55 protein-coding genes, 1 pseudogene, 1 CRISPR repeat array and 1 riboswitch (1 of these 58 only partly in view) are annotated in these 57,671 nt (G+C 26.2%); of the genes and pseudogenes, 23 read left to right on the top strand and 33 right to left on the bottom strand.

What is annotated here, in order from left to right:
• A protein-coding gene (gene hutH / locus NON08_RS13105) for a histidine ammonia-lyase (RefSeq protein WP_256692067.1) crosses the window boundary here: on the bottom strand, positions 1-34 show its 5' portion. The gene continues 1,508 nt to the left of window position 1, outside the view; the window shows 34 of its 1,542 coding nt (coding positions 1-34); it begins with the start codon at positions 32-34; its stop codon lies beyond the left edge, outside the window.
• A gap of 365 nt (positions 35-399) precedes the next feature.
• Between hutH and NON08_RS13110 the strand changes: the two genes are divergently transcribed.
• Together NON08_RS13110 and hutI are read left to right on the top strand one after the other, a co-directional pair.
• Positions 400-2,415 carry a urocanate hydratase gene (locus tag NON08_RS13110; RefSeq protein WP_264759833.1) on the top strand — a complete coding sequence of 672 codons (2,016 nt, stop codon included), beginning with the start codon at positions 400-402 and terminating at the stop codon, positions 2,413-2,415.
• A 25-nt stretch (positions 2,416-2,440) separates the two neighbouring features.
• Positions 2,441-3,685, top strand: coding sequence for an imidazolonepropionase (gene hutI / locus NON08_RS13115; RefSeq protein WP_256692068.1), 1,245 nt, complete (start codon positions 2,441-2,443; stop codon positions 3,683-3,685).
• Between the two features lie 116 nt (positions 3,686-3,801).
• On the opposite strand, the gene NON08_RS15130 is transcribed toward hutI, so the two are convergent.
• Together NON08_RS15130 and NON08_RS15135 are read right to left on the bottom strand one after the other, a co-directional pair.
• Positions 3,802-4,293 carry a glucose PTS transporter subunit EIIB gene (locus NON08_RS15130; protein WP_413774062.1) on the bottom strand — a complete coding sequence of 164 codons (492 nt, stop codon included), beginning with the start codon at positions 4,291-4,293 and terminating at the stop codon, positions 3,802-3,804.
• A gap of 21 nt (positions 4,294-4,314) precedes the next feature.
• Positions 4,315-5,286: pseudogene (locus tag NON08_RS15135) on the bottom strand (PTS transporter subunit EIIC); the annotation flags it as partial.
• Between the two features lie 185 nt (positions 5,287-5,471).
• Between NON08_RS15135 and NON08_RS13125 the strand changes: the two are divergent.
• From NON08_RS13125 to NON08_RS13145, 5 genes are all read left to right on the top strand, one after another.
• Positions 5,472-5,813, top strand: a complete 342-nt coding sequence (locus NON08_RS13125; RefSeq protein WP_256692069.1) for a helix-turn-helix domain-containing protein — start codon at positions 5,472-5,474, stop codon at positions 5,811-5,813.
• Positions 5,797-6,564, top strand: coding sequence for a Mu transposase C-terminal domain-containing protein (locus tag NON08_RS13130; protein WP_256692070.1), 768 nt, complete (start codon positions 5,797-5,799; stop codon positions 6,562-6,564). Before NON08_RS13125 ends, NON08_RS13130 begins: the two co-directional genes overlap by 17 nt.
• Before the next feature lie 256 nt (positions 6,565-6,820).
• Positions 6,821-7,264 carry a DUF4268 domain-containing protein gene (locus tag NON08_RS13135; protein ID WP_256692071.1) on the top strand — a complete coding sequence of 148 codons (444 nt, stop codon included), beginning with the start codon at positions 6,821-6,823 and terminating at the stop codon, positions 7,262-7,264.
• 161 nt (positions 7,265-7,425) lie between these two features.
• Positions 7,426-7,608, top strand: a complete 183-nt coding sequence (locus tag NON08_RS13140; protein ID WP_256691928.1) for a hypothetical protein — start codon at positions 7,426-7,428, stop codon at positions 7,606-7,608.
• Positions 7,609-7,618: 10 nt separating this feature from the next.
• Positions 7,619-8,206 (top strand): zeta toxin family protein, encoded by a 588-nt coding sequence (locus tag NON08_RS13145; RefSeq protein ID WP_256692072.1) that lies wholly within the window; start codon positions 7,619-7,621, stop codon positions 8,204-8,206.
• A gap of 800 nt (positions 8,207-9,006) precedes the next feature.
• On the opposite strand, the gene NON08_RS13150 is transcribed toward NON08_RS13145, so the two are convergent.
• Positions 9,007-9,162 carry a hypothetical protein gene (locus NON08_RS13150; RefSeq protein WP_256692073.1) on the bottom strand — a complete coding sequence of 52 codons (156 nt, stop codon included), beginning with the start codon at positions 9,160-9,162 and terminating at the stop codon, positions 9,007-9,009.
• A gap of 130 nt (positions 9,163-9,292) precedes the next feature.
• Complete coding sequence (locus tag NON08_RS13155; RefSeq protein WP_256692074.1) at positions 9,293-9,895, bottom strand: hypothetical protein; 603 nt, start codon at positions 9,893-9,895, stop codon at positions 9,293-9,295.
• Positions 9,896-10,158: 263 nt separating this feature from the next.
• Here NON08_RS13155 and NON08_RS13160 point away from each other — a divergent pair, with 263 nt between their 5' ends.
• The 8 genes from NON08_RS13160 to cas2 are packed head-to-tail and all read left to right on the top strand — an operon-like array spanning position 10,159 to position 18,701.
• Positions 10,159-10,848 carry a CRISPR-associated endoribonuclease Cas6 gene (locus NON08_RS13160; RefSeq protein WP_256692075.1) on the top strand — a complete coding sequence of 230 codons (690 nt, stop codon included), beginning with the start codon at positions 10,159-10,161 and terminating at the stop codon, positions 10,846-10,848.
• 24 nt (positions 10,849-10,872) lie between these two features.
• Positions 10,873-12,672, top strand: a complete 1,800-nt coding sequence (locus NON08_RS13165) for a hypothetical protein (protein ID WP_256692076.1) — start codon at positions 10,873-10,875, stop codon at positions 12,670-12,672.
• A gap of 2 nt (positions 12,673-12,674) precedes the next feature.
• Entirely contained in the window at positions 12,675-13,604 is a 930-nt protein-coding gene (locus NON08_RS13170; RefSeq protein WP_256692077.1) for a type I CRISPR-associated protein Cas7, read from the top strand.
• A gap of 2 nt (positions 13,605-13,606) precedes the next feature.
• Positions 13,607-14,341 (top strand): type I-B CRISPR-associated protein Cas5b, encoded by a 735-nt coding sequence (gene cas5b / locus NON08_RS13175; RefSeq protein WP_256692078.1) that lies wholly within the window; start codon positions 13,607-13,609, stop codon positions 14,339-14,341.
• 53 nt (positions 14,342-14,394) lie between these two features.
• Positions 14,395-16,911 (top strand): CRISPR-associated helicase Cas3', encoded by a 2,517-nt coding sequence (gene cas3 / locus NON08_RS13180; protein ID WP_256692079.1) that lies wholly within the window; start codon positions 14,395-14,397, stop codon positions 16,909-16,911.
• An 11-nt stretch (positions 16,912-16,922) separates the two neighbouring features.
• Positions 16,923-17,408: a CRISPR-associated protein Cas4 gene (gene cas4, locus NON08_RS13185; RefSeq protein ID WP_256692080.1), complete on the top strand. Its 486-nt coding sequence runs from the start codon at positions 16,923-16,925 to the stop codon at positions 17,406-17,408.
• A gap of 15 nt (positions 17,409-17,423) precedes the next feature.
• On the top strand, positions 17,424-18,419 hold the full coding sequence (gene cas1b / locus NON08_RS13190; RefSeq protein WP_256692081.1) for a type I-B CRISPR-associated endonuclease Cas1b: 996 nt from the start codon (positions 17,424-17,426) through the stop codon (positions 18,417-18,419).
• Entirely contained in the window at positions 18,420-18,701 is a 282-nt protein-coding gene (gene cas2, locus NON08_RS13195) for a CRISPR-associated endonuclease Cas2 (protein ID WP_256692082.1), read from the top strand.
• A 151-nt stretch (positions 18,702-18,852) separates the two neighbouring features.
• Positions 18,853-20,584: a CRISPR direct-repeat array (repeat unit 30 nt; unit sequence CTTTAACCTTAACATTAGATGTATTTAAAT).
• 273 nt (positions 20,585-20,857) lie between these two features.
• On the opposite strand, the gene NON08_RS15140 is transcribed toward cas2, so the two are convergent.
• The gene (locus tag NON08_RS15140) at positions 20,858-21,214 is read right to left on the bottom strand and encodes an IS1 family transposase (protein WP_413774061.1); all 357 of its coding nucleotides are present in this window, start codon (positions 21,212-21,214) and stop codon (positions 20,858-20,860) included.
• A gap of 428 nt (positions 21,215-21,642) precedes the next feature.
• Here NON08_RS15140 and NON08_RS13200 point away from each other — a divergent pair, with 428 nt between their 5' ends.
• Genes NON08_RS13200 through NON08_RS13210 form a run of 3 tightly spaced genes read left to right on the top strand, consistent with a single transcriptional unit; the run spans position 21,643 to position 24,225 of the window.
• Positions 21,643-22,356 carry a DUF5058 family protein gene (locus NON08_RS13200; protein ID WP_256692083.1) on the top strand — a complete coding sequence of 238 codons (714 nt, stop codon included), beginning with the start codon at positions 21,643-21,645 and terminating at the stop codon, positions 22,354-22,356.
• A 33-nt stretch (positions 22,357-22,389) separates the two neighbouring features.
• Complete coding sequence (locus NON08_RS13205) at positions 22,390-23,070, top strand: hypothetical protein (protein ID WP_256692084.1); 681 nt, start codon at positions 22,390-22,392, stop codon at positions 23,068-23,070.
• A gap of 36 nt (positions 23,071-23,106) precedes the next feature.
• The gene (locus NON08_RS13210; protein WP_256692085.1) at positions 23,107-24,225 is read left to right on the top strand and encodes a M20/M25/M40 family metallo-hydrolase; all 1,119 of its coding nucleotides are present in this window, start codon (positions 23,107-23,109) and stop codon (positions 24,223-24,225) included.
• A 92-nt stretch (positions 24,226-24,317) separates the two neighbouring features.
• Here NON08_RS13210 and blaOXA read toward each other — a convergent pair whose 3' ends face one another.
• From blaOXA to frc, 5 genes are all read right to left on the bottom strand, one after another.
• Positions 24,318-25,115 carry a class D beta-lactamase gene (blaOXA, locus tag NON08_RS13215; RefSeq protein ID WP_256692086.1) on the bottom strand — a complete coding sequence of 266 codons (798 nt, stop codon included), beginning with the start codon at positions 25,113-25,115 and terminating at the stop codon, positions 24,318-24,320.
• A gap of 337 nt (positions 25,116-25,452) precedes the next feature.
• Positions 25,453-26,574: a hypothetical protein gene (locus NON08_RS13220; RefSeq protein WP_256692087.1), complete on the bottom strand. Its 1,122-nt coding sequence runs from the start codon at positions 26,572-26,574 to the stop codon at positions 25,453-25,455.
• Positions 26,575-26,618: 44 nt separating this feature from the next.
• Entirely contained in the window at positions 26,619-27,644 is a 1,026-nt protein-coding gene (locus NON08_RS13225) for an AEC family transporter (protein ID WP_256692088.1), read from the bottom strand.
• A 36-nt stretch (positions 27,645-27,680) separates the two neighbouring features.
• Entirely contained in the window at positions 27,681-29,393 is a 1,713-nt protein-coding gene (gene oxc, locus NON08_RS13230) for an oxalyl-CoA decarboxylase (protein ID WP_256692089.1), read from the bottom strand.
• Between the two features lie 76 nt (positions 29,394-29,469).
• Complete coding sequence (gene frc / locus NON08_RS13235) at positions 29,470-30,744, bottom strand: formyl-CoA transferase (protein ID WP_256692090.1); 1,275 nt, start codon at positions 30,742-30,744, stop codon at positions 29,470-29,472.
• Positions 30,745-31,237: 493 nt separating this feature from the next.
• On the opposite strand from frc, the gene NON08_RS13240 reads away from it, so the two are divergent.
• A complete protein-coding gene (locus NON08_RS13240) occupies positions 31,238-31,912 on the top strand; it encodes a CatA-like O-acetyltransferase (RefSeq protein WP_256692091.1) in 675 nt (224 codons plus the stop codon).
• A gap of 326 nt (positions 31,913-32,238) precedes the next feature.
• Here the strand turns inward: NON08_RS13240 and NON08_RS13245 are convergent, their stop codons facing one another.
• From NON08_RS13245 to NON08_RS13295, 11 genes are all read right to left on the bottom strand, one after another.
• The gene (locus tag NON08_RS13245) at positions 32,239-32,406 is read right to left on the bottom strand and encodes a hypothetical protein (RefSeq protein WP_256692092.1); all 168 of its coding nucleotides are present in this window, start codon (positions 32,404-32,406) and stop codon (positions 32,239-32,241) included.
• Positions 32,407-32,467: 61 nt separating this feature from the next.
• A complete protein-coding gene (locus NON08_RS13250; RefSeq protein WP_256692093.1) occupies positions 32,468-32,749 on the bottom strand; it encodes a recombinase family protein in 282 nt (93 codons plus the stop codon).
• 271 nt (positions 32,750-33,020) lie between these two features.
• Positions 33,021-33,341, bottom strand: coding sequence for a hypothetical protein (locus NON08_RS13255; protein ID WP_256692094.1), 321 nt, complete (start codon positions 33,339-33,341; stop codon positions 33,021-33,023).
• A 55-nt stretch (positions 33,342-33,396) separates the two neighbouring features.
• Positions 33,397-33,984: a sugar O-acetyltransferase gene (locus NON08_RS13260; protein ID WP_256692095.1), complete on the bottom strand. Its 588-nt coding sequence runs from the start codon at positions 33,982-33,984 to the stop codon at positions 33,397-33,399.
• A gap of 153 nt (positions 33,985-34,137) precedes the next feature.
• Positions 34,138-35,070, bottom strand: coding sequence for a hypothetical protein (locus tag NON08_RS13265; protein ID WP_256692096.1), 933 nt, complete (start codon positions 35,068-35,070; stop codon positions 34,138-34,140).
• Positions 35,063-37,477, bottom strand: coding sequence for an exopolysaccharide Pel transporter PelG (gene pelG, locus NON08_RS13270; protein ID WP_256692097.1), 2,415 nt, complete (start codon positions 37,475-37,477; stop codon positions 35,063-35,065). Before pelG ends, NON08_RS13265 begins: the two co-directional genes overlap by 8 nt.
• Position 37,478: 1 nt before the next feature.
• Positions 37,479-38,903: a GT4 family glycosyltransferase PelF gene (gene pelF / locus NON08_RS13275; RefSeq protein WP_256692098.1), complete on the bottom strand. Its 1,425-nt coding sequence runs from the start codon at positions 38,901-38,903 to the stop codon at positions 37,479-37,481.
• Positions 38,885-39,580: a hypothetical protein gene (locus NON08_RS13280; protein ID WP_256692099.1), complete on the bottom strand. Its 696-nt coding sequence runs from the start codon at positions 39,578-39,580 to the stop codon at positions 38,885-38,887. Before NON08_RS13280 ends, pelF begins: the two co-directional genes overlap by 19 nt.
• Positions 39,580-41,424 (bottom strand): DUF2194 domain-containing protein, encoded by a 1,845-nt coding sequence (locus tag NON08_RS13285; protein WP_256692100.1) that lies wholly within the window; start codon positions 41,422-41,424, stop codon positions 39,580-39,582. Before NON08_RS13285 ends, NON08_RS13280 begins: the two co-directional genes overlap by 1 nt.
• Positions 41,425-41,439: 15 nt before the next feature.
• Positions 41,440-42,375 (bottom strand): GAF domain-containing protein, encoded by a 936-nt coding sequence (locus NON08_RS13290; RefSeq protein ID WP_256692101.1) that lies wholly within the window; start codon positions 42,373-42,375, stop codon positions 41,440-41,442.
• A gap of 671 nt (positions 42,376-43,046) precedes the next feature.
• The gene (locus NON08_RS13295) at positions 43,047-43,529 is read right to left on the bottom strand and encodes a DUF1971 domain-containing protein (RefSeq protein ID WP_256692102.1); all 483 of its coding nucleotides are present in this window, start codon (positions 43,527-43,529) and stop codon (positions 43,047-43,049) included.
• A 166-nt stretch (positions 43,530-43,695) separates the two neighbouring features.
• Positions 43,696-43,794, top strand: a riboswitch (purine riboswitch).
• 67 nt (positions 43,795-43,861) lie between these two features.
• Between NON08_RS13295 and add the strand changes: the two genes are divergently transcribed.
• On the top strand, positions 43,862-44,854 hold the full coding sequence (add, locus tag NON08_RS13300; RefSeq protein WP_256692103.1) for an adenosine deaminase: 993 nt from the start codon (positions 43,862-43,864) through the stop codon (positions 44,852-44,854).
• A 238-nt stretch (positions 44,855-45,092) separates the two neighbouring features.
• Entirely contained in the window at positions 45,093-45,293 is a 201-nt protein-coding gene (locus NON08_RS13305; protein WP_256692104.1) for a cold-shock protein, read from the top strand.
• Between the two features lie 102 nt (positions 45,294-45,395).
• Here NON08_RS13305 and NON08_RS13310 read toward each other — a convergent pair whose 3' ends face one another.
• The 4 genes from NON08_RS13310 to NON08_RS13325 all read right to left on the bottom strand — a co-directional run bounded on the left by NON08_RS13310 (position 45,396) and on the right by NON08_RS13325 (position 51,949).
• Positions 45,396-46,595 (bottom strand): OFA family MFS transporter, encoded by a 1,200-nt coding sequence (locus NON08_RS13310; protein ID WP_256692105.1) that lies wholly within the window; start codon positions 46,593-46,595, stop codon positions 45,396-45,398.
• Between the two features lie 123 nt (positions 46,596-46,718).
• Complete coding sequence (locus tag NON08_RS13315) at positions 46,719-46,970, bottom strand: hypothetical protein (protein WP_256692106.1); 252 nt, start codon at positions 46,968-46,970, stop codon at positions 46,719-46,721.
• 262 nt (positions 46,971-47,232) lie between these two features.
• Positions 47,233-51,024, bottom strand: coding sequence for a hypothetical protein (locus NON08_RS13320; RefSeq protein WP_256692107.1), 3,792 nt, complete (start codon positions 51,022-51,024; stop codon positions 47,233-47,235).
• A 118-nt stretch (positions 51,025-51,142) separates the two neighbouring features.
• Entirely contained in the window at positions 51,143-51,949 is an 807-nt protein-coding gene (locus tag NON08_RS13325; protein WP_256692108.1) for an outer membrane beta-barrel protein, read from the bottom strand.
• 821 nt (positions 51,950-52,770) lie between these two features.
• Here NON08_RS13325 and NON08_RS13330 point away from each other — a divergent pair.
• On the top strand, positions 52,771-53,244 hold the full coding sequence (locus NON08_RS13330; protein WP_256692109.1) for a GNAT family N-acetyltransferase: 474 nt from the start codon (positions 52,771-52,773) through the stop codon (positions 53,242-53,244).
• Between the two features lie 212 nt (positions 53,245-53,456).
• On the opposite strand, the gene NON08_RS13335 is transcribed toward NON08_RS13330, so the two are convergent.
• Genes NON08_RS13335 through NON08_RS13345 form a run of 3 tightly spaced genes read right to left on the bottom strand, consistent with a single transcriptional unit; the run spans position 53,457 to position 54,571 of the window.
• The gene (locus NON08_RS13335; RefSeq protein ID WP_256692110.1) at positions 53,457-53,753 is read right to left on the bottom strand and encodes a hypothetical protein; all 297 of its coding nucleotides are present in this window, start codon (positions 53,751-53,753) and stop codon (positions 53,457-53,459) included.
• On the bottom strand, positions 53,746-54,363 hold the full coding sequence (locus NON08_RS13340) for a hypothetical protein (protein WP_256692111.1): 618 nt from the start codon (positions 54,361-54,363) through the stop codon (positions 53,746-53,748). Before NON08_RS13340 ends, NON08_RS13335 begins: the two co-directional genes overlap by 8 nt.
• A gap of 22 nt (positions 54,364-54,385) precedes the next feature.
• A complete protein-coding gene (locus NON08_RS13345; RefSeq protein ID WP_256692112.1) occupies positions 54,386-54,571 on the bottom strand; it encodes a hypothetical protein in 186 nt (61 codons plus the stop codon).
• A 670-nt stretch (positions 54,572-55,241) separates the two neighbouring features.
• On the opposite strand from NON08_RS13345, the gene NON08_RS13350 reads away from it, so the two are divergent.
• Positions 55,242-55,589, top strand: a complete 348-nt coding sequence (locus NON08_RS13350; RefSeq protein WP_256692113.1) for a hypothetical protein — start codon at positions 55,242-55,244, stop codon at positions 55,587-55,589.
• A gap of 487 nt (positions 55,590-56,076) precedes the next feature.
• Here the strand turns inward: NON08_RS13350 and NON08_RS13355 are convergent, their stop codons facing one another.
• The 4 genes from NON08_RS13355 to NON08_RS13370 form a co-directional block, all read right to left on the bottom strand.
• Positions 56,077-56,283 carry a hypothetical protein gene (locus NON08_RS13355; protein WP_256692114.1) on the bottom strand — a complete coding sequence of 69 codons (207 nt, stop codon included), beginning with the start codon at positions 56,281-56,283 and terminating at the stop codon, positions 56,077-56,079.
• Between the two features lie 3 nt (positions 56,284-56,286).
• Positions 56,287-56,526 carry a hypothetical protein gene (locus tag NON08_RS13360; protein WP_256692115.1) on the bottom strand — a complete coding sequence of 80 codons (240 nt, stop codon included), beginning with the start codon at positions 56,524-56,526 and terminating at the stop codon, positions 56,287-56,289.
• 65 nt (positions 56,527-56,591) lie between these two features.
• Positions 56,592-57,059, bottom strand: coding sequence for a hypothetical protein (locus tag NON08_RS13365; RefSeq protein ID WP_256692116.1), 468 nt, complete (start codon positions 57,057-57,059; stop codon positions 56,592-56,594).
• A 24-nt stretch (positions 57,060-57,083) separates the two neighbouring features.
• Positions 57,084-57,374 carry a hypothetical protein gene (locus tag NON08_RS13370; RefSeq protein ID WP_256692117.1) on the bottom strand — a complete coding sequence of 97 codons (291 nt, stop codon included), beginning with the start codon at positions 57,372-57,374 and terminating at the stop codon, positions 57,084-57,086.
• Positions 57,375-57,671 lie beyond the last annotated feature (297 nt).

The following is a 57,671-nucleotide window of genomic DNA, read 5'->3' on the forward strand; positions in this document are numbered from 1 at the left end:
TTTCTTTTTTCTCAATTGTGTAAATATTTTTCATATTTCCTCCTTGTAAAGTAACTTAAATTAATATTTTTATTTATATAAATTTTATTTTTAATTTTTAAAAATAACACTTCTATTTTTAAAGTCTATTTATTAACTCTATAATTTTATTAATCCCTTATATACCTTTTAAAAATTTGAAAGTCAATAATATTTTTAAAAAAAAATAAATAAAATTATTTCTAGACTATGATTTTATTCTCTTAGAGAGAATTGTATTTTTTATAAATAAAATACATTTAATTTTTATATTGTATTTTTTCAAAAAATAAAGGTATTAACAATAGCAGAAAGTAATAAAAAATTTTTATCTAATTATTAAAGTCATTTTAAAAATATAAAATATGGAGGTTTTAAATTATGTTAAATCAAGAGATTTTTAATGCTATGACAATTAAATTAACTGCTAATGATATTCCTATGGAAATACCTAAAATTGATCCAAAAGTTAGAAGAGCTCCAAAAAGGGTAGTACATTTAGAAAAAGATGAAATAGCTTTAGCACTTAAAAATGCCTTAAGATATATTCCTGAAGAATTCCATGAAATGTTAGCTCCAGAATTTTTAGAAGAGTTAAAAACTCACGGTAGAATATACGGATATAGATTTAGACCTACAGGAAATATTCACGGAAAACCAATTTTTGAATATGAAGGAAAATGTACTGATGCAAAGGCAATTCAAGTTATGATAGATAATAATTTAGATTTTGACATAGCTCTTTACCCATATGAACTTGTAACTTATGGTGAAACAGGACAAGTTTGTCAAAACTGGATGCAATATAGATTAATTAAAAAATATCTTGAAAATATAACAATGGATCAAACTTTAGTTGTAGCTTCTGGACATCCAACAGGACTATTTAAATCTCATCCTTCAGCACCAAGAGTTATAATAACTAATGGACTTATGATTGGAGCTTTTGATGATTATGATAACTGGGCAAGAGGTGCAGCTCTTGGAGTAGCTAACTATGGTCAGATGACTGCAGGAGGATGGATGTACATTGGACCGCAAGGAATAGTTCATGGTACATATTCTACAATTTTAAACGCAGGAAGACTTTTCTGTGGCGTTCCTGCTGATGGAGATTTAGCGGGTAAATTATTTGTAACATCAGGACTTGGAGGAATGAGTGGTGCTCAAGGAAAGGCTACTGTTATAGCTAAAGGAGTTTCTATAATTGCAGAAGTTGATTTATCTAGAATTCAAACTAGATTAGAACAAGGTTGGATAAATAAATTTGTTACAACTCCTAAAGAAGCTTTTGATTTAGCTAAAGAAAAAATGGATTCAAAAACTCCATATGCTATTGCTTATTTAGGAAATATAGTAGACTTATTAGAATATGCAGATACAAATAATGTTCATATAGATTTATTATCTGATCAAACATCTTGTCATGCTGTTTATGACGGTGGATATTGTCCTGTTGGAATAACATTTGAAGAGAGAACAAGATTATTAGCAGAGGATAGAGAAACTTTTAGAAAATTGGTAGATGAAACTTTAAGAAGACATTACAATGTAATTAAAAATTTAACTAATAAAGGAGTTTATTTCTTTGATTATGGAAATAGTTTCTTAAAATCTATCTATGATATTGGAATTAAAGAGATATCAAAAAATGGAAGAGATGATAAAGGCGGTTTTATATTTCCATCATATGTTGAGGATATTTTAGGGCCAGAATTATTTGATTATGGTTATGGTCCATTTAGATGGGTTTGTTTGTCAGGAAAAAAAGAGGATCTTTTAAAAACTGATGCAGCAGCTCTTGAATTAGTTGATCCAAATAGAAGATACCAAGATAGAGATAATTATATGTGGATTAAAGATGCAGATGAAAATGGACTTGTTGTAGGAACACAAGCTAGAATATTTTATCAAGATGCTATGAGCAGAACTCAAATAGCTTTAAAATTTAATGATATGGTTAGAAAAGGTGAAATAGGACCAGTTATGTTAGGACGTGACCATCATGATGTTTCAGGAACAGATTCACCATTTAGAGAAACATCAAATATAAAAGATGGAAGTAATATAATGGCTGATATGGCAACGCAATGTTTTGCAGGAAATGCTGCTAGAGGAATGACTATGATAGCTCTACATAATGGTGGAGGAGTAGGAATTGGGAAATCTATAAATGGTGGATTTGGAATGGTTTTAGATGGAAGTAAAAGAGTAGATGATATTTTAGCTCAAGCAATGCCATGGGATGTTATGGGAGGAGTAGCAAGAAGAGCATGGGCAAGAAATCCGCACTCAATTGAAACTGTTATGGAATTTAATAAAAATAATGAAGGAACAGATCATATAACTTTACCATATATTGTAGATGAAAATTTAATAGAAAAATTAGTAAAATAAAATTTAATAGATAAAGGAGTTAAATATGGTAAGTGATTTGCTAATTTATAATATAGGAACTTTAATAACTTCTAAAGAGATAGAATTATCTAATAAAAACCTTATGGAAAATATTGAAATATTAACAGATGCATATGTGGCTATAAAAAACGGAACTATTCTTCTTTTAGGTGAAGGGCCCTATGATAAAAATATTATAGATAATAAAACAATTTTAATCGATGCAGAAAAATCTGTAGTCACTCCAGGTTTAATAGATTCGCATACCCATTTGGTTCATGGTGGTTCTAGAGAAAATGAAATGTTTTTAAAAGCTAAAGGTGCAACTTACATGGATATTTTAAATGCTGGTGGTGGAATCTTAAGCACTGTAAAGGCTACAAAAGAAGCTACAAAAGAGGAATTAGTTGAAAAAGCTAAAATTAGTTTAAAAAAAATGTTAGCCTTTGGTGTTACTACAATTGAAAGTAAAAGTGGGTACGGTTTAGATTTAGAAACAGAGATTAAACAGTTGGAAGTTAACAAAATTTTGGCTAATGAACAACCTATTGATATTGTTTCAACCTTTATGGGAGCTCATGCTATTCCAAAAGAATATAAAGGAAAGGAAGAAGACTTTATCAAAAAAGTTATTAAAATGCTTCCTATAATAAAAGATAAAAATTTAGCGGAATTTTGTGATATATTTTGTGAGCATGGAATTTTTTCTATAGAACAAAGTAGAAAAATTTTAAAAGAAGCAAAAAAATTTGGATTTAAATTAAAAATCCATGCTGATGAAATTGAAAGTATTGGAGGAGCTGAATTAGCAGGAGAGTTAGAAACTACATCTTCTGAGCATTTAATGGCTATTAGTGATGAAGGAATAATTGCTTTAAAAAATAACGGAGTCATTGCTAATATTCTTCCTGGAACATCTTTTTATTTAAAAAAAGAATATGCTCCTGTAAGAAAAATGATCGATTACGGAGTTCAAATAGCTTTATCAACAGATTATAATCCTGGATCCTGTCCTACTGAAAATTTACAACTAATTATGCAAATAGCTGCTTTATACTTAAATATGTCTCCAATAGAAGTTATAAAAGCAGTTACCATAAATGGGGCAAAATCATTAAATAAAGAGAAACAAATAGGTTCTATTGAAATTGGAAAAAAAGCTGATTTAGTTATTTTTAACTCTAAATCTCTGGAGTACATTCTTTATCATTTTGGTATTAATCATACAAAGATGGTTATAAAAAATGGTGATATTGTATATAATAATTAGTGAATCTCACCACCCTAAATAGAGGAAGAGATTTTCTAAAGAGTTACAGAAAATTTTAGTTAAACCTTAAAAAAAACACGATTTTTAACTAATCGTGTTTTTTTATATTTAAATTTTTAATTTTTTAAAAGATTTTTTATATCTCCAGCAATAAATTGAGCTTTTGCTCCAAATATAACTTGAACTCCATATTTTCCTACTTTTATAGTTCCACTTGAACCTAACTTTTTAAAACCTGCTTCATCTACTAATGAGGTATCTTTTACCTCTACTCTTAATCTTGTTATACAATAATCAATAGAGGTAATATTTTCATTTCCACCTAAATAATTTATAGCCATTGCAGCAATCTCTTTATCTGTAAAATTATCATTTTGGTTTTCTGAGTCGTTTATAACTTCTCTACCAGGTGTTTTTAAGTCAAACTTTCTTATTAGAAATCTAAATCCAAAATAATAACACATAGCCATAACAGTTCCAAAAACAAGAACCATTATATAATTTGTTTCATATCCTGAAAATGATGGCAATATTCCAAATGATAAGAAATCAATAAATCCTGCAGAGAATGACTTTGCTATATGCACATTTAATAAATACATCATCATATAAGATATTCCCGCAAAAATAGCATTAAAAAGATAAAGTACCGGTGCTACAAATATAAATGTAAATTCAATTGGTTCTGTTATTCCAGTTAAAAAACAAGTAAATGCTGCTGATAATAATATCCCTGCAACTAATTTTTTATTCTTAGGAAGAGCTTCATGATACATCGCTAAACCTGCAGCTGGTAAAGCCATTAACATTAATGGATACTCTCCTTGTAAAAATTTTCCTGCATTTTTATAACTTTCTGATGAAAAACTTTTTATTCCTTCCTCAAACATTTTAAACCAAATAGCTTGATCTCCATTAATAATATTTCCAGACTGTGTGGTATATTCACCAAAGTTGAACCAATAAGGAGAATAAAAATATGATGTAATCCAGTAGGAATTAGTGCTCTTTCAGTAAATCCAAAGATAAAAGTTGATAATGCTTGATTTTCTCCATTTGCTAATTTAGATAGTAATCCAATCGTATTTTGAATTGGTTCCCAAACAAACGGAAACCCTAAACCTATTAGAAAAGCAAAAAGTGCTGTAATAATTGGCACAAATCTTTTCCTGAAAAAATCCTAAAAAATCAGGTAGTTTTATATTGAAAAATTTATTATACATTGTTGCAGCTAATACTCCAGATATAAGTCCACTAAATATACCACTTTGTAAAGTTGGAATCCCCATAACACTAGCATAAGCTCCACCTTGAGAAGCCATTTCCGGAGTTACACCTGCAACAATTCCAGCAGTTGAATTTATTATTAATATAGCTACAATTGAAGCTAGTGCTGCTATTCCAGACTCTCCGGCTAATCCTACAGCTGCTCCAACAGCAAATAATAATGGTAGATTATCAAATAATATTCCACCGGCATTAGTCATTAACGGAAGATTTAATCGATCGCCAAAAGCCAATAGTATCCCAGCAGCTGGTAAAATAGAGATGGGTAGCATCAATGCTTTTCCTATCTTTTGTAAATTAGAAAATATTTTCATTTCATTTTCCTCCCTTTTATTAAACAATAAGTTTTTTTAAAATACACTTTACATTCACAATAGTATATAATTTATATATTTTTGTCAAGTTTTTTCGAAATTAAATGAGCCATATATTGACAATATTTTAAAATAATAGTATTGTAATACTATATAATACAATATTTATTAATCTTTGGAGGTTTATGAAAAGTAACAATAATATCAATAAACTTAAAATTATTAAAATGTTTTTAGAAAATAAAAAAACTTTAAAAGAAATATCATATGAAGAGAATATTCCATATAGTACTTTAAAAAGATGGATAAAAAAATTTAGAGATGATGGAACAGAAGCGCTAAATTTAAAAGAACGAAGTGATAAAAATTCCTTCCGAAAAGTCGACAATACTTTACTTGTAACTATTAGGAATTTTTACTTAGAAAATAAAAATAATTCTTTACAAACAATTTATAATGACCTAAAAAATAATTTTAACTCTAATATAAGCTTTAATACATTTTATACAAATGTTAAATTTAGATGAATATTTAAAAAACAAATCTAGTACTGAAATTAATAAAAATATAAAAAATGGGGATGTGTATATTTTAAAATCCTTTATATCTTATAATTTCATTGAAATTAACAATACAAAAAAATTACCTATTATTTTTCTAATTTTCAATGCTTCTGATTTAGATATAATTGATTTTCATATTGAATTTTCACTTACTAATTCCCAAAATATATTAGCTTTTTTAAGAGAAAGTATTATTCTAGGACTTCTTAAATACAACGTAACTTATTTACCAAAAGAAATTTTAAATGACTCTAGTTTTAAACTATCTAATAATATAAAAAAACAAATTAATGATTCTTTATCTTTAAAAATTCATGATTTTACCCATGAAAATAAAGAAATTGAGAGATTTATAAATTTTTTGAATAGTGACATTGAAAAAAATTTAAAGAATAATATTACATATGAAAATCTCTATGATTTTTTGAGTAACTATTTAAAGGTTAATAAAAATTTGCCTACATTTATAGAAACTGAAGATAATAATTTATTAATGCTTCTCTTCAAATTAAATATTTTTCTCCCAAGAATAAAAAGAAAAATACATTCGTATGGTATTCAAATACATAATACTATTTTTAATGATATAACTTATTTAAAAAGATATTTAGGAGAAGTTGCTGAAATTATATATAATCCTTTAAATTTAGATTTTATCTTAGCTTTTAAGAAAAATTATCTAATTGGAAAAATTAAAAATGATAATCTAAAATAAATTTTATAAAATAAAAAAATTTTATATACTTGAGAATAGAGATTGAAAATAACTGATTAGTGGTTAGGGTGAAAATATTATTATTTAGATGAAACCTCTTTAGAAACAGTTGATTTCAATAAACTTGATTCAAAACTAGCTAGTATTTTGAGAGATGAAGATAAACTTAAAAAATTAATTGAATCTATTGTATTGAGTATAAAAAACGATTTGGGTAAATTAAAAGAAAATGGAGTAATTTAAAAAGGAGTAATTTATGAACTTAAAAGATTTACAACAAAAATATTGGAGTGCTTTTATAAAAGTAGCTTTAATAAAAAGAAAATTATCTTCAGATCAATATAGATTAATTAAAACAGCAGGTATAGATGTTGCTATTTGTAAAGATTATCACTTATATATTTCTATAGATAGTAGAAAGAAAACTTTAACTGTAAAGGTTTATATTGATAGTAATAAAGAGTATTATAAACTTTTTGAAAGTAAAAAATTAGAAATAGAAGGTCAAATTGGCTCTAAATTAGAATGGAGAAATTTAGAAGACAACAAATCAAGTATGATTATGAAAAGTGTGGAATTTGATATATATAATGAAGAATCATGGGGAGCTTCAATAGATTACTTGTTAGCAGAAATTCCTAAGTATATAGATGTTTTTAAAAATATGAGTATAGCATCTAAAGAAATATGTGAGTCCTAGCTACCAAGGTAGGCTACTATAAACAACGGACTGGCTAAGGCGAGCTGCTTTTTTAATCTAGTAGTAAATTTTATAAAGATAAATAAGCAAATGTAAGAATTTGATTTTCTATGTAAAATAGTATATAATAAAATTATTAAATTTTTTAAGGAGAGATTGAGATGGATAAAAAAATCTTAGATAATATATATAAAATATGTCAAGAAGCCTCTATGACCAATGATGAATTCTTTTATCTTTTAGAAAACTCTAAATCGGAAGAAGAGAAAGAGTTTTATGTTAATATGAAAAATTTCTTTTTACAAAAAGGAATGGAAAAAGTAATTAACCAAAACAAGTTTTAAGGAGATACATATGCTAAAACCGACATATACTATCTTTGCTGGAGTTAATGGAGCTGGTAAATCCAGTTTATATAATAATCTTATTTTAACGACAGAAAAAGATTTCTTAGGTAAAAGAATCAATACTGACGAAATTGTTAAAGAGATTGGGGATTGGAAAAGAGATACAGATCAAATGAAAGCAGGAAGAATTGCCTTAGCTAAAATTAAAGAGTTTTTTGAGAATAAAATTACTTTTAACCAAGAAACAACTCTTTGTGGAAATTCAATTTTAAGAACAATAAAAAAAGCTAAAGAGTTAGGATATAATATTGATTTACATTTTGTAAGTGTTAATTCATCAGATATTGCTAAAGAGAGAGTTCATCAAAGAGTTTTGAAAGGTGGACATGGAATTCCCGAGGAATCTATAGAGAGAAGATTTTATGAATCTAGAGAAAATCTTGCAAAAATAAGTGAATATTGTGATAAAATAACTATTTATGATAATACAGATGTTTTAATCACAAAAGTTTATATAAAAAATAATAATATATTATATAAAGATTCAAATCTACCAATTTGGTTAGATGAATTTGTAAAAAAATTAGGAAAATAAATAGTAATTTTTTACTCAAGAAACTCTGCTTACTGCGAGAGCCAATATTCGGCGAGTAGATCCAGCGATGAGGCACATATCTTCAGTGAGGGATAGGGATGTCAGTCGCTGGCTTTTTTCTTTCATAAAAAATGTGTGGGCTTGGGGGAGTGGCCAAGAAGACTAAAGTTAGTAGGATAGAGATGAAGAGTTTTTCCTGGAGAAAATTTAAATTAGGTTTAGATATTGGAATTGCATCAGTAGGATGGGCAAAAGTATCTGGGAATGAAAATATAATAGATACGGTGTAAGATTGGGACTATACCAAATTTAGTGTAAATTGACTTCTTAGCTATCAAATTTTAAATGTCCAAATAGGCTATCTTAGATTAATTACTCCAAGGTACTTCTTGCTAAGATAGCTTTTTTTATTTCAAATATTTTTCTAAACATTTTCCGTACTCTATTTGATAACATTCTTAGGATTCCTTCTCAACCTCTGACTTTTTGGTTCCATTTTTTCATAATATTTTTACTAGAAAGAAAAAGGATCTTTAATAAAGCATCTTCACTAGGATAAACAGATCTAGAATTACTAACTTCTAAGAGTTGTCACAAGCTCAGGAAGGTCATTTTTTAAAGTCTCTAAAGCTTCAAATGCGCATTCTGCATTAGTAGCATTGTTAGCTGCTAAGCATAGCTTTTTCCTATTCTTAACAGCCTTGAATTTTATTCCTAAAAAAGTACTAAACTCTTTTCTTAGATTTTCGATTTCTTTTCTGAAATTTCTAGTTTCAATCTATCCCTCAAGAATATTTTAACTAGTTTGAACATCTTTTCCGCTGAACCTCTATCTCTACAAAAAGCTTAAAGTCATCTGCGTATCTAACAATTCTAACTTCTCTTAAGTTTGTATCCTTAAGAGCTCTCTCTTTATTAGCAAGATTAGAATATTCTCGTCTAGTTTTTAGTTCCAATCATTGTTTATGTATCCACCAGTCTAATTCGTTTAAAACTATATTAGCTAGTAGTGATGAAATAATCCCAACTTGAAAGTTTACAAAATATTTAATTAAAAATCAATTTAATAACTAAAAAGGTTAGCTTCTATCTTTTATAAATCGTAAAGTACCCTTCAACATAGTCCTCTTGTTTTATTGTTCTAGCTAAAAACATAACTAATCTAATTTTACAATTTAAACTTTCTAAAGTAGTAACTAAAGAGTAAAAAGTTTTTCCAGAAGTTAATATATCATCAAAAACTATAAGATATTTTCCCTTTAATTTATCTTCATTCAATATAAACTCATATTTCTTAGCCCTCATATCATCTTTTAAATGATTGGGAGAGTTATTTTCTTTCATACTTATATAATTATATCCATTTTCAATTTTTAACTCTTCACATAAAAGCTCACAAAATTTCTTATATCTCTTTTCATTTACTCTTTTATTAGATGCTGGTATAGGAAGAAAAGTTACCCCATTTAACTTGTAAGTTCCATAATTTTCTATAAGCCATTCCTTTATTTCAATAAGAAATTTATCAAAAGATACTCCATTTTTAAACTCATATATTTCATCTCTTGTCTTTCTATCTAAAGCTCCTATTTCATATCTTTTGGGATAATATACCCTAAAAACTTTTATTGAATATTTTTTATTACTTTTTTTAAAAACTAAAGATTCGATATCTTTATATAGCTCCATAGATATTTCTCCTTTAAAAAAGATTTTATTATACTAAAAAATCACCTTTTTTATCTCCAAAAAACAATATTACTAATTTAGAAAAAATATATTTGTATAATTTATTAGGAAAGTTATCTTTATTTTTTATACTAGAAGAAATTTTAAAAACTTTTAAGAATATTTCAAATAGATAACTTCTAAAATATGAGGTATAATTTAATATTAAATTTATAAAATTAAGTAATACTCTAAGAATAGTATATAGAAGGAGGGATATTATTTTGAACACATATGAAATTGATTTAAAAGTATATTTATTAAAAGATATTTCAAAAGAAAGTGCCTTAGAAAAGATAGCAAATTTAATTGATCTCTCATTTTTAAAAAATGAGGATATGAAAGATTATCATAAATCTATCAAATTTAAAAACTATGTTTTTAATAGTTTTTATCCTTTAGAAAAATCAATTTATAAATCTGAAAATATATACACTATAAAATTGAGAGTTTTTGGGGATGAATTTAATAAATTTTTTAAAGAGGCATTGCCGGGGTTAAGAAATGATGATATTCAAATTCTTACAGCTAAAAGTATCTTAATAAATAAAAAACATATATTGGAAATTTATAGTATAACTCCCGCTGTATGCAAATTTGATAATGGATATTGGAAGGAGCATGAAACATTTGAAACATTTGAAAAAAGAATAAAAGAAAATGCTATAAAAAAATATAATTTCTTTTTCAATACTAAGCTAGATGAAAATTTTGATTTTATAAAAAAGATAGATTTTAAAAATAGAATTCCAATAGGAACAAAATATAAAAATATAACTCTTTTAGGAGATAAATTACAAATTGAGCTTGAAGATAATGAATTTGCTCAAAAGTTAGGATGGATTATTTTTTCAACAGGTCTTTTAGAGCTTGGCGCTCGAGGATTTGGATATGTTAATGCAAAATTTATTTAATTTAAATAGATAGCGGGGTGAAAAATGCTAAAAGATTGTATAGAAATTTTTAAAAAAACTAGGTCAGAGTATTTAAGTAAAAGTAATGAGCATAATAAAATAACTTTTATTACAGATGACTATCCTTTAAGTTATGGAAGCTACATTTTAGTTGATAATAAAACTGGAAAAATAAAAAAATATCTAGAAGTAAGAAAAGATAGTACAAAAGATAAAGAATATAGATACTTTGCAAATTTAGATTATTTGAGCTCTCTAATAGATATTAAGAAACCAATAGATATGAAAAAAGTTATTCATTCTAACAATATCTATAGTTTTTTTATAAAAAAAGACTCCTTAGAAGATAAGTTAAAAAAGGAGAGAATTGATTATTATTATTCTAATCTTTTAAATCCAAACTTAAAATATAAAAATGATAAAAAGAAACTTAATTTGTATCTAGAGATTGAAAAAAGACTAGGTAAAGTAAACGCTGATGATGTTATTTATATTAATTCTTGGATTGAAGATAATATTCTTAATAAAAATATTTCTGATATCAATAACAGATTAAAAGAGGATTTAGATATAGATGATAGCTTAAAAGCTGATAAGAGTTACCTAAAGATATTTTTTGATTTTCCTCTTGAAAATTTTGAAAAAGAGTGTGAAAAATACACTATTCCAAATATTTATAATAATAATATGTTTAATGTAGAGATTGATAATATTATTTATGGACTACCTAATAATAATATAACCTTGAACTCTGATAAGATATTTTTAAAAAATATGTCTAGAAAAAATACCATACCATATTTGATAGATAGTAGCGAAGTTCTTGAACAAAAATATTTTTTTGACTATCTTAAAAGTTTTCTAGGACAACATAAAAATAATATCTATTTAAGCTTTGAAGATGGAATAAATGGATATGAACAGTTTCCAGAAAAAACTAAATCAGGTTATTTTTTAAGAGTTAATAGGCCTAAGCCTAATAAAGGAGCTGAACCTCAAATTGTTGATTTTGAAATTTTAAAAGATAAAGAAATTAATATTAAAATAATTAATCGAGATCTGTTTAATCTTCCTTATAAAGGAGATATTCCAGACTATTATAAAACTATAACTAATGAAAATGTTCTTCAAAAATTAATTAATGATATTTTTTATGAAAACTGTTTAACTACAAATTATTTTAATTCTCTTAAAGATATAACCTTACCTAAACATGTAGTTATATCTAAAGATTTGTTAGGACAAAGTAAAAATATATGGGAAGATTTATTTTTCAAAAAAAATGAAACTTTTTTAAAAGCAAATTTTGAAAAAGTTGGATTAAAAATTATTAAAAATACTATTCTTAATAATAAAACTATCAAACCATATGAATTTAAAGCTTGTGAACAATTTAATCTATATATATCAATATGTAAATATATATTCAATAGGGAGGAAGATATGAAAGTTATAGCTAACAATATTTTTGATTCTTTAAGTGAAAAAATAAACTCTAATATAACTAAAGAAATCAATTCTGATGAAGAATACTTTATGGCTGCAGGACAGCTTGCTAAGTATTTTATATCTCTTAGTAAAAGTGCTGAGAAAAAACATTCTTTAATTAATCCTATTATTAATTGTAAAAATCCACAAAAATTAAAAGATGAACTTCAAAAATTATTTAAAAAGTATAATTACAGAATAGATTCAAATAGCAAAAGATTTAATAATCTATATGGAATGATTTTAGCCTATGACTGTACTTCTAAGATTAATGAGAAATATTTAATGTTAGGGTATCTTTTTAATTCTTTAATATATTTTAAGGAGGAAAATTAATTATGAAAAAAAGAGTTTATGGTATTATTGGAATAAAGTCAATTATGGCAAACTGGAATGCTGATTTTACAGGGTATCCCAAAACAACATCTGATGGATCTATTTTTGGTAGTGATAAAGCCTTAAAATATCCTATGAAAAAGATGTGGGAAAATGAGAATGAAAAGATCCTATATATAAAATCATATAAAATAGATAATGAAAAAGGAGAAACTAAATTAAGACCTCGTAGTTTAAAAGAGAGATACGAGCAAATATTTAATGCTGAGGATTTAAAAAAAGAAAAAAGCATTGAAAATGTTCTAAAAAATCTATTTTTAGCAACTGATGTTAAAAACTTTGGAGCTACCTTTGCTGAAGAGGGGAAAAATTTAAGTATCACAGGAGCTGTACAAATTACTCAAGGGTTCAATAAATATATTGATAGTATAGCAGAGGAACAATCAATTTTATCTCCATTTAGAAACTCTAAAAACTCTGATGATGATAATTCAACTTTGGGAAGTAAAATTGTAAGTAATGAAGCACATTACATATATCATTTTGCTATAAATCCAAGAGCTTATGATGAATTTAAGGCAATGGGTGTAACTGAAGGTTATACTGAAGAGGACTATGCTAAATTCAAAAGGGTAGCTTTAGTATCTGCAACATCTTTTAATACAAATAGTAAAGTTGGATGTGAAAATGAACTTGCTGTATTTATAGAAGCGGATGAAAATCAATATTTACCTGATTTAGGAAATTTAGTTGAATTTGAAAAAATAGATAATGACAAAAATAGATTTATTTTTAAATTTTCAGAACTTTTAAACTCATTTAAAGAATCAATAAAGTCAATTGAGGTTTATTATAACCCATATAATACTGAGATTGAAAAAACAATAGAAGGAGCAAAGTATTATAATATCTTTACTAGAGAAGAGGTGTAAAAATGAAAGCTTTAAAATTTAACTTAAGTGGACAAACAGCTTTCTTTAAAAAACCTGATGTTAATAGTTATATTTATTTTACATATTCTAATATACACAAAGTTTCCCTTCTAGGTATTTTGGGAGCTATTTTAGGGTTGGAAGGATACAATCAACAAAAACGAAAGATTAACCCTTCTATATATCCAGAATTCTATGAAAATCTTAAAGATTTAAAGATTAGCATTGTTCCAAAAAATATTTCATTAACTAAAAAAATTCAAGTTTTTAATAATAGCGTTGGATATGCAAGCTTTGAAGAGGGTGGAAACCTTATTATAAAAGAACAGTGGCTTGAAAATCCTGAATGGGATATCTATATTTTATTAGATAATGGCTCTGGTCTTTTAAAGACTTTAGAGGAACGATTATTAAAATATCACTTTACATATATTCCTTATTTAGGAAAAAATGATCATATTGCTAATGTAAAAGATGTTGAAATTTTAGATATTGAAAATATTGAAGATACTTATGAAATACATAGTCTTATAGATAAAGCTAGTATAGAAACTATTAGTCAGCCTCAAAGAGTAAGAGGAGAGTATTTTAAATATGAGGAAAGGCTTCCATATAAATTAGAGAAGATTACAAATCAATATATCTACCAAAAATTTTTGCATACTAACTTTAATTTAAAACTACAATGTTTTAAAGATATATATAGATGCAATGATCTAAATCTTTTTTTCTTTTAAGAAAAATTTAACCCTAACATTAGATGTAAATAAAGGTCAAAGGAGAGATAAATATGTTTAGTTTTGTTGATAACTTTGAAAAATTTTATGCCCATATTTCAAAAGAGAGAGTAGAACTCCTTAAAGATCATATTTATTTAACTGAAAAATATGTAAAAAAAATAATACATGAGAAAAACTTGGAGGAGGTAATCAATAATTTAGGACATAGTTTTTTTAAGGATAAGAAAGATTTTGAATTTTGGAAAAATATGTTTTTTGACACTATTATTTTCCATGATATTGGAAAGATCAATGAAAATTTTCAAATTTTTAAGATGAAAAATAAAAACTTTAAAAAAAAGGAAAATTTTACAACAAATCACTCTCCACTATCAACTAAAATATATTTTGATTACTACATAGACAATGTTTTAGAATCTCATGAAGATATGCTAATTTTCCTTTTTCTTAATATGTATATAATATCAAAACATCATGGTTCTTTAGATGAGTTTATGACATTTTTAAACTCTTTTTTAGATTCATATGAAGATTTAAAAGATAAAAGAGATTCGTTATTTAATCTTTTAAAACTAGATGATACTGGTGAAGATATTAGTCAGGTTATTAAATGGCTTCAAGATTCTTTAAAGTGTTTTGAAAAAAATGATTGGGATTTTTTAAATCTTTATATCTATGTAAAGCTTCTATATTCACTTTTGGTATCTGCTGATTTTTACTCGACATCAGAATTTATGAATAAATCTCCTATAGAGGATATTGGACTCTTAAAAAATGTAAATCCTTATTTAGATAATTTTAAAAATACAAAAGTTTTTGAAGGAATAAATAAATATAAAAACTTTAAAGAAAATAAAGAGGAGAATCCATTTAAAAATATTCCAATAAATGTATTAAGAAGCGAGCTTTTCTTAGAATCACAATATAATTTAGAAAAAAATTTAGATAGTAATATCTATTTTCTTGAAGCTCCTACTGGAAGTGGAAAAACTATTTGTTCAATTAATTTAGCTTTTAACCTATTAAAGCAAAACCAAAATTTAAATAAGCTTTTTTATATTTTTCCATTCAATACCTTAGTTGAACAAACTGGAGAAAGTCTTAAAGATATTTTAGGTATTGAAACTTATAATAAAGATGTAAGTATTATTAATAGCATAACTCCTCTTTTTAAAGAAAGTGAAAGTGAAATAAAATTAGAATCTGGTGAAAAAATAGATTATGAAAAGTTTCTTTTAGATAGGCAATTTATACATTCACCTATAGTTTTAACAACTCATGTCAATTTTTTTAACTATCTTTTTGGTTTAGATAGAGAGTCTCATTTTCCACTATTTCAAATTGCAAATAGTATTGTTATTATAGATGAAATTCAAGCTTATAAGAATAATATTTGGAAGGAGATTGCAATCTTTTTAAATTATTTTTCAAAAGTTTTAAATATTAAATTTATAATTATGTCTGCAACATTGCCTAAAATTGATGATTTAATAGATTGTTCTTTAAATAAGACTGTTTTTACTCCATTGATTTCTAACATAAATAAATATTATCAAAATGAACTATTTTCTAAAAGAGTTGAAATTGATTATTCTTTTTTAGAGGATTTAAAAAAATGTGATAACTCAAAAAAATTAAAATTATTAAAAGATAGTGTAATTGAAAATTATAATGAAAATAAAAAAATAGTTGTTGAATTTATTAAAAAGAAAACTGCATTTGAATTTTTTAAACTTTTATTAGATGAAAATATCAACTTAAATTTAGAACTTCTAACTGGAGATGATAATAAAGTTGAAAGAAAGGAGATTATTTCAAAAATTAAAAATGAAAATTCTCCTATTATTTTAATATCTACCCAAGTTATAGAAGCTGGTGTAGATATTGATATGGATGTAGGATATAAAAATATATCTATCTTGGATTCAGAAGAACAATTTTTAGGAAGAGTAAATAGATCTTGTAAAAAAAGTGGAAAAGTTTATTTTTTTGAAATCGACAAACCAAAAGATGTTTATAAAAATGATGTAAGAAGTGATTATGAAAACACTTTAAACTCAGATAAAATAAAAAAAATCTTAATAAATAAAGATTTTAAAGAGTATTATAATCAAATTATAGCTTCTCTCAATAAAGAAGCTATAAAAATGAATACTAAGAATATTGATAAGTTTAAAAAAGATTCTCTCTTTACCTTAAATTTTAAAAATATTTCTGAAAGATTAAAATTAATAGAAAAAAGAGAGGACGTTTCTATCTTTCTTAATAGAGAAATTAACATTGATAACAAAACTATCAAAGGTTACGAAGTATGGCATGAATATAAAGAGTTATTAGAAAATAATGCTATTTCCTACTCTGAAAAAAGAGTAAAATTATCAAATCTTATGGAAAAAATGGATTATTTTATCTACAAAGTTAAAACTTTAAACAAATCTTATTCTGATAATATAGGAAATATTTTCTATATCGAAAACACAACGGATTATTTTATTGAATTTAACGGAAAAATGAAATTTAATCGGGAAAAATTTGAAGGAGAAAAATCATTTATAGAATTTTTGTGAAAGGAGCTATTATGAATAATATCACAGGAACAATTATAAACTATTATATCCACTGTAAAAGACAGTGTTATCTCCATTATCACAGAATTAATCTCGAAGATGAAAGCGGTCTTGTAAAGATTGGTAAAGCGCTTCATGAAAGACACAATACAGAAGAAATAGAGATTGATAATATTAAATTGGATAAAATCAAAGGTGAATTTGTTACTGAAATAAAAAAAAGTGATGCTGACTTTAATGCCAGTAGATTTCAACTACTATTTTATTTGAAAAAGCTTAAGGAGAAAGGAGTTATAAAAAAGGGAAGACTTACTTTTTTAGAAAAAAATAAAGTAGATAAGAAAAATCATGAAATTTTATTAGATGATTCATCTGAAAAAGAGTTAGAAGATATTATTTCTGAAATAAAAATTTTAGTTTCAAATTCAACTCCACCTGCTATTGAAAAAAATAATAAATGTAAAAAATGTGCTTATTATGCTTTCTGTTATATTTAAAGAAGGAGGTCAAAAATGGGGACAAAATATATATTATCAAAAGGTGAACTTCATAGACAAGACAACTCTTTAAATTTTAAAAATAGTAATGGAAATAACTACATTCCAATTGAGGGGATAGATGAAATTTATTGTTTAGATGAAGTTTCTTTTAATACAAAAGTTATTGATTTTTTAAGTAAAAATAATATTATTCTTCATCTTTTTAATCATTATGAGGGATATAGTGGAACTTTTTATCCTCGTGAAAAGTATATGAGTGGAAAAGCTGTTATTAAACAAGTTGAAGCTTTTAATGAAAAAAGAGAACTCATAGCTAAAGCTATCGTTTTAGGGATTGCAAATAATATTCATGAGGTGTTATATCATTATTATCGTCACGGAAAAGAAGAACTTAAAGAATTTCTAGATTGGTTAAAAGATGAGATGCCAAAAAAATTAGAAAATAGCAATGATATTTCTGAGATTCTCTTAACAGAGGCAGATATTTGGTATCGTTTTTATAACTCGTTTTCAGTATTTCTTCGGGAAGATTTTGTTTTTAATAAGAGAGTTAAAAGACCTCCTGATAACCCTTTAAATGCTCTTATTTCTTTTGGAAATACAATACTCTATACAAAAACAATGGGACAAATATATCAAACTCACCTTGATCAAAGAATCTCTTTTTTACATTCTCCACAAGAAAGACGATTCTCTTTAAGTTTAGACTTATCAGAAGTTTTTAAACCGGTTATAGTTTTTAAAACAATCTTTGATTGTGTAAATAATAGAAAATTAAGTGTTGAAAAGCATTTTGATAAAAACTTAAATTATTGTCTATTAAACGAAAGTGGGAAAAAAATTTTTTTAGAGGCTTTAGAATCAAAATTTAATGAGACTTTTAAGCATACAACTTTACTTAGAAATGTTTCATATTTAAAAGCTATTAAATATGATGGATATAAACTATTGAAGTATATTCTTGAGGATTTTGAATTCAATCCATTTTCTTTGAAGGAGAAAAAATAAATGGGAAAAAATTATAATTATATTTTTTTATTTTATGATGTAGGGGAAAAAAGAGTAAATAAAGTTTTTAAAATTTGTAAAAAATACTTAAGTCACCATCAAAAATCGGTGTTTAGAGGAGCTATTATACCTGCTAATATAATTAAAATTGAGGATGAACTTAATAAAGTAATTGATCAAAATTATGATTTTATTAATATAATAAAACTTTATGGAACCTATAATTTTGAAGAAAAAATTATAGGTACAAATAAAAAAGATGGCGAATCTATATTTTTGTAATTTTCCAAGTGAAAAATAAAGAAGTCTCTTCAATTAAATAAAAAGAGTATCTTTTGCAAAATTATCTATCAGTTGGAAAAAATCAGAGAAATCGCTTATTTATAGGCTAAATTCAGTCTTTTTACTTTTATAACCCTCTTTATTTACTTGCCTTTAACCTTAACATTAGATGTATTTAAATTTAGCTTTAATTGCTGCTTGTTTGATTAACTGAATCTTTAACCTTAACATTAGATGTATTTAAATGTAGAAATTCACAACTTTGGTAAGTTTGAAACAACTCTTTAACCTTAACATTAGATGTATTTAAATGAGTACAGCCACGAAAACTATCCACTTTCACTTCCTTTAACCTTAACATTAGATGTATTTAAATACGTCTCTAAACCATGAGTATTGACACCATATCTACTTTAACCTTAACATTAGATGTATTTAAATGAAAATCATAATGTGATTATGTTTGTTGATAAAAACTTTAACCTTAACATTAGATGTATTTAAATTTAAAAAAAAGAGTGACAAATTGATTAAAAAGGGTCTTTAACCTTAACATTAGATGTATTTAAATTACATTGCATCTATAATATTCTGGGGCAAAGTAAGCTTTAACCTTAACATTAGATGTATTTAAATAACGCAATAGATTTATATACAGCAGAAGATGTAACTTTAACCTTAACATTAGATGTATTTAAATGGGGAATCATCACAATCACTTCTGCTTGTATCTACTTTAACCTTAACATTAGATGTATTTAAATGCTAGGAATAGTAAGTACTATAAAGAGAGTGAGACTTTAACCTTAACATTAGATGTATTTAAATAAGCTATTACAACCATTTTGTAAGTATGTAGATTTTCTTTAACCTTAACATTAGATGTATTTAAATAAACCTTTGATAAAAGGAGAAACTATTGAATTAACTTTAACCTTAACATTAGATGTATTTAAATGCTGTAATTCCACCATTTTTTACTTCTAGCTCTATACTTTAACCTTAACATTAGATGTATTTAAATCAAATTATCCCAACTTTATCTTTTACAGGAGAGTTCCTTTAACCTTAACATTAGATGTATTTAAATTAGAAGAGAATATTTAGAAAATGGATTTAAAAATATCTTTAACCTTAACATTAGATGTATTTAAATATAGTCATAGGCTGATTTAGTTTACTTTCCAAAACTTTAACCTTAACATTAGATGTATTTAAATTTGATTTTATCCAGGACATTATTATTCTTGTTGTTTACTTTAACCTTAACATTAGATGTATTTAAATTATATAACCTCCTAATAATTTATACCTTTATTTTATCTTTAACCTTAACATTAGATGTATTTAAATTTATTTTAAAACTGATTTTATAGACAAGCAGGATGACTTTAACCTTAACATTAGATGTATTTAAATAAAGTCAGAAACTAGATTATGAGTTAGCAAGTAAACCTTTAACCTTAACATTAGATGTATTTAAATATGGAAAACGAATCCGAACATTCTCTAAATACTGTTCTTTAACCTTAACATTAGATGTATTTAAATGACAGCATCGGAGTCAACACTCTGTGAGTCCAACCACCTTTAACCTTAACATTAGATGTATTTAAATATGGAGGTACCTTTAGTTTTAGATAGTTTATTAAATCTTTAACCTTAACATTAGATGTATTTAAATTTGAATATTTCTCTTGTCAATGCTGATGAAGCTATGCTTTAACCTTAACATTAGATGTATTTAAATTTATCAAGTATAAAAATAGACTCTTTAACAGTTATAACTTTAACCTTAACATTAGATGTATTTAAATAAATTAAGGATGTAACTTTTGATAAAAAAGATGACGCTTTAACCTTAACATTAGATGTATTTAAATTGCTATTAAAAAAGCTATGGATTTTTTTCCAATTATCTTTAACCTTAACATTTGTGACTGATATAATAGATTGTAAGATTTCGCTAGAAAACCCTGCAAATTTTTGTGAAAGGAGAATGCTTGATTTTTCAAAAAAATATTGTAATAAAAGTAGTGAATCTGTTAACTAAAGATGAAAAATAGGTCCAGTTCTTTGAAAAGGGATAAAGATTTTCGACTTGAAATATTTTTGTAAAAAAATGATATCACAAAAAGACATAGCTTGTCTATGCCTCATAAAGAATATTCTTTTTCTTTGTTAAAATATTTGATATTAATTGTTTTAGATTTAAATTCAGAAGAAATACTGTCAAAATTAGAAGTCCTTTTTATTGCAATATAAATATGATTGCACTTTCTAGAATTACATTTAAATCTAGAATAGTAAAGATAATCATGATGTAAATATGTTCCTGAATTACAAGTAGGACATTTAGGATATGAGCGCCTATTATCACCGGGTTTAGAATTAACAGAGAATTGTCTAGCGCATTCTTTGCATTGGTATTTCTGATGTCTAAGATTGTTTTTACCAAAACGATAAAGGTATTTAGAGAAACAACGAGAACAAGAGATATTATTAATATACATAGTTAAAAACTGCTTCTTTCCTGAGGGAATATTGGTTGGTCGAATAACTATTATACCTCAAAGGATTGGAGTAGTTTCAATAAATTTTAAGTTAACAGAAACAATAAAAATTACGGGGGATAAAATGAGCGTTTTAGAAAATTTAAGAAATAGAATTTAGAAGTTAATTGTAAAATTTTTGATAATAACTACTACACATCGGTATTCTTATCGATGTGTTTTTTATTTAACACCCTTAATTTGGGACAATTTATTGGAAAATATGAAATTTTAAAAAAATTTTGTCCTAAAATGATTTAATTTTTCATTTTAAGTGGATTTATACGGGAAAATGTGTTCTTTTTATAAAAAAATATTGTATTATAAGTACAAAAGTGATATAAATATTTAAAGACCTATTAAGGTTATTTCAACTAGGGAGGGAAATTATGGAAAAATTAGGGCACATGCAATATGCAACTCACCATTTAATGTGGGGTGTAGCTATATTGGGAGTGGCATTAGTATTAGTTCAATCGGGGCTTATCATAAAGAAAGCTATTGAAACTGGAAAGAAATTAGGAATTACAGATGAAAGCATGAAAAAAGGAATAAAAACAAGTGCTTTAGCAAGTGTTGGACCAGCAATGGGTGTTGTTGGAAGTTTATTAGCTCTAATAGTAACAATGGGATCAGCTGTATCATTTGTTAGATTAAGCTTAATAGGTGGTTCAAACTATGAAGCAATGGCTGCTAACTTTGGAGCAAAAGCAATGGGACATGAATTAAGTATGGATATGTTTCCAGTTGTATTTACAAATGCACTTTGGACAATGGCTTTAGGATTATTAGGATGTTTAATATTTGTATTTTTCTTTGCACACAAGATGGATAAAGTTAATGGATTATTAACAAATGGTAGAAAAGCTTTACTTCCAGCAATAGGATTAGGAGCAATGTTAGGATCATTTGCATTCTTTAATGTTGGAAATTTAATGCAGTATAATAAAAATCCAAATATTACTATATCAGCTCTTGTTGGAGCATTATTAATGTTTATTTCAATGACAGTTGGAACAAAGAAAAATATAGGTTGGTTAAAAGAATGGAGTTTAACAATATCTATGTTTGGTGGAGCTTTCGTAGGAACATTTTTGGTATAATATTAAACTAGTTAGATTAGGAGGAACAAACATATGAATATTTATGATAAATATATAGACGAAGTAACTAAAATTGGTAGAATTACAATATTATTAGGAGTACTTGCATCACTTGCTCCAGCAATGTTAATGACATTTTATTTTGGATTTAACCCAGGATTAGCAGCAATAGCTGCAGGAGCAATTTCTCAAATATCTGTATCTGGAGCTTTCTGGTTTAGTGAGCCAATTAGTTACTATCCAATAGTTGGAAGAGCAGGATTATATATGGGGTTCTTATCAGGTAACCTTGTAAATATGAGAATACCAGCTGCAATATCAGCACAAGAAGCATCAGGACACTTAGCAGGAACAGACGAAGGATCAATTATGGGAACAATAGGAATTGGAGTTTCAATTTGGGTTGGAGCATTCTTCTTAGTTCTTTCAATAATAGCTGGAGAAACAATTTTATCAGCTTTACCGCCATCATTTATGCAAATGTTAAATCTTATAATACCAGCACTATTTGGAGGAGTTTTCACTCAATTTGCAATGAAATCACCAAAAGCTGCAGTATTCTCTTTAGCAGTATCATTTATAATGATCAAAGTTGTAGATTTTATTCCAGGAAAACCAGCATTCTTAGTAACAGTAGTAGCAGTATTTGCAACAATCTACTATGCTAAAATACTTATGGCAAAAGAAGCACAAACACAAGCTCAAGCAGCTTAATTAAAATTATAAATTTTATAGTTAAGAGAGGTTAAAATGAATAGAGATAGAATGGTATCTAATTTTATAGAGATGATAAAAATACACTCACCATCGTTAAAAGAAAAGGAATATACTGATTACTTAGTCGCTCTTTTAGAGGAAATGGGTCTTGAAATATATTTAGATAATGGATATGTAAATTATGGTGGAACAGCACCTACAATATTTGGAAAATTAAAAGGAAATATTGATGGAAAAGGGATTACTTTAGCAGCTCATACAGATGTAGTTGAACCGTCAAAGGGTGTTAATCCTATAATTGAAGGGGATATTATTAAAACTGATGGAACTACAACTTTAGGTGGAGATGACAAAGGTGGAATAGCATCAATTATTGAAACTTTAAGAACTATAATTGAGACTGGTGTTAGTCATGAAGATATCTATTTAATTTTAACTCCTTGTGAAGAAAATGCAATGCTTGGAGCAAAAAATATAGATTGGAATAGTGTTCCACCTCATATGATTCCAGCAAAGGATACTATTGTTATAGATAACGCAGGAAGAGCTGGATTAATTGCTCATACAGCACCAAGTAGATATAACTTTAGAATAACTTTTAAAGGAAGAAAAGCTCATGCAGGAATAGAACCTGAAAAGGGATTAAACGCTATTCAATTAGCATCAATGGCAATTGGAAATATGAAAATGGGAAGAATAGATTCTTTAACTACATCAAATATGGGAACAATCGAATCAAATTTTCCAAGTAATGTTGTTGCTGACTTATGTGTTGCAACTGGAGAGGTTAGAGGGCATTCAAAAGAGACAATTTTAAAAACTTTAGAAGGGTATAAGAAGTGTTGTGAAGATGCTGTTAACTCTTTTGGTGGAGAGTTTGAATTTAAAGAGGTTTGTGATTTCCCAGCATTAAAACCAATTGATGATTTAAAATTTGCAAACTCTTTTGCAAAAATTTATGAGGCTATGGGAGTTGAAACTCAACTTCAAGTTATAGGTGGAGGATCTGACAGTAATATATTTGCTGAAAGAGGATATAATTCGATTATTATTGGAGTAGGAATGTATGATGTACACACTGTAAATGAATCATTAGATATTAATGAGCTTTGTAAAACAACAGAAGCTTTAATAAACTATATAAGTAGATAGTGAACTCCCACCGCCCTAATATAGAGGACGAGGTTTTCTCGGGGCGTCTTGATAAAAAAGGAGAAATAATTTTCTCCTTTTTTTATCTAATTTTACATAATATTTAAAGCCTTTAAAGACTCTTTTACCATTTCTTCACGCTTAGGTAAATCTTTACCTTCTTTCATATCTAAATTTATAGCAAAACTATATATCTTGCCATCTTTTTCTACCCAACCAATAAACCATCCAACTGGAATTTCTATATTTGAAGTTGCCCAGCCAGTTTTTCCGTGTAGAGTCCACTCTTTAGTCTTTTCTAAAATTGTTATCTCTTGAACTTGTTTTTGAATATCTTTAGCATACGGTAGTTCATTTGTGGCTAATTTAGTTAATAACTCACATTGCTCTACTGCACTAATTTTTAGAGGTCCTCTTAACCAAAATTGATCAACATCTTTTCCAATTTTTTTATTTCCAAAATTTAATTTATTGATTTCTTCTTGCATTTTTTTTGTCCCAATTTTTCTAGCTAGTAATTGATAAGCTGGAACTTGTGAAACCTTAATAGCGTATCTTAAATTCGAATCTTGAGCCCAACTTTTTAAAAATACTTTCTCACCGTTATATTTATAGAAAATATCGTCTACATTTTTAACTGCTCCAGTATTTAACCCAATTAGAGAATTATAAATTTTAAAAGTAGAAGCTGGATAAAATTGTACTTCTGCTCTTTTTTTGTTATAACCAGTGAAACTATCATTTTGTACATCATAAAGTACAAAAGTTCCTTCTAACTTATTTTTTTCAAATATTTCTTCAATTTTTTTATTTTCAGTGAAATTTAAAGCTAGTAACTGAATTGATAAAATTAGAAAAATATTTAAAATATAAAACGCTCTTTTTTTCATAATTAGAATTAACTCCTTTTTATTTTTTGCTCTTTAGCGTATCATATAATCTGTAAATTGTAAATCTATTATAAGAGAATAAAAAAACGCAAAAGACAACTAAAAAAGAACTAGAAAAATGTTCAATAATTAGTACATTATAAAAAATGTACTAATTTTAAGAATATAATTTTTATACCTAATTAGTTTTTGAGGCACCTCAAAATTGATTTTACGAGGTTATTTTTTTGAAATTATTTTTTATAAATTTTTAAAATACCCAATTAGTGGAACTTTTAGACAAAAATGTTTTAAAATTAAAAAAGCTGAAATAAAATATTTTATTTCAGCTTTTCTATTAAAATTTATAAGTTACACTTATTCCACCTTGTGGTTGAAGTTTCCAATCTTTTTGAGAAGAACCCCAAACTTGATTTGAATACTTTACTTGTGCAAATAAATCCATACTTAAATCTTGAGAATGATTATATGTTAGCTTAAACTGTGGTAGAACAAAGGCATTAAACATATTTGAATAACTTTTATCACTATCTAATTTTGCAGGCCATAACCATCCATATCCATGATCAATTATCCAAAAAGTTGGTTTCCATCCTTTTTCACTGTTATTGGTGAAAATATATGGATCAAATCCAGTAGAAAAATTAAATTGAAGATTTGTTTTTTCATTAAATTGATATATATTCTTAGAATATTCAAGCCAAGAAACAATTGCAAAATAATTCATTTCATCTTTTTTATCTACTTTAAAATCTCCATTATACCATTCTTTTGATAGATAACCATTAAATTGAAATTTAAAATCTTCGTAAATTTTAAATTGTGTTAATAAATTAAGAGCTGCATGGTTCATATGACCATTGGGACTAGATTTAACATATGATCCATAAAAATAAAGTGGCTGTATAGCAAATTGTAAAACTTCAAAATTTTCAGTTCTAGGAAAATATTTATAAAAATCTACTGATGAACTAATCCAAGTCCAGTACTTATCGTCTGATGATTTGAAAAAGTTTGTCTGTCTTGCCCCTACTTGAGTTCTCCAAACAGCTTTTGTATTGAAAAAGTTTTTATGAACATATTCAAAATGCCCTTTAGGAACACTAAAATCATGATTAGATTTATTGCTGTCTTTTTCATAATCTCCACTATAAATATTTGATAATCTATTCCATTCGAAAAATAATGACCATTGTGGAGCAAAATTATAATCTAAATAAAGCATTGGATGAGATGTTGCTGTTTTATATTTCCCTGAATTTCCATAGATTGTAAATATTGTTCCAACTTCCCCATAAGGTATAAAAGACTCTTGTAATAAATTTTCTTCTTGCTTTATTCTTTTTTTATAAGAGTTCTCGATGCTATTTCCTATCTCTGTACTTTTAAGTTCTGCAAAAGCTTTATTATACAATACTGAAGATAGGATTAAAGAAAATATTAAACTTCTTTTATTCATAAAATACTCTCCTCACGTATCAATATTTTAGCTAACGTAGAAATTTAAATATTCCATGTTGAAGCTAATCTTGTTACCCAAATCCAGAATGGTGCTGCAACCATAAATAGAAGTACACTTACCGCTAGAGATGAAGTTCCTGTACGAACATAAACTTGATAACGACTACTTATTATAATTCCAGAAAATGCTGGTGGTAAAGCTCCTGAAAGAACAAGCATCTGAAGATGAATCGGATCTAATTTTACTAATAATCCAACAATTAATAAAAGTCCTGGCATTAATATTAATTTTATAAATGTATTATAAATAATTTCTAAATCGAACTCGAATTTTAATCCAGATAATGTTAATCCAGCAGCGAATACAGCTACCCCTGAGTTTGCCTTTGAAATTAACTCAAAGTTTGGATCTAATATTGGTGGAAATTCTATTCCTAATAAAACAATTATAACCGCTAGGATAGGAGCCCATGCAACTGGTTGTGTCAATGCACTTATAACTGGATTTTTTTCTAATTTTTGCATCTCTTGTTCAAATTCATCAATATCTTTTTTTATTCCAGTTTCACTACTTAAATCTTTTATAAGTTGATTTTGAACTTTTGCTCCGCCAGGATTAAGTAAAGATAAACCAATAGGTATTGTAATTGCATTTACAACTATAGAAACTATTGCTACAACAAGCCCTGTATTAGCAGTTGCTCCAAATATTGGGTCTAGAACTGCAAATCCTAAAAATCCGATAGTAGGTGATCCTGCAATCAATGCACAAACAGCGGCTTCTCCTTTTGTATGCTTAAAGAATTTATAGCAACTAAAGAATGACCACATAAAAACACCTACGATAACAAATGTACTTACCAATGTTAATTTGATATCTTCAAATAACATATGTCTATCAGCTTTTACGATTGATACGAATAAAGCTGCAGGAAGTGCATAGTTTAAAACTAACTTGTTAAAACTTCTAGCATTATCTTGATTAAAAGCTTTACTTTTACCTGCATAAAATCCTAAAAGCATTATGACGAAAATAGGAATTATATCTTTCATTATAATATTCCACATATTACCAACTCCTTTTTATTTTTTAGCCTTTTATTGTTAGCTTTTTACTCCAGTTTTTGGATTTAAAGAAGTTATATGTCCACTTTCTGTTCCAGTTTCAGTGTCTATAACACAATTAATTAAAGTTGGCTTTAAAGATTCAATGCCTTTTGTAATTGCATCTTTTAGTTCGTCTTGTGTTGTTGCATTGTATGGTGTTCCTCCGAAAGCTTCAATAAGCTTATCATATCTTGCAGAAGCCATAAGAGTTGTTGGAGAAGGATCTGTTCCTCCGCCTAAATTTTTGTGATCACCACGATAAATTCCACCGTTGTTAAAGATTACAATAGTAATTGGTAATTTATATCTACAAATTGTTTCTATTTCCATTCCACTAAATCCAAATGCACTATCTCCTTCAATAGCTAAAATAGGTTTTCCACTTGTAATTGCTGCACCAATTGCAAATCCCATTCCAATTCCCATTACTCCCCAAGTTCCACAATCAAGACGTCTTCTTGGATAATACATATTAACTACATTTCTTGTATCATCTAATGTGTTTGCTCCTTCGTTAACTAAATATATATCTTTATGAGAATCGACTACTTCTTTAACTATTTTTAAAGCATTGTAATAATTCATAGGAGAAGTTACTGTCTCTAATTTTGTTGTCATTTTTTCTATATTTGTTTCTTTATCATTTTCAATATCTTGAATCCAAGTTGGATCAGTTTTTATTGATATTTTTTCCAATCCACTAACTAATAGTTCCATACTAGATTCAATATCTCCTACTACAGGAACTTCGATTGGACGATTGCTATCAATTTCTTTAGGGTCAATTTCTAATTGAATAAAACGAACGTCAGGATTCCAATGTTTCCCTTTTCCATGACTTAAAAGCCAATTTAATCTAGCTCCTATAAGCATAACTGTGTCAGCATTTTTTAATACAAGTGAACGTGCAGCAGCAGCGCATTGTGGATGATCATCAGAAAGTAATCCTTTAGCCATAGACATTGGTAAATATGGAATTCCAGTTTTTTCTAAGAATTCTTTTATCAAATTGTCAGCTTGTGAATAAGCAGCTCCTTTACCTAATAAAACTAATGGTTTCTTAGATTTTGATAATAGTTCTAAAGCTTTTATTATAGAGTCAGAACTTGGAATAGATTTAGGTGCAGGGGTTTCAACTTTGAATAAAGTTTTTTCAGCTTCAGCTTTATCAATAACACTTCCCAATAGAGCTGTTGTTACATCTAAATAAACTCCACCTGGTCTTCCAGACGTTGCTGCACGAATAGCTCTAGCTAGTCCAATTGCAATATCTTCTGGTTTATTGATTCTATATGCAGCTTTAGCAAACGCCTTAGCTACATTCATTTGATCGAGTTCTTCATAGTCTCCTTGTTGTAAATCAATGATTGCTCTATCGCTAGAACCACTTATTTGAATCATAGGAAAACCGTTAACTGTTGCATTTGCTAAAGCAGTTAATCCATTTAGAAATCCTGGGGCTGAAACAGTTAGACATATGCCAGGTTTCTTTGTTAAATACCCACTAATTGCTGCAGCATTACCTGCAGATTGTTCATGCCTAAATCCGATGTATCTAATTCCTTCTTCTTGAGCATGTCTTGCTAAGTCTGTTACAGGAATTCCAACTAATCCATAAATTGTATCAATTTCATTTTTTTTAAATGCTTGGACTAGAAGATGCATTCCATCTGTTATGTTATCAATTTGATCATTCTGAACAGTAGACATAAAAACCCTCCTTTAATAAAAAATAGTTAAGGTGATTTTGTGGTAATCGATTTTGGTTACCACAAAATCTAATTATTTATTTACATACAACATGTTTTTCACGAAATTCTTTTATTTCATCATCAGAATATCCAATTTCTTTTAATATTTCATCTGTATGTTCACCTAATAATGGAGCACTTTTTATTTCAGGAGTAAAGTTAGAAAACTTTTGAGGACAACCAATTGTTAAATATTCTCCACGTTTTGGCTGTGGAACTTTTACAAGAGTTCCACATTTATGAAGTGATTCATCTTTTTCAATTTCGGCAATGCTTAAAACTGGTCCACATGGAACACCAAATTTACTTAATTCACTAATAACTTCATACTTATCTTTTGTTATTGTATATTTTTCAATTTCAGCATAAATTTCTTGTTTTACTAAATTTCTAGCAGCAGGAGTATTAAATTTAGGATCATTTATCCATTTTGTTATTCCCATACCTTCACAAGCTTTATCAAAAGCTTTATCTTCATTTTGAAGAACTATATATACATAAGCATTAGAATCAGTTTCCCAACCTTTACACTTATAACACCAACCAAGAACTTGTCCACCTTCTGCATTTCCATAACGTGGAACAGTATCTCCAACCTTATATTCTGGATATCCTGGGAAGTGCTTAATTTCTCCAGTGTGCTCTAATATTAATTGATCACGAAGTTTAACTCTACATAAATTTAATACAGCTTCTTGCATAGATTGATATACAAAACATCCTTCACCTGTTTTTTCTCTTTGCATTAAAGCTGCAAGAAGACCAATAACTAGATGCATTCCAGTATTACTATCTCCTAAAGCAGCACCAGATTGAGTTGGAATATTGTGTTCTCCTTCCCACCAACCTGTTGTAGCTGCCGCTCCACCAGCACATTGAGCAACGGGTTCGAAAGCTTTAACATTTGCATATGGTGACTCTGGATTAAATCCTTTGATTGTACCATATATTAAACGAGGATTTAATTTATGAACTTCTTCCCAAGAAAATCCTAATTTATCAGCAGCACCTGGATGAAGATTTTCAACAAATATATCTGCATCTTGTAAAAGTTTTTTTAAAATTTCTTTTCCTTCGGGTGTTTTTGCATCGAGCTCTATTGATCTTTTATTACTATTTAGTTGTAAAAAATATAATGCATCTAAATCTGGAATATCTAACATTTGTGTTCTTGTTGGATCACCAGTTCCTGGACGCTCAATTTTAATAACATCCGCTCCAAGCCAAGCTAATAATTGTGTACAAGCCGGTCCAGATTGTACCTGTGTCCAGTCAATAACTTTAATTCCTTCTAATGGTGCTGTTTTCATAAATTCTCCTCCTTATTTTATTATATATATTAGTGATATAAAGTAATTTAATTAATTTTGCGTTGTTATACAATATGAATTTATTTCTTCCTTTTTTATTGTTCTTATATTTGTTTTTTTAAATAATATTACTAAAATAAATTTATAAAAAATAATATAATATTCTAATTAAATAAAACATTACAAGAATCTATCGCTAAAGGAAATTTTACTATTGGGTATATTGTGAATTCACTTCCTTTTGGAAATTGTACAGTTACCAAATAATGATTTAAAGGTAGCCCTTGAGAATGGATTAAAGACATATCCAGAATTTTTAGGTGCAATGGTGCAATTTTATAGAATATATAAAAAAATTTGGTATTAATACTACTAATAATATTGTTCCAAGATTAATAGCAAAAGTAAATTAAAAAATATACAAGGATTTTTAAATTAAAGGAGTAAAATAAAGCAAATTAAATCACGACTTAATCTAATAAGGAGAGTTAATATGTTTTTTAAAGAAATTAATATTGAAGAATGGAAAAGAAAAGAATATTTTGAACATTTTACTAAAAATGAACCATGCACTGCAAGTATAACTTTAAAACTTGATATTACTAATATTAAAAAGTTGAATTTAAAAGTTTATCCAGCATTAATTTATACTTTAACCAAAACTGTTAATCAATTTGAAGAATTTAGAACGAATAAAAATTCTCAAGGTATTTTAGGGATTTATGAAACTCTATATCCTTGTTATGCTTATCTAAAAAAAGGAAATGAATTATTTACTAATCTTTGGAGTGATTCAATAAATTCTTATTCGGAGTTTTATAACTCTTATATTTATGATACAACAGAATATGGGCATATTCAAAAATTAATAGGAAAAGATAACGTTCCTGAAAATAGCTTTTCAATTTCAATGGAACCATGGTTTACCTTTGATGGATTTAATTTAAATTTAAAAAATGGATATGATTATTTTTTTCCAATCTTTACCCTTGGGAAGTTTTTTTTAGAGAATGAAAAATATTTAATTCCGTTATCTATTCAGGTTAATCATGCAGTTTGTGATGCTTTTTATCTTCAAAGATTTTTAGAGAAACTTGAAGAATTAATAAATACTGATGAAACATTTTTTGACACTCCACACGACCAAAGTCGTGGGATTCTTGGGTAGTAGGAACTTTTACGAGCTTCCTAAATTTACCAAACTCTAAGGGTTTCCCTACCTTCTAATAGATTGAGTTTTAAGTCTATTTAGTTTAATGCTTGGTTATCGCTATTAAAATAGACTATTACTAGGAATATTTTACGAGAAAACAGATTTATTTGTCTTAACTCCATATATTGGATTGCTAAGGTTCATTTGAATCTCGTAATATTTGGACCTTATTATACTAACTTTTTTCATTTAACTCAAATTTTTCAGTATTTTTTTGCCTAAATTTTTTCTATACTTTCCTTATATAATTAAAAAGTGATAGGAGAGGAAATTTTCCCCTCCTATTTTTCACCTTTTTCATCTATTAACTTATAAAACATGGCTTTTGAAAACCCAATTGCCTTAATAGCATCTTTAACTGGAAGATAATTAGGGTTATCTTTATCCCTAGTAAGAGGGTATATTTCGTTAAACCTTTTGTCTATATTCGTCATTTTTAGTTCTTCCAAACTTAACCCCTTTGGTTTCCAATAAGGTTTTCTCTTAAAAAGTCATTTAAATATGCCTGATCTAAAGATTCAACTGCAATACCCTTTGAGCTAAATCAATTAAACACTCTCGAACCTCTTTAGCATTACGTCCAATTCTATCAAGGTTTTTAACAACAACAGTATCCCCTTCTTTAATCCACTCTAGCAAAAGTTCGTTCCATATTTCTCTATCTTCAAAGTTTTTTCCAGACCTCTTTTCTTGAAAAATTGTTCTCGGATTAGCTCCTAGCTCTTTAAAATATTCCACCTGTCTATCTAAATTCTGTGATTCAGAAGACACTCTAGCATAATAGTATTTCATCAATATAACCATCCTTCTTTAAATTTCAAAAATATTATATAATTTTTGTGAAAAAAGTATTATATATAAAAACTTTTATAGATTTAAATCTAAAAATAAAAAATAAGTATATTTTATACTCTAAAATTTATTAATAAAAAAAGTACACAAAAGTCTACTTATGTGTACTTGAAATTGTTATAACAATAGCTTCTAACTTTGTTATTACAGCAGTATAAAAATTGAATAAATTTTCCTCTCCCCACGTTCCATCATATATAATTCTATCAACCTATCTATCATATTTAGCATCACTTTTATCTATATATTCCAAATGAAAATGAGGTAAATAGCTTTTTATACTAATTGTTTTTCCAAACATAAGAAGACCACCTAAAGTCAATTCAAACTTTCCCGTATTTCTATTTTTTATAATAACTCCAATACTTTTTAAAAACTCATCTAAATTATCAATATTGTTAAAATGACTTTCTGGATACACTTCTCTCATTCTTAATCTGTACTTTTCAATAGTTATTATATCTAAATCGTTAATATCATAATTTTCTAAAATTTTTCTATCCAAAGATTTCACACTAGAATCTCTAAGCATAGCATTAATTTCGTCAATACTGCATAATTGATCACTTTCATTTAATCTTTTATGGTCATTTAGTCAATTTTTTTATGATTCTACAAGGATTTCCAAATGCTACAGAATTAGAAGGAATATCTTTAGTTACAACACTTCCGGCTCCTATAACAACATTATTTCCTATTGTTACTCCTGGTAAAATTATTGCTCCTCCACCTACCCAAACATTATCTCCTATTGTTACTGGTGCTGTTTGTGTTTTGCAAAATTCAAATGTTCCATTCTCTTTTATCTCTCCAAATCGCTCATTAGCATTTAAAGGATGAAAAGCTGTATATATTTGAACATTAGGAGCAATCAATGCATTATTACCAATAGTTATCTTATTATCATCTAAAAATGTACAATTCATATTTACTTCGCAATTATTTCCAAAGTAAATATTATTTCCATAATCTACAAAAAAAGGTGCTGTAATCCATAAGTTTTTTCCTTTTCCTCCTAATAACTCTGTTAATATTCTATTTTTTTCCTCTAAATTATTTGAATCTATTTGATTATAATCTCTAATCAAATTTTTTGCTTTATGCCACTGATCCAATAACTCACTATCTCCACAATCATATAATAAACCAGCTAACATTTTTTCTCTTTCAGTCATTTTTCCTCCTGCTTAATTTAAAATAACGAAATTTTTTAATTTTTTATGTTTCGATAATAACATATTTAAAATTAACTGTAAAGAAGAGGAAGGTTACAAATGTAGAGTTTTGAAAAATATAGTTAAACTATAGCTTTGCTCTTTCTTTTATTTTTACCAAACATATTGAATCCCAGCATAAGAATTAAAATAATATCCTGATTTTTTACTTCTATATTCTTTTGCTTTCCAATCTTCATATTCATATCCGCCTATTCCTATTTTTGCAAAGCCTCTAACATTTTCTAATATTTCAAAACTATATTGTAAATAAGGTGCTATATTAAATTTTAAACTATATTCATAATCAGTATCTCCAAAATATTCATATAAATTTGTATTAGCTTCTATAGAAAATAGAAAGTGTTCACTTAGCTCATAAGACCATTTAGTTATATTTTCAACTCTCATTAAATAAGCTCCACTACTTACTCCATAATTTAAATACTCATTAAACAGTGTTGTATAAGTTTGAAATCCATAACCTAAGTTAGTCATTCCAACTATATTAATTTCCGCTGACTCTCCATCTTTTTTTTCATTTTCTACTATTGAGCCTAAAAAATCAACTCCCCAATAAGTTCCACCTTTTCCAAAATCAGAGTTTGTTCTCATTCGATATCTAATCGAATATTTATCTCTTGCTATATCGGTTCCAAATTGCTCTGGATAATCTAACTGTTCATACTTCCATAAAACACCAATTTCATTACTCCAAGTTTTAGAAAAAATTTGATACTCTTTAAATTTTTTAGATAATGCAAACTCATTTTCCCATCCCTTGCTATTTCCACTCTGATATTCTACTTTATCCTTTTTTCTAATAACCTCATAATCTAATTTATAGTCTTTACCTAATAGTGAGTTTCCTTGAGCAATTCTCCACTTTTGATAATCATACTCTTTTGTTTTTTCTATTTCTAAATACGATTTTAAAATATTATTCTCTGGTATCTCTTCGTAAAAATTTAATATTTCTACTCCTACAGCCATTAATTTACAAGAGATTAAAATATATAATAGTAATTTATACCTAATTTTATCCACCTATATACCTCCCCATTTTATCATACCCATCTTTGTCAATTCCTTCAGAATTATAACCTTGTGCATCATATTCTTCGATATTCTTTTCAACTAATTTTTCTTTAAATTCTCCTTTTAAGTTATAACCAGCTATATTTATTCCATTTCTATCATATCCATTTTGGTCATATCCATTTTTATTATATCCCTCTTTATTATATCCCTCTTTATTATAACCTTGTTTATTATAATAACTTTGAGTATTTTTATTTAATCCATACCATGTCCAACCCTCTTTATCATACTTCTCTCCTGTTTCTTTATGAATGCCTGCAAAATCAAAATTAAAGTCATCAAATTTTGTATTAGTTTTTTTATGAATTTTTTCTTGATTAAATCCTCTCTCGTTATATTTAGTTCTTGTTTCTTTATGAATACCTTTCCAGTTAAATCCATAATAATCATACAAAGAATTTGTATATTTATTCCATCCATTTTGATTAAACCCTCTTTTATCATATCCGTCTTGAGTATAACCATTTTGATCAAAATAATCTTTAGTATTTTTATTTAATCCATACAAACTCCAACCTTCTTCATTATATTCTGTCTTAGTTTTTTTATGAATTCCTACAAAATCAAATTCAAATTCATCATATTCTTGATTAGTTTTCTTATGAATTTTTTCTTGATTAAATCCTCTCTCGTTATATTTAGTTTTTGTATCTTTATGAATTCCTGCAAAATCAAATCCATAATAATCATATGGTGAATCTGTATATTTATGCCATCCTTCTTGGTTAAATCCTCTATTATCAAGACCATCTCTAGTATAGCCATTAACATCATATCCTAATACATCGAATTTCCCCATAGTATGCCAATTTCTTCCTGTTTTTGTATTAAATCCTCTATTATCATATGAGCTACATCCTGTTAAAAAAATCATAGAGATAAAAACTAAAACCATGTATATTTTTTTATTTAAAAGACTTTCTAAAAATTCAAGTTTTTTATTTCTAGATAAATTAATAAAATTCTGTCTATAAAAAGTTACATAGTTTAAATTTTCTAAAACTTGTTTTAATAAAATATCAGATAATAGAAGTGCTATAAAAGATCCTAAAAAAAATCCAAAACCACTATATTCAGGTCCTAATTTTGTAAAATACCAACTGAAAATTGTATTTAAAAATACATAAACTAAAGATATTATTAAAGCTTCTCTTCTAGAATCAAAATATAATAAAATTATCAGAAAAATTGAAACATAAACTGAGCAATAAGCTCCAAACACTGAAATTCTAAATAAATCTAAAAGATGATACTCTATTTTGAAATATGTAAATATGCTTTTTGATAATAAAATAAATGAAATAGATATTAAAAATTGTAATTCCATTGAATAAAATATTTCACTTCTTAAAGTTTTTATCATTTTTTCTCTTTCTTTTTCAGTTTCATCTAAATTACCATTGTTATTAATTAAAAAATAATACTTTTTATAAAAAGGAAAAAATTTTGTCTCCATAAATATCATAAAATATACTAGAGTTGGTATCATTATTAAAAAACCATAAAATATTGCAATCTCATAATCTGGATTAGTTATAAAAACTCCTCCTATTTTAAAACTATTTTCAGTTGTCCAATTTATAAAAATATGACTCCACGTTCCAAGTACAAAAAATATACCTGTAATTACTAATGAAATATACCCATTTAAATAATTTACAAATTTAAATTCGCTGCTATTTATTTTTTCAAAAGATGCCATTAGCTGCATTGAAATACCTGTAAAAGTTATTAATATTCCAATTGTATAAGCTAATAAAATACTATACGATGGATACTCTGTAAAAGGTTTTAAAATAGGATATTTTAAAAATAAAACTCCTAAAGTTAGCGAAATTAAATTTCCCGATATATACATTTTAATTATAAAATTATAATCTTTTAACAAACTAACAAAGTTCATAGCTATCCATAAACTAGATAGTAAAGAAAATAAAAGAATTGATGTGTATTTAAAATATTGAGGGAAATGAGAACTTCTCATAAATATAGTTCCTGCTAAAAAAGAAACAATAAATATAAGCTTAGTTATTCCTGAAAATATCCCCCTCAATTGGTTTTGCTTATTTTTATATATACAATCTGCAACATATCTAGTTATAAGATATTGCCATGGACTTGAGAAAATTTGAGAAAATATAAACGAATAAACTATTGTTGCCATAAGAATTTGTCTCTCTTGAATTTGGAAAATATATTTTTTTCCTATCATATTAAAAATATTTAATGTAACTATAGTAAAAATCCATGGCCCTACACTTACTATTGTCGAATAGCTTATTGCTTTTACATTTTCATAAACTGTATTATCTTCTGAAAACATTTTTCTTAACTCAAATCCTATTCCTGCCATATTATCCCCTCCCCACTAAATTATCATATAAACTTTTATAATTTTTTATAAATTGATCTTTTGTATAATATTTCTCAACTATTTTTTTTCCATTCATTCCAAATAGAACTCTTTTTTCGTCATCATCATATAATTTAATTATTGAATTAGCTAATTCTACATATGAGGTAGGCGGAACTATCATTCCTGCTTCTCCTATATCTTTTTTTCCAAGTATTAACTCTCTACAATTTCCAACATCTGTTGATATGCAAGGTATCCCTGCGGCTAATCCTTCTAAAATACTTAAAGGTTGACCTTCAGATATAGATGATAAGAGTTGTAAATCAAGAAATTTATAATACTCTTTTACATCAGCCCTTCCTGTAAAAGTTACATTTTCTTCCAACTCCAATTGTTCTACAATCTCAACACATTCTTTAAAATAATCCTCGTTTTCATTTGTTGGTCCAATAAGATAAAGATGAGTATTTTTTCTACTTTCAGCAACTATTTTATATGCCTTTAACATAGTTTTAACATCTTTAATAGGTACTATTCTTAAAACTGAACCAATACTAAATTTTTCTTGTTTTTCTCTCTGAATTTTTGAATAAATTTCATTATCAATACCATTTGCTACAACAATACATCTATTTGGATCTGCTCCATTTTCTATTTGAAGATTTCTATTATGAGAAAAAAGAGACACTATTTTATCGCTTGATTCATAGCATAAAGTAGACATAAAATAAAAGAAATCAATCCATATTTTCTTCAAATCTTTATCTACCCAGTTTGCACCAAGAATTTCCTCTTCTCTTTCTCTAGGATAAATTCCATGTTCAGTTAATATAACTTTTCCTTTTTTTCTATAACTTGCTAAAGCTGCTAAAAATCCAGCATACCCTGTTGAGATTGGATGATATATTTCTGCTTCTGGAATATCTAATTGAGCTAATTTTAAAAGTGTCGTAAAAATATTTTGTTGTGTCCAATAAAAAATATTTAACCCAGTATGGGAAAAATGTTTTTTATAATATTCTACAAGAGCCTCCCAAAACCCTTTACTTGTAACTATTTCAAAAGCTGTTCCATATTCCTTTTCATTTAAAGAATCTATTATATCCATTATTTCAACAAAATTAGCATTTTTAAAATCCATCAATTTTTCGATTTTATTTTGAAATTCTTTTGATTTTAGATTTTTATTTTTTATAAAATTTTTTGTTGATTTTTTATTTTCAGACTCTAAAATTACATTTTTTATTTCTTTTAAATTTTTAGGTAATTTGTATTTTATATCTATAAATTCTTCATTAGGAACTAAACAAATTAATTTAAACTCATGCTCAGGATTAGATGTTATAAGCTCTTGGACCCATGATGAAACTCCACCCACAACATAAGGATATGACCCTTCGCAGATTAAACAGATTTTAGACATTTCTCCTCCTCTATTTCTCTAGAAAGATTATTTAATTTTTTTTGATAATATTCCAATATATTGCTTTCAAGAAGTCCAGATTCACAATATTCTATATATTTTTTTAAAAGCTCCTCTTTTTTTTCTATTTGTTTAGATAACACTTTAATTTTATTTTGAAATTTCTCATCTAATTTATTTAATTCCGTAGCAGCATAATGAATAACTTCCATATCGTCATCTTTTAAAGCCTTTTTTAAAACCTCTACTCTTATTTTTAAATTTAAAGCCTCTGCTTTTAAAATCATATTTTTTTTATCATGAACTCCTCCAACTAAAAGTGAATCATGAGCTCCAAGTAAATTTTTGCTTTCATGTAATTCTAATATTTTTTTCTCTTTAATACTTTTATTTTCTAAATCATTTTTTTCTATTTCAGCTTTTAATCCTTTAGAGAAAAAATTTACTTCATGAAATAATAAAAATAAGAAACCTAAAATAGGTATTAAAATTATGAATATATCAAAATATCCACCATTCTCTTTAAAATACTTAAAATTAATTGTGTAGATAATTGCTATTATTATAGTATGAAGCTTAATAAATTGATTTATAGTACCATCTTTATATAAAATAACTCCTAAGATTATCTCTAATAATAGTGCTATACTTGTTAAAATAATTTCTTTTCTTTCCATCATGCATCACCCACTTTTATTTTTATTTCTTTATTTTCTAGATCAACTAAATAAAGATGATAATCATCTGTTTTTTGCATTAATCGATAGTTTGCTCCGTCTATTTGCAATATTTTTTTCTTATTTAATCTCACATACGATTGAATAGGACCACAAAAATTCTTTATATTTATTGATAGATTATTTTGTTCTAGCTCATAATCTAATTGAATATTTTCTAATTTTGAATAATCATAATTCAATTCACTTTGTGTCGAAGGTTTTAATAAAGGAAAGTTCTTATTTATCGCCACAAATATACTTTCGAATCCATCTTTCAATGTGCTCCACAACTTATTTCTTCCTCTTTCTTCATCAGTAATATCATCTGGATGTAAAAAGTGCGAAACATATCCATAAGAAGCTATCGAATTATAAATTGACCACATCTCTTTATCTTCTTTAAAAAGTCCTGATGAAAATCTTGGAAGTGAATATAAATTGGGATAATCTGGATCTTTCCCCACCTCTTGAACTAAAAGTCCTGGCTCTTTTTCTTCTGCATAAAAAATTCCACTTAAACTCTTTAAATTTGGAAATGTCTCAACTAATGCTTTCTTTCCTGATTTTGAAAGAAGATTACTTGGAGCTACATAAGCATATTTATTTACCTGTTCTCCATACATTTCATGAAAAACTTTTCTAAAATAACTTAATCCTACTTTCATATCTTCAATACTTTTCCATGGAGCATAGTTGTATTCTTTATAATCCATTTCATCTATTAATCCTAATGAAAAATGATTATAACCATGAATTCCAATTTCTCCTCCTTGTTTAATAATATTTCTTCCTTGTCTACTTAAACTTTCAAAATTTCTTTTACTCACTTCTTTAATCGCTTCTTTACTAACAGCATCGTTATATCGCATAATAGCAAAAGTGGTATACTTAAGATTATTTCTAAGTGCAATCCCTTCCATATCTTTCCACCAAATATTGTCAAAGAAATCTTTTGTACCCATTCTATATTCTGCAAAAATAGGTTCATGGTGCTTGTCAAAAATAGGAGCTGGTAAATCATCAAAATGAACTAATTTAGAATTCAAAACTGGCAACACTGTTATTTCAGTTCCATATGCAACGAGTTGCTTCATAACTCCTTCAGCTAATTTGCTTTCAAACATTGATCCATTTATATAAATAACTCTTCCTTTTCCATACATTTTTTCCCAAATTATCGGTATATTTTTTTTAGATATTGCAATAACTTTTGCTTCCTGAGATAACTTTAAGTCTAAAGATGAGTTTTCAATTACCTCACCCTCTACAACTATCTCTTTAAAACCTGGAAAAATATCTTTATTAAATTTTAGTCCTTTAGCTTCTGTGAAATTATTGACTTTTTCTATACCAGCAATTTTAGAAAAAGGATTAGAATAAGATCTAGTTAAAAAAAATAATGACATCCCATTTTCTACTTTATTTTGTATTTCAATAAAATTTATTTTTTGAAATCCCATAAAATCTTCATTAGTAAAAACGACACCTGTATAATCATTAAAATTTATTTTACTTTGACTATCCACAGATTGTAAGTCATATTTAACTTTTGAAAAATCCATAGTTGCTTTCCATCTTTCTAAAATTTTTCTTGAAACTTCTGATGTCTCATCATAAAAAACCAAATATTTTTGTGGATTTTTTATTTCTAAATTTCCATTTTCTAATTGAGATAGTTTATAATTATAACTTTGCTTTAAAGAAAAATAATCTTCTATATTTTCTACTCTAAATTTTTGAAATCCCAAAACTATAACAAGAATTATTATTAAAATAAAATTGTAGCTGTATTTTTTTTTCATAGCCTTCCCTCTCATTTAAATTTTATTTAAAGAAGATAAATCTAAAAAATGATTTATCCACTCTGATATTATTTTGAATAATTGAAACATATACTTTCCATGATTATTATTTTCAAAAGTCTGAATATTTAAGATACCAATTACTTCTCCTGAGTTTATTATAGGAGCTGCGTAATAAATTACTTTATTCTCTTTATTCTCTTTTAAGATTTCAATTGGTTGTTTTTCAGCTAACAGCTGTTTAATGATTTCCAAATTATTATTTTCTGCTAAAATACAATTAGCTATTTTTTCTCCAGCTTCTATCTTTGATATCAAATTTTCTTTTTTTTCATCAAAAAGATGTAATGATACAAACTCACACTTTAAATATCTTTCTATAAGATTTACAGCCTCTTGATAAATTGATTCTATATCTTTATTTTTCATTGAATTTAAAATATGATGAAGTGTTATTATACTTTCTTTACTATTTACTATTTGATATTCTAAGTTTTCATTTACTTTTATTAATTTTTTATTTTTTTCATTTTGATGTCTATAAGCCTGATTAATATCTTGATTTTCAACTTTTAACTCATCTATTTTTTGTTTATTTCTATCATTAATTTTTCCTAGAACTAATCCTGTAAAGAAAAAAATCATAATATATTTATAATACTCAATAGAATAAAAAAATATCACAGGATCGTTACCTATTTGTACATAAGCTACAAAGTAAACTATTAGTGCTACTGAAGCTGCAACTATACCACTATAAACACCATATCTTAAAGCTATAATAGCTACTATTATCATTAATGGATGTGGATTCATATTTAAAAAATCTAATTTAAAATAACTAAAATGGAAAAAAATCAAATATATTCCTAAGCAATATACAATTGTTTCAATTAAACTTAATAAATAAATATTTTTTACTTTTTTTGTTTGAGTATTTCTGTCTTCCATAATTAATCTCCTTTTAAATAGTTATATATTTTATAAATAAATTTAAAATTTGGGGGTGTTAATATTCTACTCTCCTCAATAGTTTAGTCTTTTTTCTCTCTATTGTTCTTTTTTTTCAATTTTTATGAAATAATTTATTTTTAATTCAAAAAAGGAATTTAATTATAATAACAGAATATATTTTTAGAAGTTTTATCAAACTTCTCATAATAACCTTCTTGATTCGATTAGTAATAGAGGAACTTCACACGCCTCTTATTCGTTATCAAATATTTTCAAAATGACTATTAAAGAAAAAAGAGCTGAATTCAGCTCTTTTTTCTTTAATATTTATATTTATTTATAAAAAAAAAGTAGAGAACAACCATCACAAATTCCTCTACTTTACTACTAAATCTAATTACGTTTAAATAATTTTAAAACTCGTAAAAATTTCTTTAAATTCTTAAAAAATAAATTAATCTACTAACTTTAAATCTATTACCTCACATAATAGCTAGAATAACAACTTCATGATTTGTTAAAATCTATTAAAAACTCCTCCTTTTAAAAATTAAAACATCTTTGAAACTGTGTGATGGCTATTTTTCATTACTTCATTTAATTTCTATTCTTCCTTCTAACTATTATTTTAATTATTAGACGATTTTTTTTATCTAAAAAGTTTTAAGTTATTTATTATGTTTTATAAAATTTTCTCCAGGTCTAAGTGCATTCATATCTTTGATAATATCTAAATCAAATTTATAAAATTTAATTTTAAATTCCACTGGACCTATTAATATAACATGATGATATCTTTCTGGATATATAATAAGTGGATGTTTAGGATTAACAGTATATACTCTTTCTTTTTCATCTTCCCATACAAATTCTAATTCACCTTTTTTTACAAGAAGATATCCCAACTTATCTTTTGGAGCCATATGTCTTTTTAAAATATCTGGAAATACAGTTTTTTCTGTCATCCAAGGTGTTTCTCCAACTTTTTCTAATCCTTCAGGAAAAATTAGATTATCATAAACCTTTATATTTTCCATAAAATCGTCCTCTATAGTCTCTTGTATCTCCTCTTCAATAACCTCACTAGCATCTCCTTCAATATCTGGATTTAATCTTTTTAAAGTTTCTTTTTCTTCACAGTTACATTTCATAATAAACCACTTCCTCTTTTTATTTAACCTTAACTTTCTAACAAAATATAATACTGGTCGAATATACTTAGTATAGTTATTTTTTCCTTTAATATTTACTGTAATCATTTTTATTTTTTATTGACATCTAACTTATTTTTTCATATAATAGCATAAATATAATTTATTAAACTTAATAATAAAACTTCGTATAACCCCATTAATAGGTATGGGGGTATCTACCGTGGAACCTTAATTCCTGCTTACGAAGAAAATATGTCTAGAAAAAGATGTATTTTCTTTGTAACAGGAATTTTTTTATTTATAAACTTTTAAAATTTTAAGGAGGAAATATGAATTTAAAAAAATTACCTAAAATAGAATTACATTGTCATTTAGATGGAAGCATAAGACCTAAAACAGTTCTTGAATTAGCTTTAAAGCAAGGACTAGATCTTCCTAGCTATGAAATAGATTATATTAAAAATATACTAATTGCTCCTATAGAATGTAGCTCTCTAAAAAAATATTTAGAAAGGTTTGAAATTCCTATAAAATTAATGCAATCTAAAGAAAATTTAAGAAGAATAGCTTTTGAATTAATGGAGGATTCTGCAAAAGAAAATATAAAATATATAGAAATCAGATTTGCTCCACTATTACATACTGCTTCTAATTTAAGTATCGAAGAGATTATAAAAAGTGTTTTAGATGGAATTAATGATGGTGAAAAAAAATATGATATTAAAGGAAATTTAATTCTATCATTTTTAAGACATATGCCTGCTGAAACTATCTATGAAGTTATTGATATTGGAAAAAAATATTTAAATAATGGTATCGTAGCTGTTGATTTATGTGCAAATGAGGAGCATGGATTTTGTAAAAAATTTATAAAACCATTTTCATTAGCAAAAGAATTAGGTTATAGAATAACTATTCATGCAGGAGAAACAGGAATAGGAGAAAATGTTTTAGAAGCAATTGAAACTCTCGGTGCAGAAAGAATAGGTCATGGAATTTATATAAATAGCTGTAAAGAAGCGTATGATATTGTAAAAAATAAAAATATTGTATTAGAAATCTGCCCTACAAGTAATGTTCAAACAAAAGCTGTTAACTCAATTGAAACTCATCCACTTCTAAATTTTTATAAAGATAATTTAAAAGTAACTATAAACACAGATAATAGGACTGTTTCAAATACAACTTTAACTAATGAATATACAGTTATTAAAAATACTTTTAATATAGATTTTGATATTTATAAAAATTTTTATTTTAATAGTATTGATGCAGCTTTTATAGATGATGAATTTAAACTTAAATTAAAAAATTTAATTTAAAGATTTTTTTGTTCTTTTTCCATACTGTTATTCATTTTTATAATTAGCATTTTAAACAAAATAAAATATTTTAAAATAAAATGTTTACTTTTTGAAATATACATGTTATAATTATTTTGTAGTAAGGAAATAACACAAGTAGATAAAGATTTTTAAGGAACTATTTTAACAAGTACTTCTTTATAATTATATTTATTGAGTAAATAGTTACTAACAATAAAATAACGGAGGTACTTAAATGAAAGGTACAGTAAAATGGTTTAACGAAGAAAAAGGATTTGGATTTATCACTGGTGAAGATGGGAAAGATGTATTCGCACACTTCTCTCAAATAAAAAAAGATGGTTTCAAATCTTTAAAAGAAAATGAAGAAGTTGAATTTGATGTTGTTAAAGGTGACAGAGGATTACAAGCAGAAAATATCACTTCTGTAAAATAATTGAATTTTTCAATCTCTTATAGAGTTTATCTATAAGAGATTTTTTTATTGACATTTTAATAATTTTCTAACAAGCAAAAGAGAGATTTTTAGTCTCTCTTTTTATTTTTTAATATCTTTTATAAAAACTCTAGCTATTATTAATCCCAAAATACAGGAGATTACAATTGGATAAAAAATATAATTATATGATCCAAACGTTTCTTTAAAATAACCTCCTACAAATCCTTGAGTAATAGCTCCTATTCCATAAGCTGTAAATAAAATTCCATAATTTGAGGTATAATTAATTTTTCCAAAAATATTAACTGTTGAAGCAGGAGCTATAGAAAGCCATCCTCCTAAATTTAACCATATTATTGAAAATGATAACATAAATATAAAAATATTCGTTTTGAATAGTAATGACATAATACCTGCAAATATTATTGTTATATATGATATTGTAATTGCATTTTTAGTTCCTAATTTATCAGTTATTGCTCCAAATAAAGGTCTTCCAATACCATTAAATATAGCAAAGAAGGAAGTAAAAAATGCAGCTTTTAAAGGAGTTATACCTATGATTTCTTGAGCATAAGAACTTGAAATTCCAATTATCATGAGTCCACAAAAAGTCCCAATCATGTAGCATATCCATAAAGCATAGAATTTTGTTGTTTTTATCATATTTTTAGAAGTAGTTTCATTAAAAAATTCAATATTTTTATTGGCATTTTCATATTCAGTTTTATCTGGAAATTTTAAAAATAATGACAGTAAAGTTAAAATTATCAAAAATAAAATTCCTAAAATTTTAAAAGTTGAAAATACTCCAAATTTAATTATTAGTTCACTAGCCAAAGGTGCTGTTAGAAATGGAGAAAGTCCAAATCCTAAAAGCGTTAATCCTACAGAAAATCCTTTCTTGTCTGGAAACCATTCTGTTACGACTGCTATCGGTATACCATAAATAACTCCTACACCTATTCCTCCTAGAATACCATAAGTTATAATAATAAATTCGATACTTTTTGCAAAGCCAGCTAAAATCCAAGCTAGTCCTATTAAAAAGGATCCCAATATAGCCAATATTTTAGGATTTATTTTTTTTATAAACAATCCTGCTACAGGCATACTAAATGCATAAAAAAATAAAAATATTGTATATGGCATTCCTGCCATTGTAGACGAAATATGTTTTCCATTAGTTTCTTCTAAAATTTTTATTAAAGGTCTTTGAAAAACTCCCCAGGAATAAATAGTCCCCATACATAAAAACATTATCAAACCAGTTATAATATAAATTTCTCTTCTCTTCATATACCTCCTATAAAAATTTTATTTTTTTGAATCGTGGTTCAATATAGAATACTATATTTTTTATAAAAATAAAAGTTTTTTTTTAAAATAACTCTTAAATAAAAAAGGACTAGATACCTAGCCCTATAATTTATCACTAATTAATTTTTCTATTTTCTCTAATGAAGAAGAAACTTTTTTAATAATATGTGAGTCAATAACCCTACATATACCAGTTTTACTACTAATTTGTAATTTCCATTCACCATATTCTGCTAAAGTTTTCCAATTATCCATTTGAGAGATAAAAGAAAAACAAATCAACGAATCCTTAGCTAAAATATCTTCAATTTTTCCAGATATAACTAATTTAGCAAAATTACTTTGTAGTGACATAAAAATCCTCTCCTTTACTTAATAGTTACATAATACTACCATCTTTTATTATATTTCCTTTTATAATTTTATAAAAATATATTTCTCTTTATTTATCAAAACGTCCCGAGAAAACCTCGTCCTCTATTAGAAAGAGGATGAATCGGGGCATTTTGATAAAAAGCAAGATATACTCCAGGAAGAACAGGTATAAATATATTAGATATTTGTCTATATAATAACTCTTAATAAAAAAAGTACACAAAAGTGTACTTTTTTAAACTTAAAACTTATAAAGGAATCCCATCGTAGCTTTTTTATCTCCGATAGAATCACCAGAAACTTTTCCTTTTATTGTAAAGTTATCATTTAGATTAAATTGAATTCCTATTTCACCAACAATTGCTCCATATTTTTCTTTTCTTACTGGAGTTGCATATTCTGAACTTCTTAATTCAGTTAAACTAAAAGTATCTCTCCATTCATTTACATTATTTAACTCTTTTTCGCATCCTGCAAAGAAATCAAATATAATTAAAGAATTGAAATTTTTACTTCCTTTCATTCCCAATATTAAGTTATTTGAAATATTAGTTTTTGAATCTACAGTAACATTTCTAGAACTTTCAAGATCTGCACCTGATTGTTCTATTTTTTCATGTCCAAATAAAGTAGTTTTTATTTCTCCTATTGCAGATAAATTCATCATAGATAAATCAAATGGCTTTTCTATTCTATTAGTCATTGAAATAGAATATGAATTAAAGTCTGCATCTGTAGATGATCTTTCCATGGTATTTAAACCAATTATTGCATCACTTAGGAATGTATAGTTAAAGCTAGCAAACTTTTTACCTGAATATAATCCAGCTCCAAAATAGTTTGTAGAAAGTTTAGCACCATTATCATATTTATTTTTTGAATATTCATATGATAATGTTAATCCTGTATTTTCAGAAAGAGATTTTGATCCCATAAGTAAATATGATTCTCTATCGTAAGAAACTGTGTTTGAAACTTTTTTAGATTCTTTTTTCTGAGTATCTGTGAAAATACCAATCTTATAACTCCCTAAATAGTCTTCAGCTAAAACTCCACTTACGTTTCCTGTAAAATCAGAATCATAAGTTCCACCGTTAACTTCAATATATGTTTCCTTTGTATCTTTTAAATTTGATTGTGCAGTACTATTTCTTAAACTATTTTCAAGAATAACTCCATTTAGGTTGGCGTATTCATTAGAGAAAATACTTTCAAGGTCTGCTGTTTTTCCTGTTGAAACAAGTTTATTTACTAATTCTGCAAATTTCGATGAACCATTTCCTTCACCATAAACATAATTATCAAGTCCTACATTTTTAATTAAATTGCTATAATAACCAGAAACTGTGTCTTCAATATTTTTGACTTTGTTCATTGTTAAATCAATAATATTTTTATTATCTTCATTTTTATTTTCAGAAATAGCAATCTCATACACTCCTTGAGTAGTAAGATTTTCTAATCCAGTGATACTTCCTCCTGCAGTTATGAAGTTTTCTTTTATATAAGAATCTCCTTTTCCTATTTCGGCCATGATATTCATCTCGCCTGCAAGCTTAAAGTCTCCTGCTGCTTTATACCCTGCCGATGTTGAAGAGTTTATTCCAGAACCTAAAGAAAGAGTAGCTAAAGCATTAGTGTTTTCAAGAATACCGTAGTTATATACCTGACCACCATTAACCCCCTGCATAAATACCTTATCAAAAGAATTTCCTAAACTATCTATTATATTATCTCCAGTTATGGCATTTGTTCTTATAGTTCCATAGTTATATACTCGTGCTCCAACTCCATCAGCATACATTCCTACAACATAATCTTTTCCATCAATTACTCCATCTTTATTAGTATCATTAAGAGAATTATTTATTTCAATTAATCCATAATTATAACTTGATACAAAAACATTATTTTTTGGTGAATAGCTATACATTCCATATCCTGTCTTACCTTCTAAATATATGTTTCCATAATTAGAATTATCATAATAACTATGAGTATAATCACTATTATAACTATACTGTGAAATATTTTGTCCATAAACTCTTCCAAGTGATTTTACAAAGATATTTCCATAATTATAGTTATTCCCTCCTTCATTTCCAGAACTTGAGTATTGACCATATGCAGAAGAATCTGAATCTGTAAAAGCATTAATTTGACCATAATTATAGTTATTTCCTCTTCCGTTAGTTGAATATTGACCATATAAAGAAATATATTCTTCTTTTGAGAATGGAGAAACTTCTATATATCCATAGTTATAATTGTTTCCTTTATTAAAATAGTCATATTCTTGACGTTGGCCAATTGCATCATTTCCTTTAGATACCTGTAATACAATATTTCCATAGTTATAATTATTTCCATCTTTTTCTGATACTTGTCCATAAGCAAAATCATTTTCTGAAGATATTATAATATCTCCATAATTATAATTACCTAATCCTGCATGTCCTAATTGTTGCCCTATTCCTTTGGTCCATCTTGTTGCTTTTATAACACCATAATTATAATTACTTATGTTAGCTTTTTGTCCTTCAGAAGCATTTTTTATTTCACCATAATTGTAATTTTTGAACCCCCACTGTCCATATACATTTGAATTCGATTGATTATTTACCTCTATTTGACCATAATTGTAGTTATTTGAATTAAGTGAAATTTGACCATTAGAGGCTTCTTCCATTACCATACTACCGTAATTATAATTATTTTCTTCTGCATATTGTCCATAAGAAGATCCGTGGTAGCTAGTCGGAGTTAATATAATACTTCCATAGTTATAATTTTTCTTAGAATATTGCCCGTAAGACTGGTTATATAAGCTAGAAGCAGATGATTTAATATTAATAACTCCATAATTATAATTACTACCATTCTTAGAATATTGTCCGAATGACCTTCCTATCATAGTTGATATATCTATTACTCCATAGTTATAGTTATTTCCCTCTGATACTTGTCCATATGAATCAAAGCTTTCTTCTTCTGGAGAATAAATATTTTTTGATAAAACAGCTATTTTACCATAATTATAATTATTTCCTGAAACACTTCTTTGTCCAATTGCTCCTGTATAATCTCTTGAAACTATAAGTTCACCATAATTTACATTTATACCATTTTCTGAAGAGTTTTGTCCCCATATTGTTCCATTAAGAATTTCTGTATTTACTAAAATTGAATCTTTATTTCCTAAATCTCCATTTATTACAGTATAATTTTTTCCATCTATTTTTATTTCAGTTAATTCAGTATTAGTTAATTTATTATAAAGTTCTGTATGTGTTAAATTAATATCTAAATCAGTTTTTTCCGTTAAGGTATCCAATGTTGAAAGTTTATTGTTAAAATCTTCCGAAGTTGAAGTTATTGTAGTTTCAAGATTATTATAAATTTCATTATAATTCTGATTGTAGTTTTTAAAATCTGAAATTTCAAATTCTTTCTCTTGTGTATTATTTAATCCCTCTAAAAATATATCTTTATGAATTCCGGAAAAAATGTTCTCCATATCTTTAAAATCTATTTCACCTTTTGATAAATATTCTTGTAATCTTTTTAAATCAACTCCACTTTCTCCATCAGAAACTCCTACAAGATTTCCATCTTTGTAGAACATGTATTTATTTCTAAGTTTAGAAATTATGATTCCTTCTAATTTATTTCCTTTGTGTGTTTCATTTTCATCTGTAATCAAAATAGAGTTTTCATTCACCACTTGTGCTTTTACTCCATTTAGCTTTATATTATTATCAAAATTATTATATTCAATCAAAACTTCTTTCCCATTGATTGTTGCAGTAGTTTTTAAATCGTCTGGATCTACTACTGGTGGCAGTGGATCTACTACTGGCGGTTTTGAATCAGAAGGACTTCCTCCTCCACCTCCACCCCCGCCTCCACAAGCTGTAAGTGAAAATCCTACCATTCCTGTTATTAAAAATTTAACCATTGTTTCTAAATTTAAAGAAATATGATTTTTTAAATACCTCTTTAAATTTTTTTCTTCGTTGCTTATGTTCCTCACAATTCTCCCCCTAATTTTGAATACTTACAAATTTTCCGCTTGAAATTATATTTTTTAAAAATTTATTATAAAAAGGGATAAAGAATAATTATTCTTTATCCCTTTAATTAATTTTGATTTAAAAGCTGAATTTATATCCAAATCCTAAAGTTACTCTTGAGTAATCAAAGTCTTTCTTTCCCATTTCATATTTTTCATTTTCATATTCTTCTGTTAATTTAGCTTTAGCTTGATTTACTTGATACATTAAATCTACGAAGAAATTTTCATACTCTACTCCAGCACCTACACCATAGTATAATCCATTTTTAATATCTGTTTTATATTTATATGTATCACTATATGAGTAATCTCCTGACGAATAAAAATCACAATCTTTTGCATCTTTATCTCCAAAATTAAATGAATATCCTAAAGTTGCTTTTAAATATGGTTTCCATGCTGTTCCAGTTTCAAAATTATATTTTGCAATAGCATATAATGGAACTGAATCATATTTAGGCATTTCTGATTCATATCTTTCAGACCAATTATCTCCAGAATCACTAAATTTTTTTGATTTTGGCTTAGCATGATTTTGATAAGCTACTCCAAGTCCTAGCTCAAAGTTATTCGTTATATTTCTAGTAGCTTCTAAAGCTATTTCAAATCCTAAATCTTTAGTCTCTTTTTTATTTTGTTTAAAGCTATAACCATCAATGTCACCCTTCCATTCATCATACTCTGACCATACATCTAATCCTACTTTTCCATAGATGTTGTATAGTGGTGTGTATGCAACTACAACTGGTGCTACCTCTTCAACTATAACTGGTGCTACTACAACCTCTTTTGATACCTCTACTGGTGCTACCGCAACTTCTTTAGCATAAGAAATAGATCCAATTGCTAATAATGTTCCTAAAATTAGTGGTGTTTTTTTCATTATAATTTCCTCCTAGTTAGTAAAAAAATGTGCTGTTTTAATAATAACATTTTTATTTAAGATTTATCTATTAGAAATTTTTTTATTTTTTTTAAAATTTTCTTCCAGAGATCGAAAAACGAACGTTTCGAAAAATTATTTGACTCTTTTATTTATTTCAAAAATCAAAAGCAATAAAATTTTAAATATATTCAATTAAACAATTTTCATAAAAACTAAAATTTTTTAATAAAGAATAAAACTTTTTTTAGAAATCTGTGGTCTAAATATTATAAGTGTTAAAAGTAATAATATAATTTAATCCCCCCCAAAAAGAGCCTCTATCCCCAGAGGCTCTTTCCCTTTTTTGTTAATAGAGTTTTATAGAAGAATTTATATTTTTAATTCATAGATGATAATACAAAAAGTTCGCTCAGCGGACTTTTTAAAAGATTCTAACTTTTCAAACTTTTTTCGAGGAAAAAAACGTCTAACAATTATAATAATAGTTAGAAGGTAGAAAAGGATTTAATAATTTTCAAGCAGTAAAATAACCATCACGCAGTTTCAAAGATGTTTTAAATCATGAAGTTGTTTTTCTAACTATTATAAGAGTAATAAATTTAAAGTTCAGTAAAGTATTTTGTTATTTAGAAAGTTTTTTTAAGACAATAGTTACAAGATTTAAGGTTATTAGAACGGTTTATATTCAACAGTGAGTAGAGGGATTTGTGATGGTTGCCCTCTACTTTTTTATTTTTTGTATTTTTATAGCTAATTATTTAAAATTAATGTATAATATCACAAATTTATAACTAATTTTTTTATGGAGGTAAGTAATAATGATTAATATTAGAAAAGCTTCTATTGAAGACTATATATCTCTTTGCTCAGTTTACGATGAGTTAGATAATTTACATCTTCAAAATCATCCTGAACTTTTTAAAAAACCATTAATTTCTTCTAGAGATGAATCTGATATAAAAGATCTTATTGAAGATCCTAACCGAGAGTTATTTGTAGCAGAATACAACTCTGAAATTATTGGATTTACTGAATGTTTTATAGCAAAATCTATAGATCATCCTGTTATAAAAGAACGTAAATGGGTACAACTAGATAACATAGCTGTAAAAAATGAGCATCAAAATAAAAAAGTAGGAAATCTTTTATTAGAAAAAGTTAAAGAATGGTCTAAGGAGAAAAATATCAATCGAATTGAATTAACAGTATATTCATTTAACACAAATACAATTTCCTTTTATGAAAAAAAAGGATTTAGTGAGATAAGTAAAAAAATGTATTTGAATTTTTAATATATATTTAGAATAATTTATCATCCTCAGTAAAAAAGAGCCTGATTCTATCCCAGAAGGAGCAAAATGAGGGAAAGGAATAAGATATTCCTAAGAGCGGTCCCACCAAAAATGGAGTACCTTAAACGGGGGATGCCTGAAGGTGGGCTTGGGGGGAAGAGCGGCAGGGGTGGACCAAGTCCCCCTACATTTTTTTATGAAAGAAAAAATTACTATTCATTATTTATCATTTTATATATTTTTCTAAAATAAGAATTTGTTATTAATTCTTTGCTTTTATTATATATTGTTCCTTCCTCATCAACTCCAGGATAATTAATTTCTAAAGCTTTTATTCTCAACAACTTTCTTGCAATTCCAAAATATTCATTTCCCTTTTCATCAAGAACTATTGTTTTTTTAGGCAGAATATCTTTAAAATATATTTCATAGTTTTTATCTTCAAATTTAACTTTTATAACTTTGTATATTTCTAGATCTTTTTCTAATTTATTTTTAATTTCATTCATAGTTTTCTTCCTTTAAATTACTTTTATCAATTAACGATATATTCCATTTAGGATTATAATATTTAATTAATTTAACTTCCAATTCTTTTATCTCTTCTACATTAATCATTGGATAAATCCAAAAACTTATATTTTTATGATATTTATTCACTAAACTATTTATATGACAATTTGTTTGTTGACCATCTTTATAACAGTTTTTTGGACTTATACGTCCATATCCATTATTAATTCTTTTATAAAATGAGTCACAACATCTTCCTGTATACACAATTTCATTATTTAAAACATAAAAATATATTCCTTTTAATTTCCAAATCTCTTTATCATTTATTTTAAATTTACAATATTCTGCATCACCATATTTATTTAAAAATAATTTATATTTTTCATCTCCTTTAGCTTTTAAACTTTCTAAAAATAATCCTAAAGGCATTTTTAATTCATCACTAAATCCTTCTAAATTTATCGATTGATATTTTTTATGCTTTAAAGTTTCTAAAAGAGTTTTATTATTTTTTAGTTTAAATAAATCTTTTAAACTTATATCTATAAAGTCTAAATTAACACTTTTTAACTGTAATATCTTTTCTTCTATTTTTATTTTCAAGATTTTCTCCAAGCATTATTTTTTATAAAAATTTTCCTAATTTTTCTTTAACCCTATTTTTTACACTACTCCGAAATCTAACAGCTTTAATATCATAACTTTCATCTTTTAGCATTACATACTTTTGATCTTTAGTCCACTTTCCTGAGAATCTTTCTGAATGAAATTTAAATTTTTCATCAATACTCCAAGAATTATCTGGATACATTTCCTCTTCATTTATTGATGGATTTGAACCTAATATTATAATAGGAGCATTTTGTAAATCTCTATTCTAAGGTTCCGGTAGTTGAAAGTTTTCTTTATCTTAATTTGTAACTATTTTGTAACATGGATTTGCGGAATCTCCCTTTAAACATCTTTTTATATTTTCACAGCTCGATATTTTTTCTAATAATCTTTTCATTTTTGATGCTCCCTTTTTTATAAATATTTTATTATTAATCTACTTAATTATAATCCATCTTACAAATAATGACATCTTTAAATATGATTATACATAATCACTAAATAAAATTAAAGATAAAATATATTTACTGCTAACTCAAGAGGCTCGCTTTGGGATGGGTCTCTACTCGGTCTTAGGACCTCGTGCCCAAGGCCACAGCCAAATAAGCTCGCAACTATGAAAGACATATTATCTACCATAATTTTTTTAAAGTTTAGGTGGAAATATATTTATTTATCTTCTAGCTGCAATCTCCGCCATGTAAAAAATTCGCTCAGCGGACTTTTTCTAAAATACAAAAATAAAAATAATGACATAAATCTGAAACAAATCTTTGATACTATAAATTGTAAAGCAGTTCAAGAAGTCTAAATTTACTAGAATCTTAAAGAAAAAATAAAAAAATTAGATAAAAATAGGAGTGATTTAAATGAAAAAATTATTATTAGCTGGAGTTTTAGTTTTATCGGCAGTATCTTTTGCAAGAATGGGTGGAACAATGGGTTCTATGGGAAGTGGAATGATAAATGGAAGACATAGAATGACAAGTGGTTCTCATATGAATGGAAATATGATGAATAATATGTCTCCTGAATTAAGACAAGAGATGCAAAACGATATGATAAAAATGCAAGAAAAGCAATTACAAATTAGAAAAATTATGAATACTTCAAATCCAGATATGAAAAAAGTTGAAAAATTAAATAATGAGCTTTATCAAATCAAAGCTAACCACATGAATAAAATGCACCAAAATATGATTACAGTAAATCAATAGCCCCTAAAGAGAGCCTCTATTCCCCAAGAGGCTTTCTTTTTTGCTTTCAAATCCAAATACAAAAAGTCCGATCGTCGGACTTTTTGTATTTTCCATTCTATTTGCTATATTATTTCTCTTTATAACTTACTTAATATATTCTTAGGCTTACTTATAAAAAATAAAAAGAGCCTCTGAGGGGGGATAGAGACTCTTTTTTGGGGGGATTATATTATTACTTTTTAACACTTCTTATAATATTTAGACATCAAGTTTTTTAAAAAAGTTTTAAATTTTTAAATTTTTGTGGAAGTAATATATAATTCTCTTTATTAAAATAGATTCTTCCATATTCTTTATAAAGAACTGCAGCTTTGTTAACATTTACACTTTTCAAAGCATAAGATTATTCATTTTAAAAACTTTTATAACAAACTCTTTGTAATTTTGAAGTTCAAAAGACATGCTTTTAAAATACTTGCATGAAATTTAGCATCCTTAGGATTTTCTATAGCCAAAGTTCCATAGTCATTTTGAATTTTACATTTAAATTTTTTTTAAAATCAGCATTTGAAAACTCTTCACACCTTTCAATAAGTTTAGAAGAATTAAGAAGTTCTCTTTTATCTGCTATTATTTCATAAAGTGGCTTATTGTTTAAAATAAATTCTAGGCCATATTTTTTAACCTCAGGTGCTTCATATTCAACAATCATTTTTTATTTCTCCATTTTTATTGTCGAATTTATTTGAATATACTCATAATTTAATTTGTTATTTTCCTTTGTTTTTTTTAAGCTATATTCATACATCATTTGAGTGCTTACTTTTTTATTTTTTAAATTATATTCATATGGTAATTTATTTTCAATCTTTTTTAATTCTTTATTTTTACTAATATCAAATAAAAAATAACATAATATAAATGAAGATAAAATCAAACTAAATATTTTTTTCATAAATATCCTCCATTTAATTTTTTTCTATTTTACATGTAACACATGTGTTACATGTAAAATGGTTTCTAACATAGACTAAAATGTTTTTTTATAAAGTAAAATAGTTCCTCACTATTTTTAAAAGTTATATCTAGCTTTAATTTAGAATTTATAAATTGTATTGATCCAAATGTTTTAAAGAAAAGTTCATAATCATTATAAAAAGCATTTACATCATTTAATATTTCAAATATTTCTTCGATTTTTGTTATAGGTTTAGTATTTTTGCTTAAAGCCCATTTTACATGAATACCTATTGCTGTATAACTATTTACTTTAATATATTCTTTTATTTTTTTTTCCTTAAATTCTTGTAAAGAAATAACATTAATTTCTTTTATAGGTTTAAAAATTTTTTCATTTATTAAGCTTTGTTTTACTTTAACCTGGATTCCCTTTATTGTCAATTTGCTTTCTAATAAAAAAGTTTCTTCATAATCATCAAGTCTAACTTTTATATATTTTATATCATTTTTATTTTTGAATTCAACCATATGCTTCCCTTCTTTATTTAACTTTTAATTTATTAATTTGGGAAAATTAGGATTATATATTCCCATAAATTCATAATTTTTTGATAATTTTTTTTCTATTAATCTGGAAACTTCTTCTAATGTAACTTCTAATATTTTTATATCTTTTTCTTTTCTTTTTAAAAAGTCTATTAATGAATTTGCAATTAAAAATGTATTTGAGTTTATTTTTAAAATATAAGTAGAATAATCTATTTGTTTTAAACGATCCTTTTTTTTGATTTCAAATATATTTTGTTTATCCATATTTTGTAATCTGTTTAATATTAAACTCATATTCACCATCCCCAAAATTAAATTTATCATATTTGAATCATAAGTCAAATTTTATAAAAAATCAAGCTTTTTTTAATTTTGTTTTTATTTAAGTATTAAAAAAATAAATTAGCTTTTAAATTTTTCTTAATACGAACATTTGTTTTTATACGGTGTTTTATTTTGAAATTTAAAAAAATATAATTTCTAAAAAAAAACATCATTGACATTTTAGTTCGAATATGGTATTATTAGTTGAAACCGATGATTAAGTAAATTTAATACCCCCCAAAATTTATTTAAATCTTTTTATTTTAA

This window comes from Cetobacterium sp. NK01, from assembly GCF_024506395.1.
In the GTDB taxonomy this organism is placed as follows: domain Bacteria; phylum Fusobacteriota; class Fusobacteriia; order Fusobacteriales; family Fusobacteriaceae; genus Cetobacterium_A; species Cetobacterium_A somerae_A.

What these genes read in the sequence shown, in the direction of transcription:
- NON08_RS13210 (WP_256692085.1), top strand. Translation starts at nt 23,107, where the DNA reads ATGAATAGAGATAGAATGGTATCTAATTTTATAGAGATGATAAAAATA.
- NON08_RS13165 (WP_256692076.1), top strand. Translation starts at nt 10,873, where the DNA reads ATGCTAAAAGATTGTATAGAAATTTTTAAAAAAACTAGGTCAGAGTAT.
- NON08_RS13240 (WP_256692091.1), top strand. Translation starts at nt 31,238, where the DNA reads ATGTTTTTTAAAGAAATTAATATTGAAGAATGGAAAAGAAAAGAATAT.
- NON08_RS13170 (WP_256692077.1), top strand. Translation starts at nt 12,675, where the DNA reads ATGAAAAAAAGAGTTTATGGTATTATTGGAATAAAGTCAATTATGGCA.
- NON08_RS13250 (WP_256692093.1), bottom strand. Translation starts at nt 32,749, where the DNA reads ATGAAATACTATTATGCTAGAGTGTCTTCTGAATCACAGAATTTAGAT.
- NON08_RS13205 (WP_256692084.1), top strand. Translation starts at nt 22,390, where the DNA reads ATGAATATTTATGATAAATATATAGACGAAGTAACTAAAATTGGTAGA.
- NON08_RS13360 (WP_256692115.1), bottom strand. Translation starts at nt 56,526, where the DNA reads ATGAAAAAAATATTTAGTTTGATTTTATCTTCATTTATATTATGTTAT.
- NON08_RS13330 (WP_256692109.1), top strand. Translation starts at nt 52,771, where the DNA reads ATGATTAATATTAGAAAAGCTTCTATTGAAGACTATATATCTCTTTGC.
- NON08_RS13290 (WP_256692101.1), bottom strand. Translation starts at nt 42,375, where the DNA reads ATGGAAGACAGAAATACTCAAACAAAAAAAGTAAAAAATATTTATTTA.
- NON08_RS13155 (WP_256692074.1), bottom strand. Translation starts at nt 9,895, where the DNA reads ATGGAGCTATATAAAGATATCGAATCTTTAGTTTTTAAAAAAAGTAAT.
- NON08_RS13225 (WP_256692088.1), bottom strand. Translation starts at nt 27,644, where the DNA reads ATGTGGAATATTATAATGAAAGATATAATTCCTATTTTCGTCATAATG.
- NON08_RS13305 (WP_256692104.1), top strand. Translation starts at nt 45,093, where the DNA reads ATGAAAGGTACAGTAAAATGGTTTAACGAAGAAAAAGGATTTGGATTT.
- NON08_RS13135 (WP_256692071.1), top strand. Translation starts at nt 6,821, where the DNA reads ATGAACTTAAAAGATTTACAACAAAAATATTGGAGTGCTTTTATAAAA.
- NON08_RS13310 (WP_256692105.1), bottom strand. Translation starts at nt 46,595, where the DNA reads ATGAAGAGAAGAGAAATTTATATTATAACTGGTTTGATAATGTTTTTA.
- NON08_RS15130 (WP_413774062.1), bottom strand. Translation starts at nt 4,293, where the DNA reads ATGATGATGTATTTATTAAATGTGCATATAGCAAAGTCATTCTCTGCA.
- NON08_RS13110 (WP_264759833.1), top strand. Translation starts at nt 400, where the DNA reads ATGTTAAATCAAGAGATTTTTAATGCTATGACAATTAAATTAACTGCT.
- NON08_RS13355 (WP_256692114.1), bottom strand. Translation starts at nt 56,283, where the DNA reads ATGATTGTTGAATATGAAGCACCTGAGGTTAAAAAATATGGCCTAGAA.
- NON08_RS13365 (WP_256692116.1), bottom strand. Translation starts at nt 57,059, where the DNA reads ATGGTTGAATTCAAAAATAAAAATGATATAAAATATATAAAAGTTAGA.
- NON08_RS13125 (WP_256692069.1), top strand. Translation starts at nt 5,472, where the DNA reads ATGAAAAGTAACAATAATATCAATAAACTTAAAATTATTAAAATGTTT.
- cas4 (WP_256692080.1), top strand. Translation starts at nt 16,923, where the DNA reads ATGAATAATATCACAGGAACAATTATAAACTATTATATCCACTGTAAA.
- NON08_RS13315 (WP_256692106.1), bottom strand. Translation starts at nt 46,970, where the DNA reads ATGTCACTACAAAGTAATTTTGCTAAATTAGTTATATCTGGAAAAATT.
- add (WP_256692103.1), top strand. Translation starts at nt 43,862, where the DNA reads ATGAATTTAAAAAAATTACCTAAAATAGAATTACATTGTCATTTAGAT.
- pelF (WP_256692098.1), bottom strand. Translation starts at nt 38,903, where the DNA reads ATGTCTAAAATCTGTTTAATCTGCGAAGGGTCATATCCTTATGTTGTG.
- hutI (WP_256692068.1), top strand. Translation starts at nt 2,441, where the DNA reads ATGGTAAGTGATTTGCTAATTTATAATATAGGAACTTTAATAACTTCT.
- NON08_RS15140 (WP_413774061.1), bottom strand. Translation starts at nt 21,214, where the DNA reads ATGTATATTAATAATATCTCTTGTTCTCGTTGTTTCTCTAAATACCTT.
- cas3 (WP_256692079.1), top strand. Translation starts at nt 14,395, where the DNA reads ATGTTTAGTTTTGTTGATAACTTTGAAAAATTTTATGCCCATATTTCA.
- NON08_RS13255 (WP_256692094.1), bottom strand. Translation starts at nt 33,341, where the DNA reads ATGCTTAGAGATTCTAGTGTGAAATCTTTGGATAGAAAAATTTTAGAA.
- cas5b (WP_256692078.1), top strand. Translation starts at nt 13,607, where the DNA reads ATGAAAGCTTTAAAATTTAACTTAAGTGGACAAACAGCTTTCTTTAAA.
- NON08_RS13140 (WP_256691928.1), top strand. Translation starts at nt 7,426, where the DNA reads ATGGATAAAAAAATCTTAGATAATATATATAAAATATGTCAAGAAGCC.
- pelG (WP_256692097.1), bottom strand. Translation starts at nt 37,477, where the DNA reads ATGGCAGGAATAGGATTTGAGTTAAGAAAAATGTTTTCAGAAGATAAT.
- NON08_RS13200 (WP_256692083.1), top strand. Translation starts at nt 21,643, where the DNA reads ATGGAAAAATTAGGGCACATGCAATATGCAACTCACCATTTAATGTGG.
- NON08_RS13260 (WP_256692095.1), bottom strand. Translation starts at nt 33,984, where the DNA reads ATGACTGAAAGAGAAAAAATGTTAGCTGGTTTATTATATGATTGTGGA.
- NON08_RS13130 (WP_256692070.1), top strand. Translation starts at nt 5,797, where the DNA reads ATGTTAAATTTAGATGAATATTTAAAAAACAAATCTAGTACTGAAATT.
- NON08_RS13350 (WP_256692113.1), top strand. Translation starts at nt 55,242, where the DNA reads ATGAAAAAATTATTATTAGCTGGAGTTTTAGTTTTATCGGCAGTATCT.
- NON08_RS13285 (WP_256692100.1), bottom strand. Translation starts at nt 41,424, where the DNA reads ATGAAAAAAAAATACAGCTACAATTTTATTTTAATAATAATTCTTGTT.
- NON08_RS13345 (WP_256692112.1), bottom strand. Translation starts at nt 54,571, where the DNA reads ATGTATCCAGATAATTCTTGGAGTATTGATGAAAAATTTAAATTTCAT.
- oxc (WP_256692089.1), bottom strand. Translation starts at nt 29,393, where the DNA reads ATGTCTACTGTTCAGAATGATCAAATTGATAACATAACAGATGGAATG.
- frc (WP_256692090.1), bottom strand. Translation starts at nt 30,744, where the DNA reads ATGAAAACAGCACCATTAGAAGGAATTAAAGTTATTGACTGGACACAG.
- NON08_RS13145 (WP_256692072.1), top strand. Translation starts at nt 7,619, where the DNA reads ATGCTAAAACCGACATATACTATCTTTGCTGGAGTTAATGGAGCTGGT.
- NON08_RS13280 (WP_256692099.1), bottom strand. Translation starts at nt 39,580, where the DNA reads ATGGAAAGAAAAGAAATTATTTTAACAAGTATAGCACTATTATTAGAG.
- NON08_RS13335 (WP_256692110.1), bottom strand. Translation starts at nt 53,753, where the DNA reads ATGAATGAAATTAAAAATAAATTAGAAAAAGATCTAGAAATATACAAA.
- NON08_RS13220 (WP_256692087.1), bottom strand. Translation starts at nt 26,574, where the DNA reads ATGAATAAAAGAAGTTTAATATTTTCTTTAATCCTATCTTCAGTATTG.
- cas2 (WP_256692082.1), top strand. Translation starts at nt 18,420, where the DNA reads ATGGGAAAAAATTATAATTATATTTTTTTATTTTATGATGTAGGGGAA.
- cas1b (WP_256692081.1), top strand. Translation starts at nt 17,424, where the DNA reads ATGGGGACAAAATATATATTATCAAAAGGTGAACTTCATAGACAAGAC.
- NON08_RS13325 (WP_256692108.1), bottom strand. Translation starts at nt 51,949, where the DNA reads ATGAAAAAAACACCACTAATTTTAGGAACATTATTAGCAATTGGATCT.
- NON08_RS13370 (WP_256692117.1), bottom strand. Translation starts at nt 57,374, where the DNA reads ATGAGTTTAATATTAAACAGATTACAAAATATGGATAAACAAAATATA.
- blaOXA (WP_256692086.1), bottom strand. Translation starts at nt 25,115, where the DNA reads ATGAAAAAAAGAGCGTTTTATATTTTAAATATTTTTCTAATTTTATCA.
- NON08_RS13295 (WP_256692102.1), bottom strand. Translation starts at nt 43,529, where the DNA reads ATGAAATGTAACTGTGAAGAAAAAGAAACTTTAAAAAGATTAAATCCA.